This is a genomic window from Gracilibacillus suaedae (assembly GCF_017599345.1).
In the GTDB taxonomy this organism is placed as follows: domain Bacteria; phylum Bacillota; class Bacilli; order Bacillales; family Amphibacillaceae; genus Gracilibacillus; species Gracilibacillus suaedae.
The window spans coordinates 57,672-115,342 of record NZ_JAGFVL010000006.1; the positions used below are offsets into that span (position 1 = coordinate 57,672).

Consider the following 57,671-nt stretch of genomic DNA (forward strand, 5'->3'; position numbering starts at 1 on the left):
CTTAAATGCTGTGTCTTCTTCTGATTCATCTTCTAATGTTTTAAAAACCTCAATCTTTCTTTTTTTTACGGTATCAATCCATTCATGATAAGCAATTTTGTTTAGAAGTGCTGCACTTATTTCAGATGAATCGTAATATTTGATCGCTTTAAAGAAAGTTTCTTGTATGAGATCCTCGGCATCCCATTTATTTTTAGCTAGAAAATATGAATATTTCTTCAGTTTTGGATATAATTGATGAAATTGTCTTTCTACTTCCACATGATAACCTCCTTCATTGGCAGAAAGCTTATGTTGACATGCAATTCATTCACTCCTTTTGAACCTCTCTACTTATATAACTAATTTGGAGGATAGAAAGATACGGGTAAAACAAAAATTTACTTATATTATATCTCAGTTTAAATAAGTAATGATTCAAATGCCAATATGTTAGTTTAATCAATTTCCAAAATTATGATAAAATCTTAGTCGTTATTTTTCATACACTATAATGAACCGAACATGATAAAATGAAAAGTACATGTTATCGTTAACGAGAGGAGTTAATAGGATGATGAAGGAAAGAAACTTAGCTATTGCATATTTATTATGGTTTTTCTTCGGACAAATCGGTTTGCATCGGTTTTATACAGGTCGTGTAGGGAGTGGGATCACCCAACTATTACTCGGCATTGTTGGATGGGGTACTACCTGGCTTTTAATTGGTTGGATTCCATTAATCGTGCTATGGATTTGGTTATTTGTAGATATTTTCTTAATTCCAGGAATGTGTCGGAACCCAAGATAAAAGCGGAAGTCTATTGTGTCACTTTTAGTGATATAATAGGCTTTTTTTACGGTTTGATGTAGCCTTTCATTTAGGTTAGGGTAACTACGGCTCTGGTCACGCGAGTCATTTACTGACAGAAAAAATTTACTTCACCTGTCGTAGTAATTGTGATAAACTGAAATTACTACGACAGATGAAGTAAATGGGAATATGGAATGTGGAAAGGGGGATCAACTTTTTGATTAGTAGTGATGTAATTCGGGGCTACAATGATACAATTATTCTTTATTTATTGTTAGAAAAACAGTCCTATGGATATGAAATTTCGAAAAGAATCAAAGAGTTATCCAATGGTAAGTATGTCATCAAGGAAACCACCCTTTATTCAGCATTTAACCGTCTTCTGAAAAAGGGTTATATTGAATCTTTTCATAAGGAGCAAACCTTTGGAAAAAAACGAACGTATTATAGAATTACCGAATCAGGGTTGCTTTATTATCAAGAAAAGTGTCGAGAGTGGGAGTTAACGAAGGAAGTAATTAATCAATTTATTAGGGAGGATTATCTATAATGGATACAATTATTAATTACGTCGATAATATGTTTGCTTCATTACCGAAGTCTACGGAGATGAGGCAGTTAAGGGATGAACTTCTGGCTAATATGGAAGAGAAGTATCATGAATTAAAGCTGGCTGGTAAAACGGATAATGAGGCAATAGGGATTGTTATTTCTGAATTCGGTAATATTGATGAAATCATCGAAGAGTTCGGAATTTCGCAAGAAGACGATGTTGCGACACAAACATTCCTAACGGAGCGAGAGGTGGAAGATTATCTTCAGGTAAGTAAAAAATCGGGTCAATGGATTGGAATCGGAGCGGTATTGTGTATTTTCGGTTCAGCCATGTTTGTGCTTTTGTTAGGTTTATTTGAAAAAGGAGTCATGAATGGCTTGACTGTGGAAACAGGAATGTATATAGGAGTAATTTTACTATTATTATGTGTAGCGGTAGCGGTTGGTTTATTTATCTATGCGGGAATGCAATTAGATAAATATAAATATATTAGTGTAAAAGGGAATTTTGAGTTATCAATAGATTTAAAAAGTAAGATTAAAACAATGAAAGACGCTTACCAGCCAACTTTTACGCTTTTCATGATTGTTGGAGTTGTTCTAATTATATTATCTCCCGCTGTCCTTCTTACCATGATCTTTTTTAATGAGCATTTAGCTAATTTTGGTGTGTTTATTATGTTAACCCTTGTCTCGGTTGCAGTATATTTTTTCGTATATTTTGGTAATATGTACGGTGCATACGATAAACTGTTAAAGGGTAATGCACAACGAACAAAAGAAAAAAATGAAGATCGTGTCATTGGTGCCGTAGCTTCGATAGTTTGGCCATTAGCCGTAATCGTGTTCTTGATAAGTGGTTTCATTTATGGTCTGTGGTATCTTAATTGGATTGTGTTTCCTATTACAGGGTTGTTATTTGCTATGTTTAGTGGAGCTTACTCCAGTTTGATAAGAAAAGAAGAATGAAAAATATATCTTTACCATTTTACATTCACCTAAATGTATCGGAATAATAAAAAATGATTTATCTATTAGTTAGATGAAAAAAACATGCATTTCAAGATCAACTCTTTTTACAGAGGAATCTTGATATTGCATGTTTTTTACAATTATCTACAAACGATGTGAAATTGTTGCTATTGCAACATCTACTATATTTTACGGTATTATGGTTGAATTATTTTTCGGGCATTACTTGATATTTCTAGCTTTTATTTTGATTCTTTTAGAATTGTCACTTTTATAGGTGACATCACCTATAAAACATTGTATTTACACGCCTAAACATCACTCATATAATGAAAACGTATTCAAAAAGGGCCCTTTACAAGATTTGAAGGAGGATCAAAAGTGATGAAATTAAAAAAGTATATTTATTTCACTATTTTTGTATTTTTATTTCTTTCTTTAATTGCATGTTCAACTGAGAATGGGGAAGTAGATGTTGCAAGTGAGAATAATGAAAATATAAATCCAGATGTACAAGAGCCGGCTCCATTTGATGGTTGGGTCGAAGGATTACCTCAAATAACAGCGCCAGAAGGATTTGATTGGAAGCAATTTGAAGGTGTGGAATTAAACTTTATCTCAGAAAATACACCACCTTCTTCAGCTATTGCAGCGAATATCGAATTATTTGAGGAAGTTACAGGAATCAAAGTGAATATTGAGCAAACGGATTTAGCTACTGTGGTGGAAAAAGTAGGACTTGACTTTAATGCACAATCAGCGAAATACCATTTAATTTATGCAGATCCATATCAGATATTAGCGAAACAATCAGAGCATTTCTTTGACTTGAATCATTTTATTAATGAGTCAACGATGCCACAAATACCAGGGGGATTAGAGGATTTTTCAGCTTCCCAGTTAGAAGCAGCAGGTTATATGGGAGATAAAGAGGAATTATATGCCTTACCTTATGATAATCCGACTATGGTTTTAGCTTATCGTACGGATGTGTTTGAAAAGTATAAAGATCTGTTTGAAGAAGAAATGGGTTACGATTGGACACCTGATGAAGATATGACATGGGATGAGTATTATGAAATAGCAAAATGGATCACTGAAAAAGCCGATGAAGGTGTTATTACAGAAGTGGAGTATGGAACAGGACATCAAGCAAAACAACATGATTCTTTAATGGCTGATTTTAGTAACATTTTAGCTGCAAATGGTGGAGATTATTTTGAAAAAGATGACTTAGGGACAATTGGTTCTACTGATCCGGGTGCTTCTGCAATGGATTCAGATATTGCAATAGAATCAGCAGAATTTTACAACAAGTTACTTCAGGTAGCAGATCCAGGAAGCTTATCCTGGGATTGGACTGGTGTAGCAGAAGGATTTGCCTCTGGTAACATAGCGATGATTCCCGAATGGCATGAATTTAGTGCAATGTTTGAGGATGAAAACAGCTCTAATATAGTCGGTAATGTTGCATGGACGACAATGCCAACGGGTAAAGAAGGAAAAGCTCATACCTATGGTGGAACAGGTATTGGAATAAATAAATATGCCAGTGATGAAGAAATTAAGGCGGCATGGTTATTTATTGTTTGGTCTACTTCTCCACAAGCACAGTATATGATTTTAAAATCAGATGAAGGTGGATCGACACCAACAAGAAATTCTGTTTATGAATTAGAAGACGTTCAAAAAGGGATGGAGCCAGGTACACCTGAATCAGAAGAGATGCCAAACCTATTAGCAATGAAGCCTACATTGAAAGCATGGGAATCAGAAAATGCTTATATGCGTCCAAAAATTCCGCAATGGCCGCAGGTTGATACCTTTATTTTTACAGAGCTTTCTAAAATGTTAGCAGGACAACAAACACCAGAGGAAGCAGTAAAAGAAATTGCTGATCAGACTAATCGCTTAACCAATAAATAGACATTGGAAAAGGAGTACATGCTCCTTTTCCGATTCTTCAAGAATAGAAAGGTGGTGGAGACGTTGCAAACAAATGTAGATAAAGCTTGGAAAAATAAATTAGAGGCTAAAAGAATCAAAAAGAGGTTTAGTACGGAGTTCTGGATGCTTCTTCCATCTATGATTCTATTAGCTATTATTAGTATCTTTCCATTCTTATATCTGATTTATGCTAGCTTCATGGATTTTTCCATTTCCTTTGAAAACCCTGAATTTATCGGTCTTGGAAATTGGAAATATGTATTATCTGATACCCTTTTTTGGAGCTCATGGGGGAGAACCATTCTTTATGTAGGTATCGGTTTAGTATTACAACTTTTCATTGGTGTTGGGATGGCATTAGCCATTTTTCATTTGCCAAAAGGAAAGAATATTGTCGTCACGTTATGGATGATCCCTGTGTTTGTAGCACCAGTTGTGGCCGGATTATTAGGAAGGTATTTATTAAATTCAACGTATGGTCTTTATGACTGGTTATTAAGTCTATTTGGTATGGAAACACAGGTATTAGGTAATATATCTACGTCTATGCCGGCCATTATTCTTATGGATGTCTGGGAATGGACACCATTAATCACTTTAATTGTATTAGCAGGATTAAACTCTTTATCATCGGAACCGCTCGAAGCTGCAGATGTTGATGGAGCAAATTATTTTCAAAAATTAACCTATGTAATTTTGCCATTAATCGCAAAGACCATTGTGGTAGCTTTGTTAGTTCGTTCCATGGATATTTTGCGTTTTGTCGATAAGATAAGAATCGCAACAGAAGGCGGTCCTGCAGATTCGACGAAGGTTGTTGGCTATTATCTTATGGAGGTCGCCTTTAAATTTCAAGACTTTGGATCAGGTTCCGTACTAGGGCTCACGATGTTGGTTGTTACGATTTTCTTAGGTCAATTTTTTGTGAAATTTATGATGGGAAAAGAATAGCTACAATTCTGTTGGGAGGTAATAAATATGAAGGTCTTCAAGATGTTTCAAATGGAACATAAAACGTCGATTGTAACAGGTGGTTCAAGAGGACTTGGTAAGGCAATGGCAGAAGCTTTAGCAGAAGCCGGTTCTAATATTGTTATTGCAGACATCGATATTGAAACGGCTGAAAAAACAGCAGACGCAATAGCAAATAACTATCAGGTAAAAACCTTAGCAATAAAGGTGGATGTTACGAATGAAACAGATGTTAGCCGGTTAATAGAGGAAGTAACCAAGCGTTTTCCAACCATTGATGTATTGATCAACAACGCTGGTATAGCACTTTTGAAGAATACAGAAAAGGTTAGTATGGAGGAGTGGAAAAAGGTTTTAGATGTCAATTTAAATGGCGTATTTTTGATGTCGAAAGCAGTAGGAAATATCATGATCAAGCAACAATCTGGATCGATTATTAACATAGCATCGATGTCAGGCATGATCATCAATACTCCTCAAAGTCAAGCGGCTTATAATGCTTCCAAGGCAGCTGTTGCAGCACTGACTAAGAGCCTAGCTTCTGAATGGGTAGAGCATTATATCCGAGTGAATGCCATTGCACCGGGATATATGAAGACAGAAATTACACGACCTTATTTTGAGGAGGATGGTGATATGGTAAGAAGGTGGATGAACTTTACACCAATGAACCGTCCAGGAGAACCTGATGAATTAAAAGGGGCTGCATTGTATTTAGCATCAGAAGCTTCTTCTTATACAACAGGATCCGTACTTGTAGTAGATGGGGGTTATACAATTTGGTAAAGCAAGTAACGGAGGGAGGATAAAAATGATGAAACAGAAAAGTAAGAAAAAGGTGTTAACTTACACTCTGTTATATTTAGTTGTTTTGATAGGACTTACATGGGCGTTGGTCCCAATTATTTGGATGGTTTTATCTTCTTTGAAGACACAAGCAGGGATGTTTTCCATGCCGCCTAAGTTCTTATTTAAACCGAATTTTGACACTTTTCAATATATGTTTTCAGAGAGTGGAGGTTTTCTTCATTATTTACGAAATAGTGTCGTGGCGGCTGTCTCCTCTACAGCGATTTCCTTAGTATTAGGAGCGCTTGGGGGATATGCACTTGCAAGAGGTCAATTTAAGCAAACTAAGCATATAGCATTCTGGATTATTAGCACAAGAATGGCTCCAATTCCTGCGGTGATGTTACCACTATATTTGCTTTTTACACAGTTAAATTTAGTAGGGACGATGACAGGTTTAATTTTTGCCTACACAACCTTTAATTTGCCCTTTGCCTTGTGGATGATGATGATCTTTTTTAAGGAAGTTCCTGAAGTACTTGAGGAAGCAGCTATGATCGATGGGTGTAGCAGGTTTCAGGCTTTTTTAAAGATTGCCATTCCTACAGCAACAACAGGACTTGTTGCAACTGGCATATTATGCTTGATGTTTGCATGGAATGATTTTATGTTTGCTTCTATCTTTTCAGGACATCGTACACAAACAATTCCTGTTGCTGCATCTATGTTAATTACACAACAAGGAATTGCTTGGGGGCAAGCAATGGCAACTGGTACTGTGATTATTACTCCAATGGTAGTGGCAGGACTAGCAGTACGTAAATATCTTGTGCAGGGACTGTCAATGGGAGCTGTAAAATAACTATATTATAGGAGGAATGTGTAATGTCACGTATAACAGACATACCCTCAACCATGAAAGCAGCAGTGATGAATAAGACTTTTGATATCGAGATCAAAGAATTACCTATACCGGAAATAGCGGCTGATGAAGTGTTAATTAAAGTGATGGCAGTAGGAATTTGTGGTTCTGATATCCATTACTACGAGCACGGAAGAATTGGACCTTATGTGGTGGAGAAGCCAATTATATTAGGGCATGAGTGTGCAGGGGTTATAGTGAAAAAAGGTGAACAAGTAGAAGACTTATCGATTGGGGATCGAGTAGCTATCGAGCCCGGTATTACTTGTGGAACATGCGAGCATTGTAAGGAGGGACGATATAATTTATGTCCGGCCGTAGAATTTTTAGCGACTCCACCCATTGATGGTGCTTTTGTACAATATATAAAGCACAGACAAGATTTTGTTTATAAAATTCCGGATCATTTAAGTTTTGAAGAAGGAGCTTTTAATGAGCCTTTCTCAGTAGGCATTCATGCTGCTAACCGAACAAAGCTTAAGCCAGGCTCAACGGTTGCGATAATGGGCATGGGACCAGTGGGATTAACTGCAGTAGCAGCGGTTAAAGCATTTGGAGCAAAGCAGGTTATCGTAACGGATCTTGCTCCGATCAGATTAGAAGCTGCCAAACAAATGGGAGCGGATTATGTTATTAATGTAAAGGAAGAAAATCCTGATGAAAGAATTCGTGAAATTACTAATGGGGTAGGAGTGGATATAGCGTTTGAGACAGCCGGAAATTCAAAAGCATTACAAACGGCATTAGCTGCTGTACGGAGAGGAGGAAAACTGGCAATTGTTGGTCTTCCACCTCAGAGTGAAATACCTTTAAATGTCCCGCTTATAGCAGATAATGAAATAGATATCGCTGGAATATTTCGTTATGCCAATACGTATCCGAAGGGCATTGATTTTCTTTCAGCAAAAATTGTTAATATGCATGATTTAATTACGGATCGATTTGAGCTGCGGGCTACAAAAGCTGCCATGGAAAAAGCTCGTACCAATAAAGAAGAAAGTATTAAAATAATGATTTATCCAAATGGTTTTATTGAGGATGAGCAATAAATGAGCAGAGATGTAATAAAGCCGATGCACGCTTTTCTGTATGCTTTGATATTAGGCATACAGATGAAACGAATCGACGGAGAAAAAGCGTGTATATCTTGAGGTTGGCCATCCTTTGGAATTATTGGAAGCAGTCATGTAATCGAATGGGGGTAACCTGCAAATGGTGAGTATGAAACAACGTACAACTCTTGTCGACGAAGCTAAGAAAGCTTTTTTATCGATTAATGAGGAAGACATTGAAATGTTTGCACAACATGTTTTACAGGCCAGAAAAATATTTATTTATGGTTTAGGAAGAGAACGATTAATGTTGAAGGCTTTTGCCATGAGACTTATGCATTTAGGCTTTGATGTTCATATGGTAGGGGATGTTACTACACCTAGAATCACAGAAAAAGATCTATTTATTACGAGCTCCGGAACGGGTTACTTGTCTACAGTTGATGCGCTATTAAAGATAGTTAAGAATAGTGGAGCAAAGGTTGTCTATATGACTGCTGACAAGACATCTTCTTTAGTAGCATATGCTACGCAAGCTATAGTCATTGAAGCACAAACGATGAAGGATGAGATTAGCAATCGTCAGTCGCTGCAGCCAATGGGAGCTGTTTTTGAGCAAGCTCAATTATTCTTATTTGAATGGCTGATTCTTGTTTTAAAAGAAATCAGTAATATATCAGATGAAGAAATGGAACAATATCATACCAACCTAGAATAAAAAGGAAGCGCTTAAATTTTCATAGCTTTCTATACTTCCCCTTGCTATGATAGATAGAAAGCAAGTAAGGAGGATGGCTAATGAACCTACCTAGCTTTAGTTTTAGACAAAAGCAAATATTACAGATCTTACTGAGGTCAGATCATAACCTATCGTATAACGACCTTGCATCAGAATTAAATGTCAGTAAGCGTACAATACAACGAGAAATGTCAAAACTTAAAAAACAGTTAAGGCCATTCTATTTAAGGATTAGGAGTAAAGCGGGAGTCGGGATTGAACTAATAGGCAAGCAAAACGATAAGGAACAATTTCAGCAGTTTTTACATCAACAGAAGGTGAAATCCATATATAGTATTCCTGATCGTAGAGTGGCTATTATTTATGATTTGTTGACTTCGAAAGAACCTATAAAACAATACGCTTTGGCAAGACAATATGATGTTACAGAAACAACCATTGCTAGTGATTTAAGTGAAATTGAAGAAAAACTAAGAGCGGAAGATATTATATTATTTAAACGACCAGGTATCGGCATTTATGTTAAGGCATCTGAACAGAAAAGGAGGAATTATTTATCAAAGTTACTTCATAAAGACGTTGCTTTTGAGGAGTGGTTACAGTTATTTCATGGAGTAAATAAAGATGATGGAGTCAATTCATTAATGGATAATATGATTTATAACCGATTATTAAAAATAGCAGATAAAGGTGATATTAACGCCATTGAACAGATAGTACGCAAAGTGCTGTATGAATATAATGACATCGAATTAACCGATAAAAATTACGTTAATTTGATTGTTCATATACTGTTAACAGTAGAAAGAGTCAGGTCTGGCAACTTCGTAAACGATGATCATTTATCTGTATCCTATCAGGAAGATTTAGTATTTTACGAGTTAGCAGATAAAATTGTCGAAAGGCTGGAGCTACAATTTAACTTACCTATTCCTAAGATTGAAATTGAGTATATTGCTTTACATTTGGCAGGTGCACGAGTATCAAAGACAAATATTGTGACAAATAGTAATGAGGAATTAACATGGATAGAATTAACCGATTTATTCATTAATGAAACGGAAAAGCATCTACACTCCTCTCTTCAGGGAGATGAAGTATTAAGAGACGGACTGATTGCTCATTTCGCTTCTGCCTTTAATCGCTTGAAATATGGTTTACAAATCCATAATCCGATGCTGGATAGTATAAAAACAAAATATCCTGAAGTATTTCAAGCTTGTATTATGGCGAGTTCTTTTCTTGAAGGAAAATTAAACATAAAAATCCCTGAAAGTGAAGTTGGTTATTTAACAATGCATATCGGAGCTTCGAAAATCAGAGTGGAAGAAAAAAGGCTACAGCAATACGATGTCCTTGTTATTTGTGCCAGTGGATTAGGAACATCTGCTTATTTAGCTACTAATTTAACGAAAGCAATGCCTGAATTAAATATTAAAGATATAGTTTCATTGCAACAGTTACAGGCCATGTCTAATGATCATTTAGAAGTAGATTTCATAATTTCTACGATAGAACTGCCTAAAGGAGTAAGGCGTGGCAAAGTGGTCGTTGTCAGCCCATTTCTAACAGAAAATGATCAAAAAAATATTAAAAACAGTATTGCAATGCTAGAAAAACATACGTATACAAAGCCCAATATCAAAGAAAATGTGCATTCCTTAGCTAGGTATGGTGCTGCAATGGTGGAAATCATGAATTATCTATATATTACAGCTTTTTCAGCAACCAAAAAGGTAAGTTTGGAATCGTTAGTAGATCAATTGAAAGATCATGAAATGGTTAGTGATAGACAACTTCTATTAGGTGATTTATCGCAACGTGAGAAATTGGGTGGTTTTGTTTTAGATGAAGTTGCAATGATTCATGCCAAAACAGCTGGAGTCAAAGGACTGTTCGTTGGTGTATTTCATCTGGAACAGTCTTCACCTTGGTTGGATGATACTGGGCACGATGAAATGATTCAAACCGTTTTGATATTAGCAACTCCTAAACAAGTCTTACCAGAATACAAGAAAATGATTACAGAAATAAGTGCTGCTTTAGCTGATGAGGAATTTATCGATGTTTTACATTCTAAAAACGAGCAGAAAGTGAGAGAAGTGATCGAATTTATTTTATCTAATGCTTATGAGAAAAAAGCTAAAGAGATCATGAAAGGCTATCAATCATGAAAAAAATTGGACAATTAGTAAGTGCGATGATTGCTCAAAATATTTTAGTCATTATTTTGGTTGGAGTGATACGTGAAATATTTGGAGTGTATGGTTGGTGGTACAATCATCAAATTTTATTACTAGTTAATCCTATTTATGATACTTTATTACCGGTGTTAATTGCATATACTGGTGGAAGGTTATTAAGTGGACAAAGAGGAGGGGTAGTGGCCTCCATGCTTACCTTTTCTTTAACTCTCGCCAGTTCAGCGCCAGCCATATTAGGAGCAATGGTAATAGGTCCCTTAGCAGGTTGGTTTGTTAAGTGTACAGATGACCATATTAAAAAGAAGCTACCGATAACAGGATATGAACTGTTAATTAGTAACATTATTTTAGCCATTCCCACTATAGTGTTATCTATTGTATGTTTTTTATATATTGGGCAAGTTTTTTCGAGCGGGGTTGAATGGACCATTCTACTAATAGAAAATATTATTTACTCTCCTTACCTACCATTAGCTTCATTTATTATTGAACCAGCAAAAGTATTTTTCTTTAATAATATTTTAAATTACGGTGTTTTTGGGACATTAGGTATTCACCAAGCAAAAGAATTGGGAAAATCTATTTTTTTCTTACTAGAAGCAAATCCTGGTCCTGGTCTTGGTGTATTATTAGCCTATTGGATGAAAACGAAGGGAGATCGCAAAAAAGGTGCAAAATTAGCTTCCTTTATTCATTTTTTAGGCGGTATTCATGAAGTGTATTTTTCTTATGTATTATTAAATCCTAAATTGCTAATTTCTGTTATGTTGGGTGGCATGACTGGCGTATATTTCTTTCAGCAGTTTTATGTCGGCTTAACGTCAATTGTATCACCAGGTAGTATTTTCTTTGTAATTGGGCTAGCACCGAGAGAAGATATGCTTTATATTGTCATAGGTGTTTTAATGTCTACACTGGTCTCGTTTCTTATTAGTATTTTTTTAGTGAAAGACTCGGTATATTCACCTTCTGCTTCAGATAGTAAAAGCGCTTTGTTTGGATTTAATAAGTTACAAACGATGGATCGCATTCTTTTAAATGAAGATGATAATACAGATCCAATTATGCGTGAAAAGGCAAGTATTACACCTCAGCGTAGCATAAGAAAAATTGTTTTTGTATGTGAGGCAGGACTAGGATCTAGCGCTATGGGGGCAAGACTGTTACACAAGAAATTAAAAGAGGCGCAATTGGATATAGAAGTTGAAAATGCCGCGATAAATGAAATACCTGCCGGAACAGACGTAATTATTTGCCACCAACAACTTGAAAAAGAAGTGAAATCTCAAACATACGGAATTAAGATTATCTCACTTCAATCTTTCACAGATAAAAAAGCCTACGACCAAATTATACAAAAAATTCAAGTCCAAAAGTAATTGTTATATACCAAGAGAGCCCCACCATATTTGAATATAGCTGATCAAAATAGGTGGGGTAAATATCTATTATATATATCAATTCAGCATTTTATATAAAACCTTTTTTATCTGCTCTTCCTTGCGTCCTTGAAAAGATTTTGAATCACATTTAAGTTTTTTTGAAATGCGAAGATAATCTGGACTGGTAAAAGCATTAGAGAAAAATCCTTGGTTTTTCTTCAAAAGGAAAGAAAGTATAAAATCAGCGCAATGACCGTGTTAATCGAAGTAGTTATGTTGAAATGTTTGATGTATATTGTCAAAGCTCCGACTAATTACTTCGCTTTCCACGGGCACGGCCTCCACTAACTTTGCAAAGTGGATTTTCGGCTCGTGCTATTCCCCCAGGAGTCTCCACTATGAAGAGGTGCAACAACCCTTGTCATAAGTAATAGGTTGACTTTTACAATGGACAAAGTGAAAATTGCTATTTGTCATTATAAAAGCAACCGTATTACTTCATGCTAGCGTTGTAGAGCAGATCTTAGCGGAGGCCGCCCACTTTCACTCCTGTGGGAATTGTTTGACCTGAAGATCCACTTTTTTGAGCGGGTTTTGCTCGAAAAAGTTAGCTGAAGGACAAACCCCACGGAAAGGAAAGTGGGCAGCCGAAGTGGTGGTCATACGGTTCATATATTTCATCATGGCTACTAGAGGATCACAGATCTAGCATTTAGTAATAAGGACTGAGCGAAATTTTGCTCAGTTTTTCTTAATGGGAATTTCATGTCAATAATATGTAAATGTGAATCCAAGATTTTCAAGTATCTCTCCTTCAAACAATTTATCTAAGTGATTGATTAAAATCCTTAACTTATTATATAAAGTCTACATTTTTACAGGATTTTCTCATACAATTCTCTTAGAGGTGATGAAAATGGCACGAGTAAAATATACAGACAGTGACGTAGCTTTAATGGCAAGGATGATGAGAGCAGAAGCAGAAGGTGAAGGAAAACTAGGGATGCTTATGGTTGGTAATGTAATTGTAAATAGACTAAAAGCTAACTGTTTAGATTTTGAAGGTTTAAGGACCATACCGAATGTCATTTATCAAGTACAAGGTGGAAATTATTCATTTGAAGCAGTACAAAAGGGAAACGTTTTTTATCATAGAGCAAGAAGTGTAGAAAAGCGTTTAGCTAAAAAAACCTTAGACTACTGGAGAGAGCATCCTTCTAAACATGCGCTTTGGTATTTTAATCCATATGGTGAATGTCCTTCTTCATGGTATGGTCAACCATTTACAGGGCAATACAAACAACATTGCTATTATGAACCAGAGGCTAATACTTGTGAAGGTGCCTATAGATGGTGAAAAATCACAAATTAGATAGATTTTTTGATCCATGGTTCTTTTAGTCAAATTTTATAATCAATTTATCCTCACTACATTCAGTTAATTCCTTTCCACGCTAAATATTCTCGAACACATTCGCCCGAATAATTAAGTTTCAATTCTATTAATGGGAAGATGGATTTGAAGAATAAACCAATCATTATTAATCTCTCTCTGCATCCATTTCTCCCACCAGTTTTTTAGACAAATACAGACCAGTCCCACTTGCTTCTGTATTTGTTCTGCTAGTAATTTCTGTATAGAAGCGCATAAATCCTTTTTTCGCGGCAACTTAGCTATCTAGATTGATGTCATTTTTTACAATAAAGACGATATAGTCTTCTTCGTTTCTATAATGGATAACCGCTTTACTTTTGGCATAACGAATGATGTTTTGTACGATATTTTGAATAACGCTAGTAAGCATTAATGGATCGGCAATAATTTGTCGGTCCATTATTTGTTCAGGAAAATAAGTGGGAGGTATAAATAATTTAACTAGAAAAGTATAAAAAAGTGTAAAAAATTAATTGTAAATTTATAACTTATACTACATCGTCAATTCAAAACAGAGAATGATTTTTAATATCCTTCAAGTATATTTTCTCTTCCTTATACATAATGTTTTAAAAATGTTCGATTTAAACAATAACGAACAAAGTGAGGAATATATATGGAAAAATCGTTGAATCGAAGGCAATACAAGATCTACAACCTATTAAAAATAGAAGATGATGTAAAAGTAAATGAATTATCCCAAAAATTTAATGTAGCAGAAATGACAATTAGAAGAGATTTAGAGAAATTAGAAGAATACGGCTTAGCAAAACGCATATTTGGAGGCGCTATCTTATCTGCTAATACGGATATTACCTTTAATCGCCGTAATGTATTACATGTTAAAGAAAAACAATCGATTGGCTATGTTGCAGCACAATATGTTCAAAATGGTGATTCTATATTTATTGATGCTGGCACAACAACTCCACATTTCGCCCGTTATTTATCAAGTAGTTTGGTGATTTCGCTTGTCACAAATGGAGTGAATATTGTTTCAGACATTCATGATTCGAACAAAGAAACGATTTTGCTAGGCGGTATCTATCGAGAATCTACGAGATCTTTAGTTGGGCCAATTACCCAGTCTCACCTAGATAATTTATATTTTGATAAGGTATTTCTATCTGCTTCAGGTTTTTCTGTAGAGAAGGGGTTTACAAACTCGAACAGCTTAGAAGTTCAAATAAAACAAAAAGTGATTAAACAATCAAATCAAGTTAATCTTCTCATAGATAGTTCTAAATTTGAAAAAAATTATCTTCACAAAATCGGTAATTTACACGATATTCACCGAATTTTCACAGAGAAAGTACCACCAGACAATCAGAAAAAAGCCATAGAGCAATCAGGAGTAGAACTTGTCATATGTGACACCTTCTTACAATAGGATGGATAACGTTAATAATCACATGATGTGATTGATTAAAAAATGGATAAGGGAGAGGTCAAGCTATGAAAAAGAAAGGCTTATTACTGTTGTTATTATCGGTCTCATTCGTTTTGTTGTTAGCTGCTTGTAATGAGGAGACCGAAAGTGATGGAGAGAATGATTCGGGAAATGAAGCTGGCGAAGAGAACTCTGATCGCTATACTTTCGGTTATACTTCCATGACACAAAACAATCCTTTTTTTCAAGTCTTAGAGGAGGCCATTAGAGAAAAAGTGGAAGCAAATGGTGATGAGTTAATTACAACCAATCCAGCGATGGAGGTTGAGTTACAAATTAATCAGATTGAGGACATGATTGCTCAAGATATTGATGCAATTTTTCTGAATCCGGTTGATTGGGAAGGAATCAGACCAGCGTTAGCGATGTTAGAAGAAGCAGATATCCCAATTATTAATTATGATACCGAAGTTAAGGATTTTGAATATGTGACAGCATATGTAGGGTCTGACAATAAAAATGCAGGAAAAGTAGCAGGTGAAGATTTAGTTGAAAGGTTTCCTGATGGCGGTGAAATAGCGGTTCTAGACAGTCCAACGATGAACTCGATTAATGATCGTATTGAAGGATTTATGGAAGCAATTGAAGGACATAATTTTGAAGTTGTTGCCCAACAGGATGCCAAAGGTGATTTGGAAACTGCGCTTGATATTACGGAAGATATTTTGCAGGCACACCCTGACATCATTGCGATAATGGGCGGGAATGATCCAACTGCACTAGGTGCTTTAGCAGCGACAAAGTCCAATAATATACAAGATATTGCGATCTACGGTGTAGACGGTTCACCAGATGCAAAAGCTGCGATCGCAGAAGGCGGTCCATTTGTAGGTACAGGTGCTCAATCCCCGATTTCAATCGGTGAAATGTCTGTCGATGTTGCGTATCAAATCTTAAATGGTGAAGATTACGAAGAGAGAACACCGGTAGATACGTTTCTAATTAACGAGGAGAATGTGGAGGAATATGGGTTAGACAGCTGGCAATAAATAAAGCAGGTTTACCAAACAATCGGGTTCTTGTCTATCTCCAAGCGCAAGAAACTAGGCGAGTTCACGAAATTGGTTTTAACCATTATTAGTGATTTCTCATGTTATATCTATTGCATTTCCACTGGGATAATAAACCATGTTGCTAGGTCTTACAAATGTTGTAGCACAGGTATAAAGCGAAGGTCGCCCACTTCCACTCCTGTGGGAATTGTTTGACTTAAAGATCCACTTTTTCGAGCGGTTTTTGCTCGAAAAAGTAAACCCGCGGAAGGGATGTGGGCAGCCGGAGTGGTGGTCAAGTTATTCAAGTATTTCATCATGGATGCTAGAGAAATGGTAAATCTTTAGCTTTTAGTCATAAAGACTGAGCGGGTTTCTCAGTTTTGCTTAAACAAGATCTAGAAAAGAGGTGATGGTATGAGTGCAAAGCTATTAAGTATGAATCGAATCACCAAGTCATTTCCAGGAGTAAACGCATTAAAAGAAGCTGGGCTACAGCTGGAAGCTGGAGAAGTGCATGCATTGTTAGGAGAGAATGGTGCTGGGAAATCAACATTGATTAAAGTTTTAGGTGGGATCTATCAGCCGGATGATGGTGAAATTTTTGTTAATGGAAAGAAAGTAACAATAGAGAAGGTTACGGATGCTCAAGCAAATGGGGTCAGTATTATTCATCAAGAAATAGTGCTCGTTCCTTATTTGTCGATTGCAGAGAATATTTATCTAGGAAGAGAACCATTAACTAAAAGTGGATTTGTTGATTTGGAGAAAATGATAGTGGATTCGAAAAAATACCTAGCAGATTTTGGTCTGGATTTGAATCCGAAAACGATCATTAGAGAATTGACGGTAGCGCAACAACAAATGATCGAGATTATTAAAGCGGTATCATTCGAAGCGAAAATTATTGTGATGGATGAACCAACATCCTCCTTAACAGATAAAGAAGTAAAGTCATTATTCCAGACCATTCGCAGTTTAAAAAAGCGACAGGTAGGGATCATTTATATTTCCCATCGAATGGAAGAGTTATTTGAGATTACCGATCACATTACTGTTATGAGGGATGGTGAATATGTTGGAACTGTCAAGACGAAGGAAACAACGCATGATCAATTAGTAGCGATGATGGTAGGTAGAAGCTTAAGCAATATCTATTATCGTGAAAAAGGATGGGAGACTAGCGAAACAGTATTAGAGGTTCATCATCTATCTAAGCAAGGTGTCATCGAAGATATTAGTTTTGATTTGAAGAAAGGTGAAATTTTAGGTTTTTCAGGTTTAGTAGGGGCAGGAAGATCAGAGTTAATGCGGTGTATATTTGGTATTGATGACTATGATAGCGGGGAAATTCTGCTGAATGGCAAGCATGTAAAAATTGAACAGCCTAATGATGCGATGAATCAAGGACTAGCATATGTACCGGAAAACAGAAAGGATCAGGGTTTATTCCTGTCTAAAGCAGTGGATTATAATATGTCGATTAAAATCCTCGATAAATTTATAAAAGGCTTACGTGTAAACGATAAAGTCGAACAGCAGCAGGTAGATCACTATATTAATGAATTAAATATCAAGACACCCCATGCGAAGCAGACGGTAAGAAATTTAAGTGGTGGAAACCAGCAGAAGGTATTGATATCTAGATGGCTTGCGACGAAACCAGATGTATTAATTCTGGATGAGCCAACACGAGGAGTAGATGTTGGCGCTAAGTTTGAAATTTACTCCATCATGCAAAAGCTGGTTGAAGAAGGTGTTTCGATCATTATGATTTCATCCGAATTACCAGAAGTTATTAACATGAGTGATCGAGTAGTGGTGATGTATAAAGGAAAAGTCGGAAATATTTTAAACGGAAAAGAAATCAAACAAGAACAAATCATGTATTACGCTACAGGAGGTGGGAAAAGATGACTCCATTAACTTATGAAAATGGTAAAGAATCGATCTGGTTTAAAATCAGTCATGCTGTTACGGGTTTTGTTAGAGAAAATATGGGAATTTTAATTGGATTAATTGTATTATGTATCTTTATTTCGATTGTGAATCCTGATTTTTTGTCTTCTAACAATCTCATGAATGTATTAAGACAAACCTCTACCAACATGTATTTAGCGATAGCGATGACTATGGTGATTATTTTAGGAGGTATCGATTTATCGGTAGGCTCTATTATTGCAGTAACGGGCGTTGTAACAACGCTATTAATTGCAATGTTAGGTTTCCCTGTCTGGGTGGCAGTTGCGGCAGGATTGTTAGTCGGCATGCTTTTCGGTGCATTTAACGGCTATGTGGTTGCCACTACGATTATTCCTCCTTTTATTGTCACCTTAGCGACAATGAATATTGCCAGAGGAGCAGCCTATGTCTTTAGTGATGGAAAACCGGTAAGGGTTATGTCAGATTCATTCAATAACATTGGTTCTGGTTATATCGGCGGATTTTTGCCAGCTCCTGTCCTTTATTTAATCATTATTCTTATCATTGCTTATATCATAATGAATAAAACGAAACTAGGAAGATATATGTATGCGGTTGGTGGTAATCCAGAAGCAGCTAAATTTGCCGGAATAAATATTAAGAAGATCAAGATCCTTGCTTATACTTTTAGCGGTCTGATGGCAGGTGTTGCGGGGATTGTTTTATCTTCGAGAATGTTCTCTGGCCAGCCGACAGCAGGTGATATGGCGGAGTTAGATGCGATTGCCGCAGTTGTATTGGGTGGAACAAGTATGGCAGGTGGTTCAGGGAAGATCGGTGGAACAGTAATCGGTGCGCTTATCATCGGTGTTTTAAGCAACGGTCTCAATTTAATGGGAGTCAGCTCTTTTTGGCAATACATTGTAAAAGGTACTGTTATCCTTATCGCGGTATACGCTGATGTGATTAAGAAGCGGAATCAATTGTAAAATGGTTCATACAGGCAGGGGGGGTATTTTTGCGCGAGGGAATTGCAATTGCCGGTACGGTAATGGTTGATGAAATTAAGTCAGTGAGTGGATACCCAGCTAAATCAGAATTAACGACAATTGAACAAAGGAAGCGGTCAATGGGTGGGGCTGTTTCCAACTGTTCGCTTTCTTTGGCTCAAATAGATCCGACTCTTCCGATTGAAATTATTGCTTATTTTGGAGAAGACGAGAAAGGACAATATTTATATGAAGGCTTTTCAGAATATAAAAATATTGATTTAAGTAAGGTTCAGTTTACAGGAGAAACGCCATTTACCGATGTCATTTTTGATGAATCTGATAAAACAAGAACCTTTTATACTTTTAAAGGAAACTCTACCTCTTTTAACGAAGGTGCCTTCCCATTTTCAAATATTCGGGCGAAAATATTGCATGTTGCTTATGTCCTTTTGTTAGATGCTTTAGATCAAGAGGATGAGCAGTACGGGACCAAGCTAGCTAAACTATTATATCTTGCCCAAAAAGAGGGGATTCAAACTTCTATTGATGTCGTAAGTGAAAATAAAGATAGATATGAAAAGGTAGTACCACCTGCATTAAAATATACGAACTACTGCATTGTGAATGAATATGAAGCAGGGAAAAGTACTGGGATAGCATTGCGTGAACAGAATGACAGATTAATAGTGAACAACATAAAAAATGCATTAACTAAGATGAAGAGTATAGGTGTACAAGATTGGGTAGTCATCCACGCACCTGAAGCAAGCTTTGGGTATAACGGGGAAGACTTTTATAGTTTACCATCTTTATTGATTGATAAAGAGAGAATAAAAGGAACAGTTGGAGCAGGTGACGCATATGCAGCTGGTATTCTCTTTGGCGCAGAGAAAGGTTATTCATTATATGAATCGATGAAAATCGCAACCGCTAGTGCTGCTTCCTCTTTGTTAGAAGAAGACAGTGCTTCTGGTGTGAAAGATATACAAACATTAAAAGCGATGTATGTTAACTGGAAGAAACGCGATGATGCTTTTCTTCTATAAGGGGGATAAACGATGTTAATTACACTTAAAGAAAATCTGAAAATGGCGGAGAAAGGGAATTATGCAGTTGGTGCTTTTAATGTTCCTACTGTGGAATCGGCACGAGCAGCACTGGAGGCAGCAGAGGAGTTAAAAGCTCCGATTATTTTAGCGCATGCCGAGGTTCATAATGAGCTAATGCCACTAGAGTTTATTGGACCAATTTTGGTAGAATTGGCAAAAAAGGCAAGTGTACCGATTACGGTCCATCTGGATCATGGCTCTAGATTCGACTTAATCAAACAAGCGATTGATATAGGCTTCACCTCTGTCATGATTGATGCTTCTCATTTACCTTTTGAAGCAAATGTTAGAGAAGTGAAGAAAGTGGTAGAATATGCAAGGAAACGAAATGTTTCGGTGGAGGCAGAACTAGGAGTGATGACAGATTCGACAATAGGTAGTGGTGAAAGCTATGAAGATTCCGACAAAGACGATGGCATTTATACGGACCCGGAAATGGCCACAGCATTTGTAGCAGAAACAGATATTGATGCACTAGCTGCCGCGTTTGGTACCGTACACGGTATATATTTAGAGGAGCCTATGCTTGACTTTGATCGCTTGCAACAAATCTATCGAAGAACAGGTAAACCAATTGTCATGCATGGTGGTTCCGGCCTTAAAGAAGAGGACTATACTCAAGTGATCAAGGCAGGAGTAAGGAAAATCAATTATTATAGCTATGTAGCAAAAGCAGGTGCAGAAGCAGTAAAGCATTATGTTAACCATAAGGAACATATTTTTTATCATGATATAACTGCCGTCGCAAAAAAAGCGATGAAACAAAATTATCAACGCGCTATCGAAATATTCATGAATTAATAGTAGAAAGCTTGCAAGCACCTGAACAGGGAGTTGCAAGCTTTCTTTTTATAAGGAAAAAAACATATAGCCGTTAGTATCACAAATTTATTTAGAGAATGCATGCTATATTCTAGCGCTTTTATGGGATAATAATCCAAGTTTCTAGCTCTGACATATGTTGTAGAGCAGCACTTAGCGAAGGCCGCCCACTTTCACTCCTGTGGGAATTGTTTGACCTGAAGATCACTTTTTCGAGCGGGTTTTGCTCGGGAAAGTAAACCCCACGGAAAGAGAAGTGGGCAGCCGGAGCGATAGTCAAACAGCCGATATATGTCATAATGGATACTTGAGTAACTGCAGATCTACTTCGCATTTAGTAATAGGATTGAGCGTTTTTTGCTCAGATTTTCTTTTCGTGAAAAATTCCCCTGTAGTACTCCTATTAATAGTATAATGGATAAAACATTGTATGTCCGCGAGATAGCTTCTATTATTTCGCAAACAGACTCACGCATTAATAAGGAGGATTTATATGCAAACAGTTGCTACAAGGAAACAACGGTTTATTGCTCTATTGATTGACTGGCTATGTATCAGTGCATATCTCATCTTACTCTTCGGCATCATGCAATTAGTCTACCTGGTCGCTTTTAATGGAATTCCCGCTTTTTCAAATGGGCAAACACAATTTATTGCAATGTTAACCTCTGTGCTTCCAGTTATTATTCTGTTTTCAATTATGGAAGGTGGCTCTCGTGCTGCCACATTTGGTAAAAGAATTAAAAAGATAATAGTTAGCTATCCTGATCACCCCAAAATAAGGAGTACGATACGAAATATAGCGAAATTTTTACCGTGGCAGCTAGGCCATATGGGAGTTATTCATGGAATGTACCATGATTTTAATTGGCTAGCAATGGTTTATATCAGTATTTCGATGTTTTTAGCATTTCTTTATATTATCATGGTTCTTGTACGTCGGGATCATCGTCACATAGCAGATTTATTAGCTGGAACAACGGTAGTAAAAAATAAAAAACCCTTAAATCCTGGATGTGGTGCTTAATGAATATATAGTATAATGAGGGCAAATAGGATGATCTTACATTCGAAGGGGTATTTCGTTATGAATAAAACATATTTTATGTGGATCGCTATTCATTGCCTTGTATGGCCATTTGCATTATGGGGATCGAATCTAGATTTATCTTTGCAACAGCTAGCGAGTCTTTGTTTATTTTTGAGTATCTTGTTCCTTTTCCCGCTTTTTTCAGACAAACCACTCTTACAAACGCTATTATTCACCATGCAGACACTGACGCTATTGCAAATTTTTTACCCTGCTAATCAGGAATTCAATCCGTATTTAATACTTATACAAGCGTTGGTATTGGCAGAAGCAGTTTTTAGATTATCCTTGTTACAAAGTATGGTTGTACTGCTGGTACAGTTTGTCGGGTTATGCTTGATTCTGATGCAAACTATTCTTTCTACTAACCAATTAGCTTGGATTGTGCTATTTTACCTTTTAACCATTATCGGATTATTGTACTTTCAGCTTGTAAAAAGACGTGAATTAGAGGTCAGGGAGAAGAATGATGCCTTACTAGGTGAATATAGAAGGATGAAAAGACAACTGGTTGCAGAGGAAGAGAATGCCAGACAGGATGAACGGATGCTGATAGGGCATGAAATTCATGACTCTGTTGGTCATAAACTAACTGCTTTATTAATGCAATTGGAGGCATTTCGCTTAACTGCGGATGAAAAAGATAAAGAAACGGTTGCGAAACTGAAAGAGCTGGCAGAACAGAGCCTGGAGGAAACAAGACGAGCCGTCAAATCCTTCAAACAAAATGAAGTCGGTGGTTTACAAGGTCTCATCCGTTTAATTCGTAAATTAGAAGTGGAAAGATTTATGAAAATCAATTTTTCCGTGAGACATGGAGCATTTGCCGCATCATTGACAGGTGAGCAGTCATTTGCGATTTACCGTGCTGTACAAGAAGCACTAACTAATATTATGAAGCATAGTTCTTCAAGAGAGGCTCACATTTCTTTTGAAGCACCGGGCGGAAGTATTTTTCGCTTTGAAGTAATGAATCCTGGTAAAACGAGTCCCTTTTTTGAAGAGGGGTATGGGTTAAAAGCGATGCGAGAACGTTTGGAAAAGGTGGGCGGTTCTCTAGTAATAGATCATGATGAGCGGCAGTTTGCGGTAAGTGGCAGTATTCAATTAACGAAAACGGAGAGGATAGAATGATAAAGGTTTTGTTAGCAGAGGATCAGGTAATGGTACGACAAGGATTAAAGGCCATGATCGAAACCGATGAAGAAATCGAAGTAACTGGGGAAGCGGATAATGGTAGACAGGCTGTAGCGCTGTGTGAAAAACAGTTATTCGATGTCGCGGTGTTAGATATTCGCATGCCTGAGATGGATGGCATTGAAGCGGCAAAAGTAATACGGTCCCGTTTCCCCCATATGAAAATATTAATGCTGACAACATTTGATGATAATCAGTATATTATGGATGCGTTAAAAATGGGGGTTAGCGGTTATATGCTGAAGGATGGAGATACCGAATCCTTGATCCGTTCGATTAAGAGCGCTCTAAAAGGAGGGCTTTCCCTCCAAGATCAGGTGGCGGCAAAAGTGGTTCCAGAATTATTGAAAACCGAAGAACAAGAGACAGTTGATCCAACGTTAACACCGAGAGAAAGAGCAATCCTGAAATGTATTGGAGAAGGACTGAATAACAAAGAGATTGCAGAACGATTAGGACTGTCAGTAGGTACGGTAAAAAATCAAACTAGTCAAATACTAGATAAACTAGAATTACGAGATCGTACCCAATTAGCAATATATGCCATTCGTCACCGACTAGTATGATTGCAAAAAAAATGACTAAAGTAATATATGCGAGGAGAGTAAATGACCAGGGTCAGTAGTGACTTTGGTTTTTTTCATTTACGATAAATAATGAGGAAGGAAAAAAGGAGGTAATCACATGCTTGAAACAATAAATGTTAGTAAGTCATTTAAGGGGAAAAAGGCGGTGCAAGACGTTAATTTATATCTTGATAAAGGAGAATCGGTCGGCTTGCTAGGTCCAAACGGTGCCGGTAAATCTACCACGATTTCCATGATATCGACATTAATCAAGCCAACTTCCGGTGAAATAAAGCTGAATGGAGTCAATACAGTAAACAAACCGAGAGATATTAGAAAAGTATTAGGAGTGGTACCACAAGAATTAGCGCTCTATCAGGAGCTTTCTGCTTATGAAAATCTAAAATTTTTTGGCTCAATTTATAAATTGAAAGGCAAGGAATTAGAGGACAGCATTCAATATGCCTTGGAAATTGTCGGGTTGAAGGATCGTCAAAAGGATTTAGTGAAAACTTTTTCCGGAGGGATGAAGCGAAGAGTCAACATTGCTGCTGCATTGTTGCATAAGCCGCAAATATTGATTCTCGATGAGCCAACAGTCGGCATTGATCCACAATCAAGAAATCATATTTTAGAAACGGTACGATCATTAAATGAAACAGACGGTACGACGATTTTATACACGAGTCATTATATGGAGGAAGTCGAACAGCTCTGTGATCGTGTATACATTATGGATCATGGCGAGGTGATTGCTGCTGGTAGTAAAGCGGAGTTACTCAGTATTTTATCGTCCGAAGATACTATTAAGCTGGAACTAAGCATGATCGATGAAAATTTTGTGGAAAAGGTTAAAATGCTGGAAGGTGTTCGCAAGGTGGAGGCAGCTAGCTCACAGCTTAAGATCATATCAAAGAAAGGAAGTAATTTGATCAGCGAGCTTGTTTATCTAGCTGACAGCCATCAAATTCAATTGCTAAATTATCAAACTGAGACACCTAGCTTGGAAGATGTATTCCTTCATTTAACTGGTAGGACGTTGAGAGATTAAGGAGGTGTAGTCGTGCGAAGTTTTATCAAAAAGGATATATTTTTGTTTTTACGTGATCGTAAAGAGCTTTTGGTCGCGCTTTTGCTCCCTATTGTAATCATTTTTGTACTAAATCTTGCTTTTGATGGCTTGTTTGACAGTGATGAGGAAGCAATAATCGATTTACACTTGGCCGTGGTTAATCAAGATGATCAAGAGAATGTAACGGAACTATTACAGGAAAAGTTGATTGAAGAGGGCTCTTTTGACGAGGTGGAGGCAGCTGCGGTTGCAGAACAAGCAAGCTATGCAGGTCCGGTAGAAGCATTGTCTAATTTTCTTGAAAGTGAAGACTTACAGGATTGGGTAACCGTACACCATTTAGATGAAGCTGAAGCGATAGGTCAAGTAGAACAAGGTGAAATTGATGGAATCTTGGTAATCCCGAATGGCTTTACCATTGAAAGTCTATATGCTGCTTTAACCGGAGAATCGCCGACAGTTTCGCTTTCCTATAAAATGGAAGAGGAAACGACCAATAACGGGACAATATATGACATCATTAACGGATTTATTGATGATTTGAATTATCAATTTGCCATGCAGCAAATCGCTGGAAGTAATGAAGTGGAGGTAGTGCAACCACAAGGTGGTGTGGAACAATTAGGAGAAGGAGAAACTTTTACAATGTCCCAATATTTCACGCTTGCAATGGGAATTCTGTTTGCATTATTCCTTTCGATTACGGTAGCGGCTAAAACTGGTGAAGAAATTAGACAACAGGTCTTTGATCGAATTTTAGTAACGGATAGTCGTCCGATGTTATTTTTGATCGGGAAAATGGTATCAACTTTTATTTTAGCATGGCTGCAAATCAGCATCGTCTTTGTTTTAGCGCATCTCATATTAGATGTATTTCCTGGTCGTGCTGTCGACTTTTGGCTAGGAGTTGCTGTTATTACTTTCCTGTTTGCACTAGCGGTTGCTGGTTTAGCGGCGGTATTCACCTCTATTGCTTTACAAATGCACAATGTGGATGCTGCCAATGGTGTGTTTAATGTGGTAGCTATGGTATTAGCAGTACTTGGAGGGAATTTCGTACCGATTTATATATTCCCTGACTGGATGCAAAAGGTTAGTGAATGGACACCAAATGGCTTGACACTGTCAATGCTGATCGAGTGGCTTCAATACGAACAAGTGTCTTCTTTAATAATGCCTAGTTTAATGCTGATCGGATTCTTTGTACTATGTGCGTTAATTGGATTGGCAATGTATCCTAAAAGGGGGGGAGCAAAATGAAGTCTGTTTTATGGGCACAATTCTCTAAAGATAAACGAAACCCGATCTTAGTTCTTGCATTGATTATAGGAAGTATCCTTGCAACCCTCTTTTTTGCTGGGGGCATACAAACGCCTACAAAGGTGGTTATTTTCAGTGAAGAAGATAATGCGGAGGAGATCGAAACAAAGTGGGAAGAACTCTTAAATGTTGATGATTCCTATCATTTTGTTGTAACAGATCCTGATCAGGCACGTGAGGAAGTACGTGATGGTAATATCGATGTGGCGGTACAATTAATGGAGATGGATTATAGATTGTTAGTTAATTCTGAGCTCCCAACAGTTTCTATGGTAAGGCAACATGTTGATAAGGTATTTCAACAGGAAGCACAAATTAGCTCACTGATTAATGCTACAGGGAATGAGAACATCCGAAGTGAGATCGAAAATTATTTAGCAGATGCACCTGTTCAAATCGAAGCACAAGGATTAGATAGTGGAGAGGTGCCAAATTATAACATGAATATTCAGCTTATGTTTGCTTTTACCTTTCTGATCTCCATGTTTCTTGCAGGATTTAAAGTCAATAATGTCACAAATGATAAAGTTTCAGGTGTGTGGAATCGGATGATTTTGTCACCGATCAGTAAATCGAGTATGTATATCGGGTATATTTTGTACAGCTTTTTGGCTACGATGTTTCAAATTGTTGTAGTTCTTATTGTCTTTAAGTATGGGATGAATTATGAGTTGGGGGATAGCTTGTGGATGCTTGTAATCATTTCTGCTCTTTTTACATTCAGCATGATAAGTATTGCGATGCTGTTAACTGGAATTGTAAAATCACCAGAGCAATTTTACGCTATCTATCCGTCCATCATTCCACTTATTCCATTAGTGAGTGGAGCTTATATGATGCCGGGTACGATCACAAACAAAGTTTTGCTGTTTATCGGAGATTTATTTCCAATGGCACACGCAATGGATGCGACGATGTCAGTTATCTTCTATGACGCCAACTTCAATGAGATTTTAATGCCACTGTTATTCATGCTCCTTATTGGGATAATAGCCATGGGTATTGGTATTAACCTAATCGAGAGGCGTGGATGGAGTGCAGCTGCAAAGTAAATGGAACTAACACAGAAGTTTTTATCCAGGGAACAGAGGATCTCTTCCGAGGATATCCACCTGTCTTCCCTGGATATAATTATTTATCCCGGGAACAGAAAATCTCTTCCGAGGATATCCACTTCTCTTCTGGAAATAATCATTTATCTAAGGAAGAGAAATACTGTTTCATTCGTAAATATAGGAGATGACCTCAATAGCTTGATCAATAGTTTCAACAGTTACATTCGCTTTGTTGGAAAGCTCTTTTAATGGATGTATAAGTGAATCTGGTCTGACAATAATGGTAGGTATGTTCATCGCAATCGCAGTGCTTGCGTCCATTGCGGTATTCCATTGCTTATATTTTTCCCCGAAAAGCGCAATCACCATATCAGATTTTTTTATTAAGACTTGTGTTCTGAAATTGTTTATATCTGATGCTGCATCATCTTTATAAAGATTACTAGGTTGTTTACCTAAAATATCCTCGCCAACATTATCTGAACGATCATGATTTGTCTGAGGACCTACAAATGTTAAAGGAAGTCCTTTTTCCTTGGCTTTTTCTTCTACGTCTTTTCTCCAATCATCATGAATCTGTCCTGCTAAATAAACAGTTAACTGCATATGTAATCCCCTCTCTCTTATTATTACTTTCATGATATAAAAAAAGGGTCCCATTTTCAAAAATAGAATACTAGTGTATGTTTACTGAAATGATTGTTAACTTTTGTTAAAGTATATGTTAACCTTTTATCAGGAAATAATTAGGAGGAACTAAATGTGAAAAGTAAAACCCGTGCTATTATCACTCTTGTATGTAGTTTGCTTATTTTTGCTGTAGGTTTATGTAGACTACTGACCGAGTCACTTGTATCAACACATTTGGTTGTAGCATGTATCTTTGTATTCACTGGATTAATCGGAACTGTTGCAAACGGAATAATCTTAATAAAGAAACCGAGTTCTTGATAATTCCCCTGCGAAATATTGGTTTCGTGAAGGAGATAGCTCCTGGTCTCTCGCTGGGAAATGATATTGAAGGATGGTTATGCGAAAATGATAATAAATATAGTACTTGGTGTCGGTGTTGTTTTACTATTATTATTTTTATTTATAGTTTTTAACAGTTTTAAGAATAGGTGATTTTTGGGATGAAGGGAGAAGTGCTAATGTCTCCAAATAAATCTTTTAACGATGTCATAGAGCATAAACAGAAGGTCGAAGGTGCTCCTCTAACTAGAGGTGGTCGCCTACCACTCCCAATTAAAATAATCGGGTATTTCCTATTCGGTGGAATGGCGATTATGATCGTATTAGGCATGATTGTCAATTTAATATTTTAAAAATATTGATATTCTAGATTGAGGAGTGTGGATGATGGCGACACCAAAACATATCGTTTCAGCTTCTACTTGTGTTTTAAATGATAAAAATGAAATTTTGTTAGTAAAAAGCCCAAAAAGAGGTTGGGAAATGCCTGGAGGTCAAGTAGAAGAGGGAGAATCAATTAAAAGCGCGGCAATTAGGGAGACAAAGGAAGAGTCAGGTATAGATATTGAAATAGAAAAATATTGTGGCATGTATCAAAATGTAAGTCGCTGTATTTGTAACGCATTGTTTTTAGGAAAAGTGATCGGTGGAGAATTAACGACTAGTCATGAAAGTATCGAGGTAGGCTTCTTTCCCATTAACCAAGCATTAGAAATGGTTACTTGGAATACTTTCAGAAATCGAATGGAGTATTGTTTAAATGATCATCTTCATCCATTTTATGTGGAGTGTTAAATGAGACGATCACTGGACGGGTCGTCTTGTAAAGGTTTCGAATCCATTAAATATTATTTTCTGGATTGGTATATATGGATCGATTTTGACAGAGACAGTTCATACAATTGGAAAGCAACAGGCACTTCTGGAATTTATCGGAATAATGATTTGGGATGTTTCCATGGCGGCAATAACCCATTTCAGCCGCAAAAGAATTAATAACAAATCTCCAAATAGATTTCTATCATAGCTGGCATTGCATTATGGATATTCGGATTAAACTTTGGTTATCAAGCTATCATCACTTTGATGGATATTTATTAAATGAAACTTCCTTATCCATGAAGCGTGGTGATGGGAGTAGGTTCTTGGGTTGCCATTAGCTGTTGCTGTAGCTATTGCGATAGGAGTATTTGGAAGGTCAAAAAAGAAATAACATAATAGAGATATAGGTTTCGAAATAAACAAGTACAATTTCGCAATAAAGGAGCCGGATTTCGCAATAAACGAGTGTAATTTCGCAATAAAGGAGCCGGATTTCGCAATAAACGAGTGTAATTTCGCAATAAAGGAGCGGGATTTCGCAATAAACGAGTGCAATTTCGCAATAAAGGAGCGGGATTTCGCAATAAACGAGTGCAATTTCGCAATAAAGGAACCGGATTTCGCAATAAAGAAGCTGAATTACGCAATAAACAATTGCAATAATGATATAAAGCTAACTCCTTACGCGGAAATCTGTTCATTTGCATGGACAGATTTCCCTGTAAATTCAATTTTACAGGGAAATCCTAAAGGTTTACTCGTAAAACTAATAGTATCTCAGTTGATGCTAATGACTAATTTTCAAATATTTCTATCTCTTTTGGTAACTCGTCAGATGCGTCAGGTACTTTGCGTGGAGTGTATTCCACTAAATCAGAAGAGTATATCTTGATGATTACTTTACCATCAATGCTCTTAGAACGAATAAGCAATGGTTGATTATAATTATTTTTGAATGTGAAATCAGGTCCGTACCAGCTAACTGTTGCATCACGTCCTGGTGGAACATAAGGAACTTTCCGACTATGAGAATATCGCTCGATAATTTCTACCCCAGCACGATCAACTGCATTAAATAGAGTGGAGGACACCTGGCAAATTCCCCCACCGATACCTTCTGTTAATTCCCCTTTTACAATCTCGGGAGCAGGCAAATATCCTTTTTCTTTCGTTCTTTTTCCAACCACTTCGTTAAAAGAAAAGGTTTTACCTGGAAATACAACATGATTATTAATTGCTTCCGCAGAAAGAAAAATATTATGAGATCTTTCTTCATTATTTGCATTAAAATAGGTAATATATTGTCCTATTTGTTGTGTTCGAATATCGGCGAGTAATTCACTGTCTACTTTAGGATGCAATTTAAGTATGGGAGCTTCTATCCTGGTAGCATCCTTATCCAATAAACTGGTGTAAAACAGTTCTTTGAACTTTTGGCGGTGTAATGTATATCCGACTTGCCCAGGGACAATTTCTCCATTATTGTCAATTGTAGCATCTACAGGTTCTTGGGAGATTTTTTCATCAAGTTCTTTTGAAAACTGTCTAAACTCAGATTCATCGATTAGCGGATCGTCCAAATAAGGAACCATCAATTCAGCTTGATCAATACTTGCAATTGGTTCACCTTTGTACGTCACCACCAAGTCATGCGAAACACTGGTATGAGTGAAAAGTAAAAAAAGGATTGTTAAATACGTCATTTTCATATGCTAGTTTGCCTCCTAACTTTAGTATGTTTCAGAGGCATGATTTCATGTGATAAATTGCAAATATAAGTAGAACATAATAAAAAAATTGAGTAAATATCTTGTGTTTTATCTTAGCTTAGTTTAATATCAATTACAGACAAAAAAGATCTCTAATATATCTATGAGGTGAAAATGCAATGAAATATTCTCGAGCGACAAACTATGCACTACACACAATGGCCTATTTAACGTTAGCACCAAAGGGAAAATCTCTTGGGGTAGATCAATTAGCGAAAATACAAGATCTTTCACCAACGTACCTATCCAAAATTTTAACAAAACTTGTCAAAGCAGGTCTAATTGAATCAACTCCTGGTGTTAATGGAGGATATAGTGTAATAAGACGATCACGAGAAATTTCCTTTCTGGATGTTATTCATGCTATTGAAGGGGAAACAACCTTGTTTAGCTGTTCGCTTGAACATGAAGAAGATAAAAATGGCGAATGTTTAATTGAAAATGTAATGATTGAAGCAGAAAGAAAGATGAAAGATGAATTGGATAAGAAATATATAGTTGAAATTGCAAAACAAATCGAACAGCAAAAAATAGTAAACGAACAGTCATCATAATTTTTTTATCTCAATTATAGATATTAAGAGTCTTTAATGTACTTATTTGATAGGAGGAAAATATATGTTATTAGATTGTGCCATTATTGGTGGAGGGCCTGCAGGACTCAGTGCTTCTTTAGTACTTGCAAGGGCTAAGAAGAATATCATTCTGTTTGATGAAAATAAACCTAGAAATGCTGTAACCCATGAATCGCATGGCTTTATCACAAGAGATGGGATCCAACCTTTAGAATTCAAACGAATTGCTAAGCAGGATTTGGAGAAATACCTGACTCTGTCGATTGAAAATCAACGAGTAATAGATATAAAAAAAGAAAATAAATTCTTTATGATTTATACAGATGATGGAAGTTCCTATCGTTCGAGAAAGGTTATTCTAGCAACTGGACTTCAAGATGTATTACCAGAAATAGCCGGAGTTCAAGAATTTTATGGCACGAGCTTATTCATTTGTCCATTTTGTGATGGATGGGAATTGAGAGATCGCCGACTAGTTGTTATTGCAGATAACGATCGTGCTATGCATTTAACAAAAATGGTTTCTAATTGGAGTAGTGATCTTGTTGTTTGTACAAACGGAAAACAGGTTTTCTCTAAAGAAGAAAAGCAATTATTAGAAAACAAAAATATCCAGGTTGTGGAATATGAAATAGAGGCTTTACATGGCGAAAATGGCTACTTACGAAAAGTGAGGTTTATTAATGGAATAGAAATAGAGAGGGAAGGTGGGTTTGTAGCTGGCGAATTAAAGCAAGCATCATCTTTAGCAAAGACATTAGGATGTAGTATGACTGAAATGGGGGGCATTGAAACAGATGATTTTGGCCGGACGAATATAGAGGGAGTCTATGCCAGTGGAGATACTACCTTCTCCATGCCTCAATTAATTGTTGCGGCAAGTGAAGGTAGTAAAGTTGCCGCAGGGGTAGTAAGTGATTTAATTAACGAAGATTTTTAATACGTTTATCATGTGCTAACCGTTTGTAAGTCCCTACTTCAAGCTTCAAGTAACATAAAGAAGCTAAGTAGGAGATAACACCTATCAGCGGGAGTCAATCCCAACTGATCATAGATAGACTTTATTAAAAAGGAGATTGATGGATGTGAATAAAAAAGAGTATGGTTCTGAAGGAATGGCACATTTCGCAAAAAAAGTTGAATTTCTTGATAACCCTGAAAAAAGAGGAGATATACCACCAGAACAGCTGCTGCGTATGGTTCCTGTTGATACAAAGGATACTATTTTAGATTTAGGAGCAGGTACAGGATATATTACCATTCCAGCAGCTAGAATGGTGGAAGGATTAGTGTACGCATTAGATATCGATGCTAAAATGTTAGACTTTGTCAATACTAAAGCAAAGAAAGAAAATATAACAAATATCAAAACGGTGAAAGGAAGTATAAATAATATACCACTACTTACTTATGCCGTTGACATCGCATTAGCTTCAATTGTTTTACATGAGGTGCAAGATTTGTCTGCTTCATTAAACGAAATTAAGCGAGTTCTTAAACCTGGCGGATATTTCGTTTGTGTTGAATTTGAAAAGAAAGAAAAAGAATCTGACAAGCATCCGAGAATTTCTTCATCACTTATGGAACAAGAAATTAGGAATACAGGGTTTGAAGTAATACAGAAAATGAAACCGACTGATGATCTGTACATTATTATTGCTAAGAAGTAAAAAAATGAAGAGCGCGTGAAAAAGAAGACCAGGAAATTAAAAATATATGATCAAAAAAGGGCTGCCCATATATAAGTTGTTAAAACTTACGGGACAGCTCTTTGTTTGTCTCACTTTATCGTTGTTCAAGTTTTGCGATACGATCTTCTAGTGGTGGGTGAGATGATAGTAATGCCATCATGCCGCTTTTTCCACTGATTTTCATCGTTTGGATCGCGGAATCGTCGGTACGATCATCAATTTTTGCGCGATCAACATACATTTTTAGTGAGCGTAATGCATGTGCCATTTTGTCACGTCCCGCTAGATCGGCTCCACCGCGGTCAGCGTGATACTCTCGGTGTCGTGAGTAGGCACTGACGACAAAGCTTCCAAGAATAGAGAATAAAATTTGGAAGACAATTATCGCTACAAATTGTACGATCCATTGAATTTCTGAACGGACAAATCGCGATACGATAATGGCTGCGATTCGGGAGAAGAACACAACAAATGTGTTAACAATACCTTGTAAAAGCGTCATGGTTACCATGTCACCATTTGCAACGTGTGCTACTTCGTGTGCGATAACACCTTCTACGGCATCATCATCCATTGTATCTAACAATCCTTGAGAAACAGCAACCAGTGAACGTTTTTTCGTTGGGCCAGTCGCAAAAGCATTTACTTCTCTGGATTGGTAAATTCCAACTTCCGGTGTGTGTGTCAGTCCAGCAGCACGGGATAATTTCTCTACCTTTTCATATACAGCACGCTCTTGAGCTGATACAGGTCGGCTTGGATCAATTACTTTTACTTTCATCATCATTTTAGCCACCCAACGGGACATAGCTAATGAGATGAATGCACCCGTAAAACCAACCACCAAACTAAAGACCATGAGAGTAGTATAATTGATAGTTTCGCCATTATAATAGGAACCACCAAGATTTGTGTATCTAGTGATTACTGACCATACAATAACAATCGTCGTCATCACCAAGATATTTGTTAAAATAAACAGTAACAACCGCTTCCCCATTTCGTAACCTCCAATTCGGTGAATTCTTCATCTTATATCATATCATATTTTTGCCTCTAGGAAACAATTTTGATTATTAGATAAAATAGTAGAGTGCACTGTTCTTAGTAGAACCAAGCCTTATTGTCATATAACAATAACGGTAATTATCTTAACAATGATTCTGCACCGTCAATAAACAGCTCAGTCCCAGTGATATGATTTGATTGATCGGAGGCGAGGAAGGCAACTAGGTCTGCCACTTGCTCCGGCTTTCCAGGCTGATGTTCTAGTGGTTTATCTCCTTCAGCGTACTCAACGGGAATATTAATTTTATCTATTTCAGGTGTTTTCTCTGTGTTTTTACCGATGTTAGTTTCAATAGCACCAGGACAAATAATATTGACTCTTATTTTATATTTGGCTAATTCTAATGCTGCCATTTTACCAAAAGCCATTTGTCCTGCTTTTGATGTGCTGTAAGCCGACATTCCGAAGTTAGAAAAGATTCGATTGCCATTCACCGAACTAGTAATGATCACACTGCCGCCTTTCTCTTTCATAAAAGGTATTGCATATTTAACCGTATGGAAGGTTCCTTTTAAGTTGGTATGAATCGTTTTGTCCCAATCTTCGGGAGTTAAATCCTCAATTGGTGCAAGCACACCGTTTATTCCACCATTGGCAAAAATGATATCGATTCTTCCCCAAGTATTAATTACTTCTTTCATGCCTTTTTCAACTCGTATAGGATCAGATAAATCAACATCAGTAATGAGTGCTTCACCCCCGTCTCTTTCTATTTCTTTTTTTACCTTTTCTGCTTGTTCTTCCTTTAAATCCATTAAGCAAACTTTTGCACCTTCTTTTGCAAGCTGGATGGCAGAAGCACGACCAATACCCGAACTCCCACCGGTTACTACAGCTGTTTTATCTTTAAGTCGCTGATTCAAGGGTATTGCCTCCTTATGTTCCTTTTTATCTAAACTTTCCCTATTTATCTCCTTCTTACACATACGATTGGTGAAAGAGGAAAGCTACAGACAGTAGCATTGTCTGTAGCTTTGTTGATGGTTCTTGTCACAGCACTTACCTGTTTTGCTGTGTTAAGTCTTGAAAAACTTGTTGTTGTTGCACTAATTCTTGACGAACTAAGTTTAGCGCATTTTGATCATCTGTAACGGTCTCTGCTTGAGTTAATGAACGCTCTGCTCTGTCCATGGAATGTTTGATTTGTTCCAGAATATCTTCATTCATATGACTTTTAGCCTGGTTAATGGCTCGCTGTAAATGCAGAATGGACTGTTGAGCTTGCGCAAGCTGATTTTGATCTTGCAAACTGGAGATATTGTTCCCTTTTTTCAATGTTACGCCTCCTCTGTAATTCCTCACAGTTATAATTTGCAGAAATATTGCTGTAATTATGCATGGGGAAGACAATGAAAAAGGCGAGAGCAGATACTCTCGCCTTAATGGTAATTACTTATTTTTTTCTGGTCCAAACAATTCATCACCTGTTTCAATCGCAGGGCGTGGAGGCTCCTCCATATTGTAACCTAGGAAAAAGCCGGTATGTGGTGGCTGATTATAGGCCACATTTTGCCATGCGATTGATAGACGGTAAACCGGGTCATGCATTAACGTATATATTTTTTCTTCTGTCACGTCAGTTGTAGTGTAAAGTCTTAATTCTTCACTGTCAGCTGATGGCCAGATTACTTCTTCACGCCAGTCACCAACTAAATCCGCTTGTAAAGTTGGATTACCTTTTGTCCAGTTGTTTGTGCGTGTTCCTTCTGGGGTTAATAGATTAACGAGCTCTTCCTTTTCATAATCCCACTTATCAATTCGACCAACTCCGTGTGGATCAGTGTTTGAGTCGAAATCATGATCAAGCAACTCACGACCAAGGTCACCATCCCACCAGATAGCGTGATTAACAGATCTAGGAGTATGCTGTGAAATCAGTTCTCCATCGACAGCGTGAAGACCATTTCCTGCACTACCATCCCAAGCACCAGATGCCCAGAATTCCGCACCATCATAGCGCGGATCGATATCTGCTGCTAATCCTCGACCAACATCTGTTCGAAGATCAACACCAAACAGTTTTTCTCCGCTTGCAGCATCCCGAATCCCGTAACCAATTGGAATTGAAGTATTTTCATGAACCTGAAAGATTTCCAGACCTGGTCGATTAGGATTTAAATCACTAACATGTTGTGCATCTCCATGTCCCCAACCAGTTGTATGAAGTCCGGTACCATCGTCATCGATAACAGCTGCACCATAGATGATTTCATCATTACCATCCTGATCTACATCCGCTACCGAGAGGCTGTGATTCCCTTGTCCGGCGTAGTCTTCATTACCTTCATCATCACTATCAAATATCCACTCTTGTGTTAGTTTACCATCCCGCCAATTGTAAGCAACAAGTACGGAACGGGTGTAGTAACCACGTGCCATTACAATACTTGGACGTTCTCCATCCAGATAGGCTACACCTGCAAGAAAGCGGTCAGCACGGTTACCGTAGTTATCTCCCCAATCATTAAGGTTGCCACGAGCAGGAGTGTAGTCTGTAGTTGTCAACTCTTTACCTGTTTCCCCTTCAAATACGGTGAGATATTCAGGACCTTCTAAAACAAAACCACTACTATTTCGCCAATCAGCCTCGGGATCTCCAATCACATTACCTTCGCCATCGACGGTACCATCCCCAGTTTTTAAAACAACTTCTGATTTGCCATTACCATCAAAGTCGTATACAAGGAACTGGGTATAATGAGCACCAGCACGAATATTTTTCCCAAGGTCTAAACGCCACATTTTGGTACCATCCAGCTTATAAGCATCTAAGTAGACATTGCCTGTATAACCGGAATGGGAATTGTCTTTTGAATTGGATGGATCCCATTTTAAAATAATTTCATATTCACCGTCTCCATCAAGGTCACCAACACTAGCATCATTGGCACTATACGAATAATCGACTCCATCTGGTGTTGTACCACCTTCAGGCTTATCTAATGCGATACTTAAGTAGTTTTCAGACCATACGTTAACTTCTTTGGTAATTTTATCGCCACTACCTTTAATAATTTTTACTTGATAGGTAGAATCTGCAGTTCCATCCTCATCAAAAAAGTTGGTACTGTTTTCAATTGGTTTCTTGTTTACTTTTTTGCCGTCTCGGAACAAATTGAATTTGACGCCTTTCGGATCGGTGCCAAGCATCTTCCAGCCGACATAAACACCATCGTCTGATTCAACTGCCACTAATGCGCGATCCAGTTGTTCCATCTGGCGTTTTTTTACTTCGGTTACCGGGGATTCTATGGTGTTCGATGGATTTGAAATACCACCTTCATTTACAGCACGAACCTGATAATAGTAGCTGTTATACGTTAAAATCGAGTCATCGGTAAAGCTAGTATCTGATGTGGTGCCGATTTTTTTAAATTCGACAGCGCCATCTGGATAATCATCTGGGTTAAAATTAGCGCGATACACATAATACAGACTAGCATTATCGACAGCATCCCAGTTTAATGTGATGTTATCAAGCTCAGCATTGCTTACAGACAAATTACTTGTGGGTTGAGGTGTCTCTGCATCCTCATTGATAATCGAAGCAGATACTTCATTACTTTTCTCTGATTCGATACCTGATGAATGCACAAGTGTAATGGCATACGTGTAACTGTAGCCTAATTCTACGGTAGTATCGGTATAATTTGCCTCTGTAGTTTCATCTATTTTCTCGAAGTTTTCGTCATTTTCTCCTTTGCGATAAATATTATAATGATTAGCGTTTGGATCACTTTGCCATGACAAATCTACCTCGCTGTCTGCTGAATAGGAAATTGAGTCTACTTTCAGACTGTCAATCTGAGTCATAGAAACAATCTCGAGCCCATTAATTCGTCCATTTTCTCCGATGTCAATCGTTAATTTTTCATCAGTAATTGTTACGTCAGTTGTTAACTCAGCATATTCACCACCATTGGAGGTAATATTGCCGTAATCTTCACCATTGATAGTAAAGCTTGAACGGTTGAAGGCTATATCATCGCCAGCAATAATACGTACAAAATAGTCTCCGTTTGGAATGTCAAGGATAAAAGAGTAATCAGAGTCAATTACGAAATCGCGGCGTAAATCATCTGGGTTACCACGATCACGGTTAGCAACAGATTTACTTAATCCATAGCCTCTTTCTTCATCATAAAGTAAAGTGTTGGTCACCTGCGTGTAGCCATCAGCAACAGGGCTATCGGCTGAGCCAAAGTCAAATAAGTAACCATCATTTGTTTCTGCATCAATTGAATTTGTTAGACTGGTTGGAAGTAGACTAACCACTAATACGGTAATCAGGACGATGGAAATTTTCTTCATCAAAAGAATTAACCTCCTATATTTGGATTGTTTTAGATTACTTTATGTGGGGTTCTATGCTGTTAGCGAGGAAGAGGTATGTATCACCACCTTTATTGAATTTTTAATGGGTCCATAAGTCATAGGTCTAAATAGTGATAACGCTTACATTTTTTCTGCAGAATAAATAAGTGCGTGAACTTCAATCAAGGATCCGGATTTCTTGATTACGTTTTAGATTAGAGAAGTAGAATAGATTCGTCAAGGAAATGTCTGGTTTTTATACAAAGATATCTGATTTTTGGTGAATGAGATATAGAGGAGATAAGATAAAAATCGTTAACACATTAATGGATAGTAAAATAGATCTAACATTAGTCTGATGCGATAACTCAATGTCGTTTTTATTACGGTGCTAAACATCTGTACAATCTCCACTTCAAGCTTCAAGTGTTTAGGGATAACGGACGCTAACATCCTGATAAGTCTCGCTAACAATAGTAGGGGCAAAACCCCTCTGATCATAGTCTCACTTTATCAAGGAACATACAATAATGCAGCTTCAGCGTATACATTTACACTGAAGCTGACTAGCAATTATCGTATCGACTCAATAACAGTCTGAAGCCGTGCAGATCCATCGCCTGCTTCAGGATCGGACTGCTCGTATTCAATTACGAGTACATTTTCATCTATCTGATAAAGATAATATTCTTGTGAACCGGCATTTTGAGTTAAACCGGAATAGGGATTTTCGCCATCATTTGGTTCCCTAATCTCACCTACATTGTCGAAGTTTTCATTATATTGTGCATCAAATTCATTTGCTAGCTCTTCTATTGTTGCGTTTTCCTCGACGTATAATCGAATCGATGCAAATTCATCATTCTTGTCATGGTGCCTTACTGTATTTTCCTCGATCGCATATCTGCCATAATAGGTGTCAACCTGATACTCAATACCATAAGGCTCCATGCGATAATTGTATACATATGTTTCTTCTTCTGTTCCTTCGATTGAGATCGTTCGCGTTTCTTCACCTAATCGATCTACTTTAAATTCCTGTTGATTAACTCCTTCACCACTAGGGTCATCTTCTTCCGGTGTTTCCTCCTCTTCTCTTCCTGAGATATCATCGTCATCAGGATTTTCGACACCTAATCCTTCCATATCATTAGGGTCTTTTGCATCCTCTCCAGCATTACCAATTTCTTCGCTTTGCTCGTTATCACCAGTAGGGAGCGTGATTTGATCACTATTTATAAATGTATACAGGATTACACCGCAAGCCAAAACCGCAGCAGTACTCGACAACCAGATGAATGTGTGCTTGGCCTTTGATCGTGACCGCTTTTTCTTGGCATGATTTTGTAGTGCCATTTTCATCGATTCTTTTTTTTCTGGATCTAACTGGGCATTTGTTTTCAATTCTTTAAGCTCCTTTATTAATTCGTCCTCGTTATGACTCATAATAAACCTCCTTCACTTGCAGTTTTAAAGCTTTCAAAGCACGGTGGAATGTAACCCTTACCTTCGAATCAGACCATTTTAAAATATTTGCTGTTTCTGTTACAGATAGCTCCTCGATTCCACGAAGAATAACAACATCCCGGTAATCCTGCTTGAGTTTTGTGATTGCTTTGTGTAGCTCCAGCTTTTTTTCAGTTAAAAGGTGTTTATCCTCAGGAGATATGTCGATTTTATGCTCATAGGTTTTAATCAGTTTGCGCCAATCTTGTCGTTTTTGTTTTCTTGCTTCATCTATCGCTAAATTACGAGCAATGGAAAATAGCCAGGTTTTAGGACTGGAATCCCCCTTGAAAGAATCATATCGATCGATTGCTTTAATGAATACCTCTTGTACCAAATCTTCGACATCTGATGTGGACGTATAATAGACCAGAAATCGATAGATATCATCAGCATAGGCATCAAACCAATCGGTAATTAACTCTTCATCCATTTCGTGACCTCCCTGTTTGTTTGTCTTTGGTTGTTCTTTACTTATTAGACGACGTTTATACGAAAACATTACACTTTTCGCATTAAAAAAGAAAGGTCCTTATGTAAAGAACCTTTCTTGTAAGGTATATTTAATGTGCCGGTTTTATCCACTTCTCGGCAATTTTGTGGCTGATGAGAAATCCAGGTACTAAAAGAATCATCACAACTAATGCGCCAGTAATCGTGTTTACTGTTAAAATACCGGCCTTGTAGTAATGGTAGAAAAACAGAATATTATAAGGAAGAATCAGCAATATTGTTGTCCAGACACCTGGAGTGTAACACCTTAAAAACAATGATTGTAATGGGTGAGTAAACATATTTAAAGCAAAAAAGAGGTTTAGCCCTAAAAATATAAAATAATGTTCTGTTATGACAAAGAGTAATATAAAGATAGAGATAATAACGGAAAACACAAAAACAACGACAGAAAACTGGGAGGATGTAATGTCTTTATACTGGTTGAGCTCCTGTTGAACAAATGCAGGAATCTTCTTATTAACTCGAGGGTAAGTTTTTTTAAACCAGCTTTCGATCATGATAATCTCTTCCAGATTATGAAGCATAAATATGATTAAAAAAGACACGATCCATACATAAATATCCATCCCTTTCCTCCTCCTTCATTTTTAATTCTTATGACATGTCTCAAGTCTTATATGAGTTAATATTGTCATTGCACTATTAATTTACACAAAATCCCAGTCAATAATCTTACTTATCTAGCCTTCCTATTCCTATAAGAGTTGGTTGTTGAGATCGTTCAAGAATGGTATCAGCATTTTGTTAAAAAATCACACTCGTGATATGATATGTGAAGCGAAATAGATAGAGTAGGAGCGTTTATCTTGAATACACAAAAAATAGTTAATACGTCGATGGAAACGATTCAGTGGTTTATCTTTCTACTAGCAAGTTCTGTTGCTTTACCAATTGTAATAGGTGGCATATTTGAAATGAGCTTTGCTGAAATAGCTGGACTGATGCAACGGACTTTTTTTGTAGTAGGGCTTGCATCTTTTCTACAAAGTATCATTGGACATAAAATGCCGATCATGGAAGGGCCTGCTGGGATTTGGATTAGTATTTTTTCGGTAATGGCCGCTACAGGTTTGCAAAATGGTACATCACTTGATGGAACACTTCAGTTATTACAGACAACGATGATATTGACTGGCGTATTTTTGTTTATATTCGGTATCTTTAAGATTTCTCAATTCATTTTACCTATCTTTACACCACTTGTTACAGGTACTTTTTTCTTCCTGTTAACGGTGCAGTTGAGTGGCACCTTTTTAGAAGGGATGCTAGGTTTGCAAGGTGAATCGAGCAATATTCAAGTTAAAGAAGCATCGATTGCTACGTTTATCTTTTTAGTAGTTTTAGGTTTATCCTTTTTTGCTAAAGGGTGGTTGAAAAATTATTCGATGTTCATTGGGATCTTGATTGGATGGATTATTTTTATTCTTGTCGAGGGGGAAGCACCTGCTATTGGGAATGTACAGCTGTTTGCATTGCCGGAAGTGTTTGCTTTTGGTATACCAAGCTTTAATATTAGCGTGATTCCAATTGCATTACTAATTGCAGTCATCTTACTCTCAAATATGATTGCCTCTGTAGTTGCGGTTGATCAAGTATTAGGAAATGAAGGAAAGGACCGTAGGAAGGAAATTAATCATGGGACAGCAGTTTTTGGGATCAATCACGGATTGTCAGGAGTATTCTCCTCGATTGCTAATGTGCCGTTGTCCACCTCTGCTGGATTTATTGGCTTAACAGGGCAAAAACGAAAAGCACCGTTTATCTATGCATCTTTTTTGTTAATGCTGTTTGCCTTTTTCCCGCCTATTGTTGCTTTTATCTCGGCGATTCCGGCACCGATTGCAAATGCTGCATTAATGGCCTCTTTTGTTCAGCTTGTTGGGTTGGCGATACGCAATGTTACGATCCAGCCATTGGACAACAGAAGAATGACTATTTTGGGAGTTGCTTATCTGATCGGAATGGGAACCATGTTTCTACCATCAGAGGTGTTCTCAGAATTTCCGCTACTTATACAGAACATAATGAGTAATGGTCTCCTTGTAGGGACTGCACTTGTTATCATTCTTGAACAATTATGGCGTGAGTAGAAAGGGAAAAGGACGAGACTACAATCAAGTATCTCCGTCCTGTAATCCAATTTTTTCTTTGAAGTCTTGAATCCTTTCATTTGCAAGGACTTCTTTTCTTGGAACTTGGTAAATGTCTGTTCCTTGTTTGACTGTTCCTGGAATGACGGTAAAAGCCATATTAAAGTCTAGTTGTTTGAATAGCTGGATGTTTTCTTTGTCAAAGGCACCATATGGTGAAGCAAATGCTTGCGTATTCCCATCAAGATTCACGATACTGGCTTCTAAATCTTCCTGTACAAGCTTATCTGGTTTCCCAATTAAATAAGGGGTGTTATCTTCCATTCTTTTATGGAAGTTATAAGTATGACTTTCAAATTCAAAGACATCACACGTATTATGTAAGTCATCAACACTAAAGTATTGATATTCACCTGGTTTATATGCTGAATCATACATATTAACTGCTCCAGTAATAACAAAATTGGCCGCTGTGAAGCCATGGTCACGAAGTACTGGGGCTGCTTCTATTGCATTATCTTTAAAGCCGTCATCAAAAGTCAGGACAATACTGCGTTCCGGCACATCCAAATTTCCTTGAATGAACAGTTCTAATTCCTTTAAAGTAAGTGTTGTGTATCCAGCATCTTGCAAGATTTGCATCTGTTCATCAAATTCAGATTTTAGAATGATGGTGGAGAAAAGGTCGCCATTTGCTTGAACATGTGTATCATTAAGTTGATCTTCTGGTATAACACGGTGATACATTAATACGGTAATTTGTTTTGCTTTATTTTCATTTGAAACAACGAATTGGCGTGTATCGTCTCGCCAACTTTGACAAGCTTGTAAGTCAAACGATTTATCTGTCGGAAATATAGCTGGATCATATAATGCACGCGAAACATCATCATAATAAAAGCTAATGATAAGCGAAAACAATCCGAAGAAAATCAGAGTGAAGAAGATATTAAATAAATGATTCCTAAGCATTTATGAACACTCCTATATGGTATTTTTATTCAGTGAAATTTTCGATACAGTTGGCTGTTGACTATGTTTAATACGCTTAGAAACATACCAGCTGTTTTTGTTTTTGAAATAAAGAATTGTCCCCGTTGTGACAAACAACAAGCCTAACAACCGATAAGTAATTGCCTCGAAAGGTATAAATAACAGTACTTTTAATAACTGTCTACCGGAGTAGTTCATTCCAAACCTTGCTCCGACTATAACCATTACAATACCTTGATAGATTGCTAGAAAGATGGCTACAGTGAAAAGCGCGGCTGCTACCATATAACCATTAATGTAAATAAGCAAAGTAATCGGGATGAGTATGGTTGGAAATGCACTCAACGTCCCTAACAGGAACGAATCAAAAATCAAAAAGAAGGATGCACTAAAACCCAAATGACGAAATAAAGATTTCTTAAAGTGCAAGATACAATCAATAAATGCTTTTTGCCAGCGAATTCTCTGATTATAAAGGTCTTTAAATGTTTCTGGACATTGGGTGTAACAGATTGCTTGTGGGATAAATGTTAGTTTTCCTTTTTTATACCTATTATTCGTCTTCATTAATTTGTGAATTTTTAACGTAATGTCCATGTCTTCTCCAACCGTTTTACGATAACCATTCGCATCAAATAGTGCCTGCTTTCGAAATGCTCCAAAAGCGCCAGCAATAACTGTGATCGAATTGAGTTTTGCCTGTGTAAATTTATGGAGATAAAAAGATGTCAAATATTGAATAATTTGGTATCGGACAAGACCTCTCAACTTAAAGGTTGGTCTCGGTTTAAGAATACTGCCACGAAAACCTTGTTGGATTTGTACTAATCCACCAGCAGCAATAATATTCTTATCTTCAAAGGATGAATTAATGGCGCTTAGCGAATCTGGATCAAGAATACTGTCAGCATCCAACGTTACTACAATTTCTTTCGCAGCATATTCTATGCCTGCGTTCAATGCATCTGCTTTGCCGCCGTTAACTTTATCAATTAGGTATATTTTTGGAAATAGTTCAGAATGGTAGATATCTTTAATCTCTTGATGTGGGATTTTGACAGCAGGTAATTTTTTGAATGTTGGTCTGAGGTCTAATTGATCATTTAAGATTTGTAAGGTTTTATCTTGCGAACCGTCATTTACAAAAATAATTTCGTAATTGTTATAGTTTAAATTGATAATTCCCTGAAGGCAGTTCAAAATAATAGCTTCTTCATTATAAGCGGGGATTACGACACTAATTCCCTTTTCTCTTTTTAATCTAGTTCCTTTGTTTGTTTTGTTGACTGCATAAAGAGGATAGAGAATATAAAGTAATTGAAAGCAAATAAAAAAAATGAATAGAACAAGGGTGATTTTTAATAACATGATGGCTTCACTCCCTTTTGTTGATAAACTCTCACGTAATCTACTTCAAATACTTGTGGGAAAACCGTTGTATTATCAGGACTACCAGGCCATTCCCCACCTATAGCAGTGTTCAAATACAAATACATTTGTTCTTGAGGGATCGATTGGGTGGTTTGGAATCGCTCTATACCATCAATGAACCAGGTGATCGAATCGGGGTTCCATTCGATCGAAAAAGTATGGTAGTCTTGTGAATAATCATCACCTATAAACTGGTCAGAGTTACTTTTCAGCTGTTGATCTTCATCTAACCAATGTTGTACCATCCAAATTTCATTCGGCTTGTGTCCCAGCATTTCCATAATGTCGATCTCAGGTAACCAGGTGTTGTCGATATTTGGCATCATCCAGAAAGCAGGGAAGATACCTTGTCCACTGGGTAGTTTCGCTCGCATTTCAACTTTTCCATATTGGAAATAGAATTTGTCTTTAGAGTGAATCGCTGCCGATGTGTATGATCGCCCCTTATATCGTTGTTTTTTACTGACAAGTTGTAATTTATCATCTGAAACGTTGATATTATGTGGTGTATAAAATTGTAGTTCATTGTTTTTTTGGGAAGCCCAATTTTCGCTGTTCCAAACATCCGTATCTAATTGTTTCTGATTAAATTCGTCTTGCCAAACTAAAATCCAACCATCCTCTTTGTATTTGTTTTTTATTGCTAATTGTTTGGTGAAAGTGTCGATCAGGTTTGGCTTATGAGTGTTTAATCGATAGTCATAAACGGATGCTTTGGTCGTCTTAACTTGTGAATAATGATTCGCTGATGGAAGGCCTGGTAGTATAATTAGCAATAGAAAGAAAATATAAATGGTGAATCTTTTCATCGTTATCACATCCATATTGACATGTTATATATAGAACTGTCGGCGAAATAATTCACGCTTATGTTCTTTATAAAGAACTGCATTAAGTATAGTCTATTTTACCTACAATGAAAAACGTCAAAATTGTTCTTTTTAAAGAATTAGTGGTTGTTTTTGTTCTTTTGAAAGAACATATCGTTCACTTGCTTAAGATTCCATCAATTTCTGTCATTTAAAAGGTTTTTTCTGTTATTCTGAGGAATATTTTGTGTACAATAGGGAAAATGATTCGTTTGTTACGGTACTAAAAATCCATAAAATCCACTGAGAGAATTCTCACTTTTTAAGGAGCGTGTTGTTATGTTTAAAGCTATTCATCATATTGCGGTAATCTGCTCTGATTACCAGGTTTCGAAAGATTTCTATGTTAATAAGTTAGGACTATCGATCATAAAAGAGGTATATCGGAAAGAACGTAATTCTTATAAACTAGATTTGGCTTTACATAATAGATATGTGATGGAGCTTTTTTCTTTTCCGGATCCACCTGAGCGTCCAAGCTTTCCAGAGGCATGTGGTTTAAGACATCTCGCTTTTTCAGTGGAGGATGTAGAAGAGACTGCAGCAGTTCTCGAAGAAAAGGGGATACCAGTAGAAGAGATAAGAGTAGATCCAATCACGAATAAACGTTTCACTTTTTTTCAAGATCCGGATCAGTTACCTATCGAGATTTATGAATGTTAGCGAAAAAACGCATTACTTTAGTGATGTGAGGTGCATGAGGTATAATATATAATGTATCTTCTAAAGGTACAAACTGGATAATAAGGAGCGGTCATATGAAGTTTCTTTCACGAATATTTCGCAGGGAAAATTGTGGTGTTTGTGGGAAGAAGCCTGTTAAGCCAAGTTATTACTACAATGACAAGGATGAAAAAATCCCGGTTTGTTATAAATGTGTAGAATATGCAGAACGAAGAGCATATCGAAAAGCGTAGAGTAAGCTGCTCTACGCTTTTAAAGTAACCTTGACAAGGAGGATAAAAATGAAAGGAATTATAGCGAAAGAACCAGGTGGAGCAGAGCAATTAGTTTATAAGGAAATGCCAGAACCGACATTAGAACCAGGAGATCTATTAATTAAAGTGTACGCTACAGCGGTAAATCGAACGGATATTTTAAATCGTGAAGGCAGATTAGGTTATGCCAAAAATCCGATTATAGGTGTAGAGGTAGCTGGTGAAGTTGCAGAACCTAACGGTCATCCAGATTTTAAAAAAGGTGACAGAGTCATGGGATTAGTGAATGGTGGAGGATATGCTGAGAAAGTAGCTATGCCAGCAGACCGAGCGATGAAGATTCCTGATACCTTAAGTTTTGAAGAAGCAGCTGCAATTCCAGAAGTATTTTTAACTGCTTATCAAACCTTATATTGGATCGCTAACTTACAAGAAGCTGAAACAGTTTTGATTCATGCAGGGGCAAGCGGAGTAGGAACAGCTGCCATACAATTAGCTAAAGTGATATCCAATGCACAAATAATTACAACGGCTGGTTCAGCAGAGAAATTGGATTATTGCCGCAAATTAGGTGCTGATACAGTGATCAATTATAAGCAACAGGATTTTGCTGAGGAAGTATTACAAGCAACTAACCATAAGGGTGTCGATGTAATCCTCGATTTTGTTGGAGCAAGCTATTGGGAGAATAATTATAAGAGTATCGCTGTCGATGGCAGATGGGTACTGATTGGTGTACTGGGCGGCAGTACAGTAAATCAGCTTTCTTTAATGGATTTAATGGCAAAAAGAATTCAATTAACAGGGACATTACTGACGCCAAGAAGTGACGAATATAAAGCAGAACTAAGCAAAGATTTTATCAACAAGTTATTCACCTATTTTGAACAAGGAAAAGTCCAACCAGTAGTCGACATTACTTTTCCGATTACTGAAGCAGCTGCGGCTCATCAACATATGGAAGCTAACAAAAATATCGGTAAAATCATTTTGAAAGTCTGAGTTATAGGACGAATTTGTGCCACAAGTATTTTTTATAAGTTAAGAAAGTCGCGAAGTAGTTTTTGAAATGTTTGATGTATATTTGTAAACGCTCCGACTAATTACTTCGCTATGAGCAGGTCCAACAATTCTTGTGATAAGTAATAGGTTGACTTTTTTACAATGGAAAAAGAGAAAATCGCTAACCGTGAGTATAAAAGCAGCTGTGTTACTTCCTGCTAGTGTTGTAGAGCAGATCTTAACGAAGGCCGTTCATTTCCACTCCTGTGGGAATTGTTTGCCCTGAAGATCCACTTTTTCGAGCGGGTTTTGCTCAAAAAAGTTAGCTGAAGGGCAACCCCCACGGAAAGGGAAGTGGGCAGCCGGAGTGGTGGTCAAGCAGTTGATATTATTCCATAATAGCCACTAGAGGAAGCGTAAATCTTGAACAATTTTGTGATAAGGACTGAGCGAATTGCTCAGTATTCTTATTATTTGTGATTCCATATCATGGAAAGGTGCTTTTGTTTTGTGAAAAATAGATTAGTGAAGTGAATGACTGATAAAAAAGTTCCAAGTATCGGAACTTTTTTGTGTTAGATCAGAAAGATCATAATGGTGCAATCATTGACTTCGAGTAATTAAATATTTATCACAAAAACCTAGCATTTTCATAGATATATTTCCCTGTTAATCCACCTTTACAAGGAAATCTTATAGTTTCATCTAGCAGTTTTTTTGATTTCATATTTCTAGTTCGGTATTAATGGTTGCGATTTCATTTCGGGTATTGTATATTGATAAAGAAAACGTTTGCACTAATTTTATTAAAATTAAGTGCAATATTTTTTGGAACAATAATGCAAACGTTTTCGTAAAATTGCATTATTTTTGCGCAGATATTGCACAAAAAAGAGGAGGAATGATTTGTTGGCTAGTAAAAGAGCAAGAAAACCGTTAGTGCTTTTGATGGTGGTAGTTATGTTTTTTAGTTTATTTACTGGGTTTGCACCGAGTCAGTCACTTGAAGCAGAGGAAAATGATTCAAACTCCATTGAGGATGGTCACTTGCGTATTCATTATGATTATGCTGACTATGATCTTAACAACATTGGCGTTTGGTTATGGGGAGATGTAACAACCCCATCTGACGAGGCAAGTGAATGGCCGAATGGGACTTGGTTTGAAGATGGTGGAACAGATGATTATGGCGCGTATATAGATGTTGAAATCAAACAAGACGCAGCAAACATCGGACTTGTCGTGAATAACCGAGCAGGAGAAAACTTGACAGATGACATCTCGATCGATATTATATCCGAGCACATGAACGAGGTATGGCTTACAACTGATGGTCAAGTGTACTTTTATGAGCCGGAAGATTTAGAAGAAAATGTATTAAGAGTTCATTTTGCAACAGATGCAGACTCCTATGAACCATGGGGAGTATGGACTTGGGGGGACGTAATCGATGCGTCGGAAACATGGCCAACGGATGCTCGGCCTTTTTCAGATCAACAAGTTGGACCATATGGAGCTTATGTTGATATTCCACTGATAGAAGACCCTAGTTCCATTGGCTTTCTGCTTGTGAAAAGGGATGATTCGGGTGAGCAGACTACTGATATGAGCTTTAATGATCTGAACAATCATCGTCAAATTTTCTTAAAAGAAGGTATCGAAGGATATTTTACCAATCCTTATTATGCCTCGACAGAAGAGGTGGAAGAGGAACCGGAAGAAAGTGAGGGTGAACATGATATCAGCGTAGAAGGCTCGGTAAATCGTGATTTTACGTATAATGAACATGCGGTCCTTTCGCTAGATATTACCAATAATTCAGAGAAAGAAATCGACTCGATTTATGCAGATACGACAGCTCTAGGTGGCGAGGAACGTCTTACGATTTCACCAGCGTTAAACGAAGTCACATTATCTGTCCGGCATGATGTCGAACCTGGTGAAAAAACAATCCCAGTAACAGTAGTAGACGAAGATGGTGGTGCTTATAAGACAGAAGTAACTGCTACAGTTAGTGAACGAGATGTTTCAAGAAGTAATCTCGATTGGGATGAATCAGTCATCTATTTTATGTTAACAGATCGATTTTATGACGGTAATCAAGCAAATAATGACCCTTATGGTTTAAACTATGACAGTTATGATAATAATCGTGGGACCTATCAGGGTGGCGATTTTAAAGGAGTTATGGATAAGTTAGATTACTTAGAGGATTTAGGTGTCAATACCATTTGGATTACACCGATTGTAGAAAATATCGGATATGATGTGAATTATAATACATCTGAAGGCTCCTATTTCGGATACCACGGTTACTGGGCGAAAAACTTTGAAGAATTAAATCCACACCTTGGAACATTAGAAGAATTTCATGCACTTATTGACGCAGCTGCTGATCGAGATATGAAGATTATGGCAGATGTTGTATTAAATCATCCTGGTTATGGCTTAAAAGAATCGTTAACAAATGCGCCTCCTGGCTATCCAACTGATGAAGACCGAGCTCGTTTTGATGGAATGTTACGTGATCGTTCCGGTTCCGGTGATGAAAAAATGGAGTTATCTGGATTACCGGATTTCAAAACAGAAGAAGTGCAAGTTCGTGAACAGCTTGTTGAATGGCAAAGGAATTGGATTTCAAAATCTACAACAGCAAATGGAAATTCATTAGCCTATTATCGTGTTGATACGGTGAAACATGTCGATGGTACAACATGGCAGCATTTCCGTAATGAATTAACCAAGGAAAAGCCAGATTTTCAACTGATCGGCGAAGCATGGGGAGTGGGTCAACACGATGATCAAGGTTATCTTCGTTCCGGAATGATGGATTCCCTATTAGACTTTGAATTCAAAGGAACAGCTACCAATTTTGTTAACGGTAATCTGGAAAGTGCCAACGAAACACTTATCGCAAGAAATAAAACGATTGATAACACTGCGATGCTTGGTCAATTTTTAGGCAGTCATGATGAAGACGGCTTCTTATACAGTCTTGGAGGTGACAAAGGCAAATTTAAGGTGGCAGCGTCTTTACAGATGACAGCAAAAGGACAGCCAGTTATCTATTATGGAGAGGAATTAGGTCAATCTGGAGCAAATAATTGGCCGGAGTATGATAATAGATATAATTTAGATTGGAAAAGTGTGGAAGATAATGAAATACTGGCTCACTATCAATCGATTTTATCATTCCGAGAAGATTATTCTGATATTTTTGCTAAAGGATCACGCCAGAAAATAACGGGGTCTGATCAGGAACAATTCCTCGTATTTGAACGTGCTTATCTAGATGACAATGTCTATGTTGGTCTAAATGTTGCGGAAGAATCACAAAGCGTCACACTAAAAGTAGATCAAGCATCAACAACCATAACAGATCATTATCAAGATAAAACATATCAAACGACAGAAAACGATGCAGGTGAATTTGTGATTACAGTAGATATCCCTGCAATGGATGATGGTGGCACGATTTTGCTAACCGTCAATAACGGAAATATTCTATCGGGTGAAGCAACGGAGAAGCCAAGCGAACAGCCAGAAACAGAGGAAATACCAGAGGGGCATTTACGTGTCCATTTCCCGGGAAATAACGAAAATTTTGACGAATTAGGATTATGGGTTTGGGAAGATGTAGCAACCACATCAGAAGATAGAGAAGCTTGGCCGAATGGAGCTTTGCCGTTTGAAGAGGAAAATCAAACAGAATATGGACGATTCGTTGATGTGGAATTGGCAGAGAACGCAGAACAAGTGGGAATGCTGATTAATCATACAAATGGTGACAATTTATCTGGTGATATCATGGTTGACATTCTTTCATTGGATATGAACCAGGTTTGGATTACAGAGGATTATCAAGTTTTTTATTATGAACCACTTGATAATCAAGGGGAGATTCGTGTGAATTTCTATCAGGAGGAAGGTTCTTATCAGGATCTTGGCCTTTGGACGTGGGGAGATGTTACCCAACCTACAGATAATTGGCCGGATGGTGCCCATTCTTTATCCGATCAACGAATAGGAATGAAAGGATCTTATGTAGATCTTCCCTTAATAGAGAAGCCGAGTCAAATCGGCTTCCTTTTCTTAAACAAAGAAACCGATTGGCAGTCTAAAGATTTTACGTTTGAAGATTTGGCTGATCATAGTCAGATCTTTGTACGAAAAGGCGATAATACCGTTTATACGAATCCTTACTTTGTTAAAGAAGAAGGACTAGTAAATGCAGAGGTATTGTCAGATCAAAAGATTGAACTCAGATTTACATCTTTGGCTGGCTTATCAGAAGAAGCGTTAGTTGAGGATCTAGAAGTTAAAGATATAGAGGATTCGGAGGTACCGGTAGAATCGGTTGATATTTCTGAAGGAGACAACCTTGTTATCGTCAACGGCGATTTTGACCTAGAAAAGGCACCTTTTACTATCACACATCATAACCGTAGTGTCATTGCATCAATTGGCTGGCGCTTAAAAGATGAAATGTATGGTTATGATGGTGAGTTAGGCTTAGAAGTTCAGGATCAATCCAATGTGACCTTGAGAGTATGGTCACCAAGTGCAGATCAAGTCTCTGTTGTCCTTTACGATAAAGACGATCCGAAGCAAATCATAAAAGATGATATCGAGATGACACGTGGTGAAAAAGGGATATGGGAAGTAGAGTTAAACCAAGACAATACACATTTAGATAACTTAATCGGTAACTATTACCATTTTGCCATCGAACGAGACGGTGAAACGGTTTTAACATTGGACCCATATGCAAAGTCCATGGCAGCATGGAATAGCAGTGATTCGGATAGTGGTGTTGGTAAAGCTGCCATTGTAGATCCAAGCACTATCGGACCAGAATTGGACTATGCGGATATTGAAGGATTTGACAAAAGAGAAGATGCAATCATTTATGAAATCCATGTTCGTGACTTTACTTCCGATCCAAGTATCGATGAAGAACTGGAGTCTAAGTTCGGAACGTTTGCTTCCTTTGTCGAAAAGCTGGATTATATTGAAGAACTTGGTGTGACTCATATTCAACTACTGCCTGTCATGAGTTATTACTTTGCTAATGAATTAGATAAAGATCAACGACTACTAGACTATTCTTCAGAAAATAATAGCTATAACTGGGGCTATGATCCGCACAGCTATTTCTCTTTATCTGGTATGTATTCCGAAGATCCGACAGATCCGGAAAAGAGAATAGAAGAATTCAAGCTGCTCATTGATGAGATTCATAGCCGTGGAATGGGAGTTATCCTAGATGTCGTTTACAACCATACAGCACAAGTTCATATTTTCGAAGATTTAGAACCAAATTATTATCATTTTATGAATGCAGATGGAACACCACGGGAAAGCTTTGGTGGTGGCCGCTTAGGTACAACACATAAAATGGCTAGACGGATTTTAGTTGATTCGATCAGCTATTGGGTGGATGAATTTAAAGTAGATGGCTTCCGTTTCGACATGATGGGGGATCATGATGCAGAGAGTATTCAAATCGCATATGATGAAGCTAAAGCACTTAATCCGAATATTTTGATGATTGGGGAAGGTTGGAGAACGTTTGCTGGAGACGAAAATTATCCGGATGTTCAGCCTGCTGATCAAGATTGGATGCAAGATACCAATAGTGTGGCATCCTTCTCAGATGAATTCCGTAATGAATTGAAATCTGGCTTTGGCAGTGAAGGACAACCACGTTTTCTTACTGGTGGAGCACGACATATACAAACAATTTTTAACAATCTAACAGCAAATCCAGGTAATTTCATCGCTGATGATCCAGGGGATGTCGTGCCATATATTGCAGCACATGACAATTTAACCTTACATGATGTCATTGCCCAATCGATAAAAAAGGACCCGAAAGATTATGCCGAAGAGATCCATAGTCGTATTCGATTGGGAAATCTGATGGTTTTAACTTCACAGGGGACACCTTTCATTCATGCTGGACAGGAGTATGGACGTACCAAACAGTTCCGCCATGAAGATTACCAAACAGAAGTAGCAGAGCCGCCATACAAATCAACATTCTTAACAAGTGAAAATGGTGAACCTTTTGAATATCCGTATTTTATTCATGATTCCTATGATTCGACAGATGCGATCAATAAATTCGAATGGGAAAAGGCGACAAATCAAGAAGCATACCCAATTGAGACGACAACAGTAGCTTATACGAAAGGTTTAATCGAATTGCGTCGTTCAACAGATGCATTTCGTCATGCGACAAGGGAAGAGGTTCGTGATAATGTGTCACTGGTCAAAGCTCCGGAAATAGCGGAGGAAGACTTGGTAATTGGATACCGTGCCGATGATTCAAGTGGGGAAGAAACGTATTATGTTTTTGTTAATGCAGATAGTGAGGAACGACACCTTACATTAGCAGAAGATCTTACAGCAGGTGAAGTGATTGTCGATCGTGCTCAAGCAGGAACAACGACCATTACTGATCCAGAAGGAGTATCTGTTAATGAAGATAGTATTAAACTTGCTCCATTAACTTCAACAGTAATACGGATTACCAATCAAGAAGAACCACCAACCGAAACAGATCAAGGGAAGCAGGCTGATGGAAATGGTTCTAATGATGAGTCGAATTCTTCAGCACCTGAAATAGATGAGGAATCATCTGAGGATTCTGGTGATATAGATCGATCAGAACTGCCAGACACAGCAACCAGCACATACAACTATCTTCTATTCGGACTAATTCTACTTCTGTGTGCAATAGGGATCCTAATTTATAAACGGAAAAAAGACTAGATCGCTAATTTACATGCTAAAAGATTAACAAAGTGTAGCAAAAAAGGATGCGAGAAATGCCAGAATGGCAGCTCGCATCTTTTGAAAAGAAAGCATTTAACTAGCTCTGATAAATGTTGTAGAAAATAATTCAGTGGAGGCCGCCACTTCAACTCTTGTGGGAATCGTTTGACCTGAAAATCCACTTTTTTGAGCGGTTGTTGCTCGAAAAAGTTAGCTGAAGGACAAACCTCACGGAAAGGGAAGTGGGCAGCCGGAGCGATGGTTATACGGTCTATATAAATCATAATGGCTTCTATACGAGTCGCAGATCAACTTAGCAATTAGTGATAAGGTCTGGGCGGGTTTTTAAACATCAGGATAAGTCCCTATAATGATGCTCCCCCATATAGAAGAACTTCAAATTTTTGTTTTCGTTCCGCTCTTTCAACGTATTCATATGTTAAAATAATACAATAAAGGGGGAATGAAAATGATTGGTTATATGTTGTGGAACAATGAAATAGTGGAGCGTAAATCAGAAAATGCAATGGTTTCTTTTGAAGACCGTGGCTATCAATTTGGTGACGGTGTTTATGAAGTTATTCGCATATATGATGGAAAGCTTCATGCTTTGGATTGGCACTTAGATCGTTTGTTTTATTCGATGGAACAATTAGCAATTCGGGCACCATTTTCCCGTTCAGAAATAAAGCAATTATTAAAGCAACTTACCGAAAAAAATAATTTTACGGTTGATGGCAAACTCTATTTGCAAGTAACAAGAGGTATGCAGCCTCGAGATCATGTTTATATGGAAGAATTAGATGCGATTTTCTATGCGACGGTTGACCGTTTTGATCAGCCAGTAGAAATGTGGGGAAAAGGGGTTAAGGTTACATTGCAAGAGGATATTCGCTGGCTCCGTTGTGATATTAAGTCATTGAATTTACTAGGTAATGTGCTTGCACGAACAAAAGCACAGCGCAATGGCTATCATGAACCGCTTTTTCATCGCGATGGCATTGTTCGTGAATGTGGTGCTTCTAATTTTTATATGATTAAAGATGGTGTGATACATACACATCCAACCAATCACTATATACTTGGTGGTATCACAAGGAAAAAAGTTCTGATGTTTGCTGAAGAATTAGCTATCCCTGTTGAAGAAAGAGAAATAGCAGTGGAGGAATTACAAGAGGCTGATGAATGTTTTCTTACGGCAACTCCCTTAGAAATAGTACCGATCACACAAATAGATCATCAGCCTATCCATCATAATCAGATAGGGGAAATAACGAAAAGATTGCAGCAATATTATCGAAAACGAGTATACGATTTTCTAGAATAACGGGACATTTCCACTGTCCCGTTGATCCAATTGATGGAGGTTTCTGATGCGTTGGTTCTTCTTTGTTTTGCTTTCGCTACTATTTATGGTTGCTCCTTTACAACAGGGCTTGTATTTTGATTCAGATTTTTATATGGTACATATTTTTATTTACTCGCTTACCTTTTTGTTGATGTTAAGAGTGTTGTATGATCGGGATTTCACTACTTGGAGTGACCTTTTGTTTATCTTAATTATTCCAATATGCTATCTCATCTCATTAATTCAAGCTAAGCATCCCGAAGGTGCGTTTAATATGGTCTTTCGTTGGACTACTTATATTAGTTTTTTCTATTTATTGTATTGGAGTATCAACAAACATCCTAAAATAAGACAGCTTGCTCCTTATATTTATTATGCTACTGGTGTCCTGATTACTGTCCATATGTTACTTAATCAATTCGGATTGTTAAATGATCCAGGGGCATTTATCAAAGATCGATTTGCTGGTGTCTTTCAATATCCGAATACGTTTGGCATGGTTATGATTGCTTTCTATATGTTTGGGTTAGTTATGTTGCTTAATAAAAGGCAAAATTGGCGAGGGATATTCTTTTACTCTTTTCCGTTAACTGCTTTTATCGCAGCTTTTCTAGAATCCTATTCAAGAGGTATGTATCTTATTTTTCCGATTGTCTGGTTGATCGGAATTTGTTGTTTCTCGTTTCAACATCAATTACGTTATACTCTATATACTATGATAACCATGTTGAGCGGAATGTTGGTATTTATCCTTTTACAAAAAGGAAATATGTTTCTGACGGGTATCAGCATCGTTGTACTGTCTTTACTATCCTTTTTGGTAATTTGGTGGATTTATCAGCTAGATTTAAACGTTAGACTGAAAAAGTTTCATCGAGGTATTTTACCTGTAATCGTCATTGTTTTTGGTATTTTGTTTGGGTTCGATCTAGCTAATCAAGGATTGATATATAAGCAACTGCCTGCCAATCTGCAAGAAAGGATGGCAAGTATTATTGATAGTTCGACGGCAAGAGAAAGAGTGCTTATTGTAGAAGATGCAATGGAAGCGAGTTTGGATGCCCCTTTGATAGGGCAAGGGGGAAAAGCCTGGGAATCTATCTATCGTAATTATCAGCAATTACCTTATCAATCTAAGAAAATACATAATGAATATATCGAAGTAATCCTAGATATAGGGTATCCCGGATTTTTAATCACGATTAGTATTCTAGCTTATCTCATCCTCCGCATATGGCAAACTATGCGTTGTGCAGATGATAGATCGATTTATCTTGCGATTTTATTAAGCTTAGCTACGATTTTGGCTCACAGCTTTATCGATTTTAACTTGGCTTTTGGATTTGTTGTCTTTATGATTTTCTGGTTAATTGCTATGGGTTTAAAAACAATTGCTGAACCAAAGCGACTGAAAAAATGGCCACTCTATTCATTAGGGATATATGCAGTCATTTTGTTATTTGCCTTAACCTTTGCTTATCGCTTTATGCAAGCAGATGTTTCATATCAAAAAGCTATGAATACCGATAATCTAAAAGAACGTGAACAGTATCTGAAGGAGGCAATAAGTTATAATCGATTTGATACAGAATACTGGTATAAGCTAAGTGATACGTTAACCAATCAAAAGGATCAA

At 37.3% G+C, this 57,671-nt stretch carries 51 protein-coding genes (2 of these 51 cut by a window edge); 37 read left to right on the forward strand and 14 right to left on the reverse strand.

What is annotated here, in order from left to right; all coding sequences use genetic code 11:
- Nucleotides 1-261: the beginning of a sigma-70 family RNA polymerase sigma factor gene (locus J5J03_RS00560; protein ID WP_208585603.1), read on the reverse strand. Its footprint begins 387 nt before the window's first position; 261 of the gene's 648 nt are visible here — the first part of the coding sequence; the start codon lies at nucleotides 259-261; the stop codon falls past the left edge of the window.
- 292 nt (nucleotides 262-553) lie between these two features.
- Here J5J03_RS00560 and J5J03_RS00565 point away from each other — a divergent pair, with 292 nt between their 5' ends.
- From J5J03_RS00565 to J5J03_RS00620, 12 genes are all read left to right on the forward strand, one after another.
- Nucleotides 554-790, forward strand: coding sequence for a TM2 domain-containing protein (locus tag J5J03_RS00565; RefSeq protein WP_208585604.1), 237 nt, complete (start codon nucleotides 554-556; stop codon nucleotides 788-790).
- 220 nt (nucleotides 791-1,010) lie between these two features.
- Nucleotides 1,011-1,343 carry a PadR family transcriptional regulator gene (locus J5J03_RS00570; RefSeq protein WP_208585605.1) on the forward strand — a complete coding sequence of 111 codons (333 nt, stop codon included), beginning with the start codon at nucleotides 1,011-1,013 and terminating at the stop codon, nucleotides 1,341-1,343.
- On the forward strand, nucleotides 1,343-2,317 hold the full coding sequence (locus J5J03_RS00575; protein WP_208585606.1) for a permease prefix domain 1-containing protein: 975 nt from the start codon (nucleotides 1,343-1,345) through the stop codon (nucleotides 2,315-2,317). The genes J5J03_RS00570 and J5J03_RS00575 overlap by 1 nt, the downstream gene beginning before the upstream one ends.
- Before the next feature lie 387 nt (nucleotides 2,318-2,704).
- On the forward strand, nucleotides 2,705-4,246 hold the full coding sequence (locus tag J5J03_RS00580; protein ID WP_208585666.1) for an extracellular solute-binding protein: 1,542 nt from the start codon (nucleotides 2,705-2,707) through the stop codon (nucleotides 4,244-4,246).
- Between the two features lie 63 nt (nucleotides 4,247-4,309).
- Nucleotides 4,310-5,218, forward strand: a complete 909-nt coding sequence (locus tag J5J03_RS00585; protein ID WP_231710534.1) for a carbohydrate ABC transporter permease — start codon at nucleotides 4,310-4,312, stop codon at nucleotides 5,216-5,218.
- 27 nt (nucleotides 5,219-5,245) lie between these two features.
- Nucleotides 5,246-6,025 (forward strand): glucose 1-dehydrogenase, encoded by a 780-nt coding sequence (locus J5J03_RS00590; RefSeq protein ID WP_208585608.1) that lies wholly within the window; start codon nucleotides 5,246-5,248, stop codon nucleotides 6,023-6,025.
- A 25-nt stretch (nucleotides 6,026-6,050) separates the two neighbouring features.
- A complete protein-coding gene (locus J5J03_RS00595; protein WP_231710535.1) occupies nucleotides 6,051-6,890 on the forward strand; it encodes a carbohydrate ABC transporter permease in 840 nt (279 codons plus the stop codon).
- Nucleotides 6,891-6,913: 23 nt separating this feature from the next.
- Nucleotides 6,914-7,999, forward strand: coding sequence for an NAD(P)-dependent alcohol dehydrogenase (locus J5J03_RS00600; RefSeq protein WP_208585609.1), 1,086 nt, complete (start codon nucleotides 6,914-6,916; stop codon nucleotides 7,997-7,999).
- A 163-nt stretch (nucleotides 8,000-8,162) separates the two neighbouring features.
- Complete coding sequence (hxlB, locus tag J5J03_RS00605) at nucleotides 8,163-8,720, forward strand: 6-phospho-3-hexuloisomerase (RefSeq protein WP_208585610.1); 558 nt, start codon at nucleotides 8,163-8,165, stop codon at nucleotides 8,718-8,720.
- Nucleotides 8,721-8,800: 80 nt separating this feature from the next.
- Entirely contained in the window at nucleotides 8,801-10,915 is a 2,115-nt protein-coding gene (locus J5J03_RS00610; protein WP_208585611.1) for a BglG family transcription antiterminator, read from the forward strand.
- On the forward strand, nucleotides 10,912-12,324 hold the full coding sequence (locus J5J03_RS00615) for a PTS transporter subunit EIIC (protein ID WP_208585612.1): 1,413 nt from the start codon (nucleotides 10,912-10,914) through the stop codon (nucleotides 12,322-12,324). The genes J5J03_RS00610 and J5J03_RS00615 overlap by 4 nt, the downstream gene beginning before the upstream one ends.
- Before the next feature lie 919 nt (nucleotides 12,325-13,243).
- On the forward strand, nucleotides 13,244-13,684 hold the full coding sequence (locus J5J03_RS00620) for a cell wall hydrolase (RefSeq protein ID WP_208585613.1): 441 nt from the start codon (nucleotides 13,244-13,246) through the stop codon (nucleotides 13,682-13,684).
- A 313-nt stretch (nucleotides 13,685-13,997) separates the two neighbouring features.
- Here J5J03_RS00620 and J5J03_RS00625 read toward each other — a convergent pair whose 3' ends face one another.
- Nucleotides 13,998-14,162, reverse strand: a complete 165-nt coding sequence (locus J5J03_RS00625; RefSeq protein WP_208585614.1) for an ATP-binding protein — start codon at nucleotides 14,160-14,162, stop codon at nucleotides 13,998-14,000.
- 216 nt (nucleotides 14,163-14,378) lie between these two features.
- Here J5J03_RS00625 and J5J03_RS00630 point away from each other — a divergent pair, with 216 nt between their 5' ends.
- From J5J03_RS00630 to J5J03_RS00685, 12 genes are all read left to right on the forward strand, one after another.
- Nucleotides 14,379-15,152 (forward strand): DeoR/GlpR family DNA-binding transcription regulator, encoded by a 774-nt coding sequence (locus tag J5J03_RS00630; RefSeq protein WP_208585615.1) that lies wholly within the window; start codon nucleotides 14,379-14,381, stop codon nucleotides 15,150-15,152.
- A 65-nt stretch (nucleotides 15,153-15,217) separates the two neighbouring features.
- Nucleotides 15,218-16,201, forward strand: coding sequence for a sugar ABC transporter substrate-binding protein (locus tag J5J03_RS00635; protein WP_208585616.1), 984 nt, complete (start codon nucleotides 15,218-15,220; stop codon nucleotides 16,199-16,201).
- Nucleotides 16,202-16,621: 420 nt separating this feature from the next.
- Entirely contained in the window at nucleotides 16,622-18,121 is a 1,500-nt protein-coding gene (locus tag J5J03_RS00640; RefSeq protein ID WP_208585617.1) for a sugar ABC transporter ATP-binding protein, read from the forward strand.
- Nucleotides 18,118-19,116 carry an ABC transporter permease gene (locus J5J03_RS00645; RefSeq protein ID WP_208585618.1) on the forward strand — a complete coding sequence of 333 codons (999 nt, stop codon included), beginning with the start codon at nucleotides 18,118-18,120 and terminating at the stop codon, nucleotides 19,114-19,116. The genes J5J03_RS00640 and J5J03_RS00645 overlap by 4 nt, the downstream gene beginning before the upstream one ends.
- A gap of 29 nt (nucleotides 19,117-19,145) precedes the next feature.
- Nucleotides 19,146-20,165, forward strand: a complete 1,020-nt coding sequence (locus J5J03_RS00650) for a carbohydrate kinase family protein (protein ID WP_208585619.1) — start codon at nucleotides 19,146-19,148, stop codon at nucleotides 20,163-20,165.
- 12 nt (nucleotides 20,166-20,177) lie between these two features.
- A complete protein-coding gene (locus J5J03_RS00655) occupies nucleotides 20,178-21,029 on the forward strand; it encodes a class II fructose-bisphosphate aldolase (RefSeq protein WP_208585620.1) in 852 nt (283 codons plus the stop codon).
- Between the two features lie 514 nt (nucleotides 21,030-21,543).
- Entirely contained in the window at nucleotides 21,544-22,077 is a 534-nt protein-coding gene (locus tag J5J03_RS00660) for an RDD family protein (RefSeq protein WP_208585621.1), read from the forward strand.
- Nucleotides 22,078-22,137: 60 nt separating this feature from the next.
- On the forward strand, nucleotides 22,138-23,274 hold the full coding sequence (locus J5J03_RS00665; RefSeq protein WP_208585622.1) for a sensor histidine kinase: 1,137 nt from the start codon (nucleotides 22,138-22,140) through the stop codon (nucleotides 23,272-23,274).
- Nucleotides 23,271-23,903: a response regulator transcription factor gene (locus J5J03_RS00670; RefSeq protein ID WP_208585623.1), complete on the forward strand. Its 633-nt coding sequence runs from the start codon at nucleotides 23,271-23,273 to the stop codon at nucleotides 23,901-23,903. The genes J5J03_RS00665 and J5J03_RS00670 overlap by 4 nt, the downstream gene beginning before the upstream one ends.
- A 118-nt stretch (nucleotides 23,904-24,021) precedes the next feature.
- Nucleotides 24,022-24,954, forward strand: coding sequence for an ABC transporter ATP-binding protein (locus tag J5J03_RS00675; RefSeq protein WP_208585624.1), 933 nt, complete (start codon nucleotides 24,022-24,024; stop codon nucleotides 24,952-24,954).
- A gap of 12 nt (nucleotides 24,955-24,966) precedes the next feature.
- Entirely contained in the window at nucleotides 24,967-26,235 is a 1,269-nt protein-coding gene (locus J5J03_RS00680) for an ABC transporter permease (protein WP_208585625.1), read from the forward strand.
- A complete protein-coding gene (locus tag J5J03_RS00685) occupies nucleotides 26,232-27,347 on the forward strand; it encodes an ABC transporter permease (protein WP_208585626.1) in 1,116 nt (371 codons plus the stop codon). Before J5J03_RS00680 ends, J5J03_RS00685 begins: the two co-directional genes overlap by 4 nt.
- Before the next feature lie 168 nt (nucleotides 27,348-27,515).
- Here J5J03_RS00685 and J5J03_RS00690 read toward each other — a convergent pair whose 3' ends face one another.
- Nucleotides 27,516-27,956: a YtoQ family protein gene (locus J5J03_RS00690; protein ID WP_208585627.1), complete on the reverse strand. Its 441-nt coding sequence runs from the start codon at nucleotides 27,954-27,956 to the stop codon at nucleotides 27,516-27,518.
- Between the two features lie 156 nt (nucleotides 27,957-28,112).
- Here J5J03_RS00690 and J5J03_RS00695 point away from each other — a divergent pair, with 156 nt between their 5' ends.
- The 4 genes from J5J03_RS00695 to J5J03_RS21890 all read left to right on the forward strand — a co-directional run bounded on the left by J5J03_RS00695 (nucleotide 28,113) and on the right by J5J03_RS21890 (nucleotide 29,349).
- On the forward strand, nucleotides 28,113-28,301 hold the full coding sequence (locus J5J03_RS00695; protein WP_208585628.1) for a hypothetical protein: 189 nt from the start codon (nucleotides 28,113-28,115) through the stop codon (nucleotides 28,299-28,301).
- Between the two features lie 200 nt (nucleotides 28,302-28,501).
- Complete coding sequence (locus J5J03_RS00700) at nucleotides 28,502-28,675, forward strand: hypothetical protein (RefSeq protein WP_208585629.1); 174 nt, start codon at nucleotides 28,502-28,504, stop codon at nucleotides 28,673-28,675.
- Nucleotides 28,676-28,709: 34 nt separating this feature from the next.
- Entirely contained in the window at nucleotides 28,710-29,117 is a 408-nt protein-coding gene (locus tag J5J03_RS00705) for an NUDIX hydrolase (protein ID WP_208585630.1), read from the forward strand.
- Between the two features lie 70 nt (nucleotides 29,118-29,187).
- Nucleotides 29,188-29,349, forward strand: coding sequence for a hypothetical protein (locus tag J5J03_RS21890; protein WP_331460396.1), 162 nt, complete (start codon nucleotides 29,188-29,190; stop codon nucleotides 29,347-29,349).
- 589 nt (nucleotides 29,350-29,938) lie between these two features.
- Here J5J03_RS21890 and J5J03_RS00715 read toward each other — a convergent pair.
- Entirely contained in the window at nucleotides 29,939-30,853 is a 915-nt protein-coding gene (locus J5J03_RS00715) for a VanW family protein (protein WP_208585631.1), read from the reverse strand.
- A gap of 179 nt (nucleotides 30,854-31,032) precedes the next feature.
- On the opposite strand from J5J03_RS00715, the gene J5J03_RS00720 reads away from it, so the two are divergent.
- From J5J03_RS00720 to J5J03_RS00730, 3 genes are all read left to right on the forward strand, one after another.
- Nucleotides 31,033-31,467: an Rrf2 family transcriptional regulator gene (locus J5J03_RS00720; RefSeq protein WP_208585632.1), complete on the forward strand. Its 435-nt coding sequence runs from the start codon at nucleotides 31,033-31,035 to the stop codon at nucleotides 31,465-31,467.
- A 64-nt stretch (nucleotides 31,468-31,531) separates the two neighbouring features.
- Entirely contained in the window at nucleotides 31,532-32,428 is an 897-nt protein-coding gene (locus J5J03_RS00725) for an NAD(P)/FAD-dependent oxidoreductase (protein ID WP_208585633.1), read from the forward strand.
- A 139-nt stretch (nucleotides 32,429-32,567) separates the two neighbouring features.
- On the forward strand, nucleotides 32,568-33,158 hold the full coding sequence (locus J5J03_RS00730) for a class I SAM-dependent methyltransferase (RefSeq protein ID WP_208585634.1): 591 nt from the start codon (nucleotides 32,568-32,570) through the stop codon (nucleotides 33,156-33,158).
- Between the two features lie 115 nt (nucleotides 33,159-33,273).
- Here the strand turns inward: J5J03_RS00730 and htpX are convergent, their stop codons facing one another.
- The 7 genes from htpX to J5J03_RS00765 form a co-directional block, all read right to left on the reverse strand.
- The gene (gene htpX, locus J5J03_RS00735) at nucleotides 33,274-34,179 is read right to left on the reverse strand and encodes a protease HtpX (protein WP_208585635.1); all 906 of its coding nucleotides are present in this window, start codon (nucleotides 34,177-34,179) and stop codon (nucleotides 33,274-33,276) included.
- A gap of 146 nt (nucleotides 34,180-34,325) precedes the next feature.
- The gene (locus J5J03_RS00740) at nucleotides 34,326-35,111 is read right to left on the reverse strand and encodes an SDR family oxidoreductase (protein WP_231710536.1); all 786 of its coding nucleotides are present in this window, start codon (nucleotides 35,109-35,111) and stop codon (nucleotides 34,326-34,328) included.
- Nucleotides 35,112-35,247: 136 nt separating this feature from the next.
- Complete coding sequence (locus tag J5J03_RS00745; RefSeq protein WP_208585636.1) at nucleotides 35,248-35,523, reverse strand: hypothetical protein; 276 nt, start codon at nucleotides 35,521-35,523, stop codon at nucleotides 35,248-35,250.
- 114 nt (nucleotides 35,524-35,637) lie between these two features.
- Nucleotides 35,638-38,559: a rhamnogalacturonan lyase family protein gene (locus J5J03_RS22105; RefSeq protein WP_269435767.1), complete on the reverse strand. Its 2,922-nt coding sequence runs from the start codon at nucleotides 38,557-38,559 to the stop codon at nucleotides 35,638-35,640.
- A 576-nt stretch (nucleotides 38,560-39,135) separates the two neighbouring features.
- Nucleotides 39,136-40,008 carry a hypothetical protein gene (locus tag J5J03_RS00755; RefSeq protein WP_208585637.1) on the reverse strand — a complete coding sequence of 291 codons (873 nt, stop codon included), beginning with the start codon at nucleotides 40,006-40,008 and terminating at the stop codon, nucleotides 39,136-39,138.
- A complete protein-coding gene (locus J5J03_RS00760; protein WP_269435764.1) occupies nucleotides 39,998-40,570 on the reverse strand; it encodes an RNA polymerase sigma factor in 573 nt (190 codons plus the stop codon). Before J5J03_RS00760 ends, J5J03_RS00755 begins: the two co-directional genes overlap by 11 nt.
- 61 nt (nucleotides 40,571-40,631) lie before the next feature.
- Nucleotides 40,632-41,150, reverse strand: a complete 519-nt coding sequence (locus tag J5J03_RS00765) for an HXXEE domain-containing protein (protein WP_208585639.1) — start codon at nucleotides 41,148-41,150, stop codon at nucleotides 40,632-40,634.
- A 240-nt stretch (nucleotides 41,151-41,390) separates the two neighbouring features.
- On the opposite strand from J5J03_RS00765, the gene J5J03_RS00770 reads away from it, so the two are divergent.
- Complete coding sequence (locus J5J03_RS00770; RefSeq protein WP_208585640.1) at nucleotides 41,391-42,674, forward strand: purine/pyrimidine permease; 1,284 nt, start codon at nucleotides 41,391-41,393, stop codon at nucleotides 42,672-42,674.
- Between the two features lie 24 nt (nucleotides 42,675-42,698).
- On the opposite strand, the gene J5J03_RS00775 is transcribed toward J5J03_RS00770, so the two are convergent.
- The 3 genes from J5J03_RS00775 to J5J03_RS00785 are packed head-to-tail and all read right to left on the reverse strand — an operon-like array spanning nucleotide 42,699 to nucleotide 45,907.
- Nucleotides 42,699-43,646, reverse strand: coding sequence for a polysaccharide deacetylase family protein (locus tag J5J03_RS00775; protein WP_208585641.1), 948 nt, complete (start codon nucleotides 43,644-43,646; stop codon nucleotides 42,699-42,701).
- Between the two features lie 12 nt (nucleotides 43,647-43,658).
- A complete protein-coding gene (locus tag J5J03_RS00780) occupies nucleotides 43,659-45,035 on the reverse strand; it encodes a glycosyltransferase family 2 protein (RefSeq protein ID WP_208585642.1) in 1,377 nt (458 codons plus the stop codon).
- Complete coding sequence (locus tag J5J03_RS00785; protein WP_208585643.1) at nucleotides 45,026-45,907, reverse strand: glycoside hydrolase family 16 protein; 882 nt, start codon at nucleotides 45,905-45,907, stop codon at nucleotides 45,026-45,028. The genes J5J03_RS00780 and J5J03_RS00785 overlap by 10 nt, the downstream gene beginning before the upstream one ends.
- A gap of 339 nt (nucleotides 45,908-46,246) precedes the next feature.
- Between J5J03_RS00785 and gloA2 the strand changes: the two genes are divergently transcribed.
- The 5 genes from gloA2 to J5J03_RS00810 all read left to right on the forward strand — a co-directional run.
- Entirely contained in the window at nucleotides 46,247-46,630 is a 384-nt protein-coding gene (gene gloA2, locus J5J03_RS00790; RefSeq protein WP_208585644.1) for an SMU1112c/YaeR family gloxylase I-like metalloprotein, read from the forward strand.
- Between the two features lie 302 nt (nucleotides 46,631-46,932).
- Nucleotides 46,933-47,907, forward strand: coding sequence for an NAD(P)H-quinone oxidoreductase (locus J5J03_RS00795; protein ID WP_208585645.1), 975 nt, complete (start codon nucleotides 46,933-46,935; stop codon nucleotides 47,905-47,907).
- 909 nt (nucleotides 47,908-48,816) lie between these two features.
- Nucleotides 48,817-54,684 (forward strand): pullulanase, encoded by a 5,868-nt coding sequence (locus J5J03_RS00800; RefSeq protein ID WP_231710537.1) that lies wholly within the window; start codon nucleotides 48,817-48,819, stop codon nucleotides 54,682-54,684.
- A gap of 472 nt (nucleotides 54,685-55,156) precedes the next feature.
- A complete protein-coding gene (gene dat / locus J5J03_RS00805; protein ID WP_208585646.1) occupies nucleotides 55,157-56,014 on the forward strand; it encodes a D-amino-acid transaminase in 858 nt (285 codons plus the stop codon).
- A 46-nt stretch (nucleotides 56,015-56,060) separates the two neighbouring features.
- A protein-coding gene (locus J5J03_RS00810) for an O-antigen ligase family protein (RefSeq protein WP_208585647.1) crosses the window boundary here: on the forward strand, nucleotides 56,061-57,671 show its 5' portion. It continues 381 nt past the right edge of the window; only the first 1,611 of its 1,992 coding nucleotides appear in the window; its start codon is at nucleotides 56,061-56,063; its stop codon lies off the right edge, out of view.

What these genes read in the sequence shown, in the direction of transcription:
- J5J03_RS00595 (WP_231710535.1), top strand. Translation starts at nt 6,051, where the DNA reads ATGATGAAACAGAAAAGTAAGAAAAAGGTGTTAACTTACACTCTGTTA.
- J5J03_RS00685 (WP_208585626.1), top strand. Translation starts at nt 26,232, where the DNA reads ATGAAGTCTGTTTTATGGGCACAATTCTCTAAAGATAAACGAAACCCG.
- J5J03_RS00675 (WP_208585624.1), top strand. Translation starts at nt 24,022, where the DNA reads ATGCTTGAAACAATAAATGTTAGTAAGTCATTTAAGGGGAAAAAGGCG.
- dat (WP_208585646.1), top strand. Translation starts at nt 55,157, where the DNA reads ATGATTGGTTATATGTTGTGGAACAATGAAATAGTGGAGCGTAAATCA.
- J5J03_RS00625 (WP_208585614.1), bottom strand. Translation starts at nt 14,162, where the DNA reads ATGGACCGACAAATTATTGCCGATCCATTAATGCTTACTAGCGTTATT.
- J5J03_RS00640 (WP_208585617.1), top strand. Translation starts at nt 16,622, where the DNA reads ATGAGTGCAAAGCTATTAAGTATGAATCGAATCACCAAGTCATTTCCA.
- J5J03_RS00645 (WP_208585618.1), top strand. Translation starts at nt 18,118, where the DNA reads ATGACTCCATTAACTTATGAAAATGGTAAAGAATCGATCTGGTTTAAA.
- J5J03_RS00580 (WP_208585666.1), top strand. Translation starts at nt 2,705, where the DNA reads ATGAAATTAAAAAAGTATATTTATTTCACTATTTTTGTATTTTTATTT.
- J5J03_RS00760 (WP_269435764.1), bottom strand. Translation starts at nt 40,570, where the DNA reads ATGTTTTCGTATAAACGTCGTCTAATAAGTAAAGAACAACCAAAGACA.
- J5J03_RS00690 (WP_208585627.1), bottom strand. Translation starts at nt 27,956, where the DNA reads ATGCAGTTAACTGTTTATTTAGCAGGACAGATTCATGATGATTGGAGA.
- J5J03_RS00795 (WP_208585645.1), top strand. Translation starts at nt 46,933, where the DNA reads ATGAAAGGAATTATAGCGAAAGAACCAGGTGGAGCAGAGCAATTAGTT.
- J5J03_RS00775 (WP_208585641.1), bottom strand. Translation starts at nt 43,646, where the DNA reads ATGCTTAGGAATCATTTATTTAATATCTTCTTCACTCTGATTTTCTTC.
- htpX (WP_208585635.1), bottom strand. Translation starts at nt 34,179, where the DNA reads ATGGGGAAGCGGTTGTTACTGTTTATTTTAACAAATATCTTGGTGATG.
- J5J03_RS00630 (WP_208585615.1), top strand. Translation starts at nt 14,379, where the DNA reads ATGGAAAAATCGTTGAATCGAAGGCAATACAAGATCTACAACCTATTA.
- J5J03_RS00665 (WP_208585622.1), top strand. Translation starts at nt 22,138, where the DNA reads ATGAATAAAACATATTTTATGTGGATCGCTATTCATTGCCTTGTATGG.
- J5J03_RS00615 (WP_208585612.1), top strand. Translation starts at nt 10,912, where the DNA reads ATGAAAAAAATTGGACAATTAGTAAGTGCGATGATTGCTCAAAATATT.
- J5J03_RS22105 (WP_269435767.1), bottom strand. Translation starts at nt 38,559, where the DNA reads ATGAAGAAAATTTCCATCGTCCTGATTACCGTATTAGTGGTTAGTCTA.
- J5J03_RS00700 (WP_208585629.1), top strand. Translation starts at nt 28,502, where the DNA reads ATGTCTCCAAATAAATCTTTTAACGATGTCATAGAGCATAAACAGAAG.
- J5J03_RS00720 (WP_208585632.1), top strand. Translation starts at nt 31,033, where the DNA reads ATGAAATATTCTCGAGCGACAAACTATGCACTACACACAATGGCCTAT.
- J5J03_RS00755 (WP_208585637.1), bottom strand. Translation starts at nt 40,008, where the DNA reads ATGAGTCATAACGAGGACGAATTAATAAAGGAGCTTAAAGAATTGAAA.
- hxlB (WP_208585610.1), top strand. Translation starts at nt 8,163, where the DNA reads ATGGTGAGTATGAAACAACGTACAACTCTTGTCGACGAAGCTAAGAAA.
- J5J03_RS00730 (WP_208585634.1), top strand. Translation starts at nt 32,568, where the DNA reads ATGGATGTGAATAAAAAAGAGTATGGTTCTGAAGGAATGGCACATTTC.
- J5J03_RS00590 (WP_208585608.1), top strand. Translation starts at nt 5,246, where the DNA reads ATGAAGGTCTTCAAGATGTTTCAAATGGAACATAAAACGTCGATTGTA.
- gloA2 (WP_208585644.1), top strand. Translation starts at nt 46,247, where the DNA reads ATGTTTAAAGCTATTCATCATATTGCGGTAATCTGCTCTGATTACCAG.
- J5J03_RS00670 (WP_208585623.1), top strand. Translation starts at nt 23,271, where the DNA reads ATGATAAAGGTTTTGTTAGCAGAGGATCAGGTAATGGTACGACAAGGA.
- J5J03_RS00575 (WP_208585606.1), top strand. Translation starts at nt 1,343, where the DNA reads ATGGATACAATTATTAATTACGTCGATAATATGTTTGCTTCATTACCG.
- J5J03_RS00635 (WP_208585616.1), top strand. Translation starts at nt 15,218, where the DNA reads ATGAAAAAGAAAGGCTTATTACTGTTGTTATTATCGGTCTCATTCGTT.
- J5J03_RS00620 (WP_208585613.1), top strand. Translation starts at nt 13,244, where the DNA reads ATGGCACGAGTAAAATATACAGACAGTGACGTAGCTTTAATGGCAAGG.
- J5J03_RS00705 (WP_208585630.1), top strand. Translation starts at nt 28,710, where the DNA reads ATGGCGACACCAAAACATATCGTTTCAGCTTCTACTTGTGTTTTAAAT.
- J5J03_RS00600 (WP_208585609.1), top strand. Translation starts at nt 6,914, where the DNA reads ATGTCACGTATAACAGACATACCCTCAACCATGAAAGCAGCAGTGATG.
- J5J03_RS00660 (WP_208585621.1), top strand. Translation starts at nt 21,544, where the DNA reads ATGCAAACAGTTGCTACAAGGAAACAACGGTTTATTGCTCTATTGATT.
- J5J03_RS00610 (WP_208585611.1), top strand. Translation starts at nt 8,801, where the DNA reads ATGAACCTACCTAGCTTTAGTTTTAGACAAAAGCAAATATTACAGATC.
- J5J03_RS00780 (WP_208585642.1), bottom strand. Translation starts at nt 45,035, where the DNA reads ATGTTATTAAAAATCACCCTTGTTCTATTCATTTTTTTTATTTGCTTT.
- J5J03_RS00765 (WP_208585639.1), bottom strand. Translation starts at nt 41,150, where the DNA reads ATGGATATTTATGTATGGATCGTGTCTTTTTTAATCATATTTATGCTT.
- J5J03_RS00715 (WP_208585631.1), bottom strand. Translation starts at nt 30,853, where the DNA reads ATGAAAATGACGTATTTAACAATCCTTTTTTTACTTTTCACTCATACC.
- J5J03_RS00725 (WP_208585633.1), top strand. Translation starts at nt 31,532, where the DNA reads ATGTTATTAGATTGTGCCATTATTGGTGGAGGGCCTGCAGGACTCAGT.
- J5J03_RS00565 (WP_208585604.1), top strand. Translation starts at nt 554, where the DNA reads ATGATGAAGGAAAGAAACTTAGCTATTGCATATTTATTATGGTTTTTC.
- J5J03_RS00785 (WP_208585643.1), bottom strand. Translation starts at nt 45,907, where the DNA reads ATGAAAAGATTCACCATTTATATTTTCTTTCTATTGCTAATTATACTA.
- J5J03_RS00655 (WP_208585620.1), top strand. Translation starts at nt 20,178, where the DNA reads ATGTTAATTACACTTAAAGAAAATCTGAAAATGGCGGAGAAAGGGAAT.